Source organism: Methylophaga thalassica, assembly GCF_030159795.1.
Lineage (GTDB): Bacteria > Pseudomonadota > Gammaproteobacteria > Nitrosococcales > Methylophagaceae > Methylophaga > Methylophaga thalassica.
Map to the genome: position 1 here is coordinate 403,272 of NZ_BSND01000004.1, position 57,671 is coordinate 460,942.

The 57,671-nt window shown below is 43.8% G+C and carries 48 protein-coding genes, 1 pseudogene and 2 riboswitches (2 of these 51 cut by a window edge); of the genes and pseudogenes, 18 read left to right on the top strand and 31 right to left on the bottom strand.

Features of this window, described 5'->3' with window-relative positions; translation table 11 throughout:
• The 7 genes in view from QQL60_RS06785 to QQL60_RS06815 are tightly spaced (at most 55 nt apart) and all read right to left on the bottom strand, a layout consistent with a single transcriptional unit that may run on beyond the window.
• Positions 1-623 carry the 5' portion of a succinylglutamate desuccinylase/aspartoacylase family protein gene (locus QQL60_RS06785; RefSeq protein WP_007144829.1) on the bottom strand. The gene continues 430 nt to the left of window position 1, outside the view, so the window shows 623 of its 1,053 coding nt (coding positions 1-623); the start codon lies at positions 621-623; the stop codon falls past the left edge of the window.
• 2 nt (positions 624-625) lie between these two features.
• Complete coding sequence (rimK, locus tag QQL60_RS06790) at positions 626-1,531, bottom strand: 30S ribosomal protein S6--L-glutamate ligase (protein WP_007144828.1); 906 nt, start codon at positions 1,529-1,531, stop codon at positions 626-628.
• A complete protein-coding gene (locus QQL60_RS06795) occupies positions 1,531-2,043 on the bottom strand; it encodes an ATP-dependent zinc protease family protein (protein ID WP_284722840.1) in 513 nt (170 codons plus the stop codon). The genes rimK and QQL60_RS06795 overlap by 1 nt, the downstream gene beginning before the upstream one ends.
• A gap of 55 nt (positions 2,044-2,098) precedes the next feature.
• Positions 2,099-2,827, bottom strand: coding sequence for a succinate dehydrogenase/fumarate reductase iron-sulfur subunit (locus QQL60_RS06800; protein WP_284722841.1), 729 nt, complete (start codon positions 2,825-2,827; stop codon positions 2,099-2,101).
• Positions 2,824-4,764, bottom strand: a complete 1,941-nt coding sequence (locus QQL60_RS06805; RefSeq protein ID WP_284722842.1) for a fumarate reductase/succinate dehydrogenase flavoprotein subunit — start codon at positions 4,762-4,764, stop codon at positions 2,824-2,826. Before QQL60_RS06805 ends, QQL60_RS06800 begins: the two co-directional genes overlap by 4 nt.
• Complete coding sequence (locus QQL60_RS06810; RefSeq protein ID WP_284722843.1) at positions 4,761-5,348, bottom strand: succinate dehydrogenase/fumarate reductase transmembrane subunit; 588 nt, start codon at positions 5,346-5,348, stop codon at positions 4,761-4,763. Before QQL60_RS06810 ends, QQL60_RS06805 begins: the two co-directional genes overlap by 4 nt.
• Positions 5,349-5,350: 2 nt before the next feature.
• On the bottom strand, positions 5,351-5,854 hold the full coding sequence (locus QQL60_RS06815; RefSeq protein WP_273180784.1) for a hypothetical protein: 504 nt from the start codon (positions 5,852-5,854) through the stop codon (positions 5,351-5,353).
• Positions 5,855-6,030: 176 nt separating this feature from the next.
• Here QQL60_RS06815 and metG point away from each other — a divergent pair, with 176 nt between their 5' ends.
• The gene (gene metG / locus QQL60_RS06820) at positions 6,031-8,058 is read left to right on the top strand and encodes a methionine--tRNA ligase (RefSeq protein WP_284722844.1); all 2,028 of its coding nucleotides are present in this window, start codon (positions 6,031-6,033) and stop codon (positions 8,056-8,058) included.
• Between the two features lie 61 nt (positions 8,059-8,119).
• Here metG and QQL60_RS06825 read toward each other — a convergent pair whose 3' ends face one another.
• From QQL60_RS06825 to QQL60_RS06835, 3 genes are all read right to left on the bottom strand, one after another.
• Positions 8,120-8,548, bottom strand: a complete 429-nt coding sequence (locus QQL60_RS06825) for a pilin (RefSeq protein WP_284722845.1) — start codon at positions 8,546-8,548, stop codon at positions 8,120-8,122.
• Between the two features lie 161 nt (positions 8,549-8,709).
• Complete coding sequence (locus tag QQL60_RS06830; RefSeq protein ID WP_284722846.1) at positions 8,710-10,407, bottom strand: PglL family O-oligosaccharyltransferase; 1,698 nt, start codon at positions 10,405-10,407, stop codon at positions 8,710-8,712.
• A gap of 34 nt (positions 10,408-10,441) precedes the next feature.
• Positions 10,442-12,034: a tetratricopeptide repeat protein gene (locus QQL60_RS06835; RefSeq protein ID WP_284722847.1), complete on the bottom strand. Its 1,593-nt coding sequence runs from the start codon at positions 12,032-12,034 to the stop codon at positions 10,442-10,444.
• Positions 12,035-12,179: 145 nt separating this feature from the next.
• Between QQL60_RS06835 and QQL60_RS06840 the strand changes: the two genes are divergently transcribed.
• The 6 genes from QQL60_RS06840 to QQL60_RS06865 all read left to right on the top strand — a co-directional run bounded on the left by QQL60_RS06840 (position 12,180) and on the right by QQL60_RS06865 (position 20,136).
• The gene (locus QQL60_RS06840; RefSeq protein WP_284722848.1) at positions 12,180-13,193 is read left to right on the top strand and encodes a metal-dependent hydrolase; all 1,014 of its coding nucleotides are present in this window, start codon (positions 12,180-12,182) and stop codon (positions 13,191-13,193) included.
• A 69-nt stretch (positions 13,194-13,262) separates the two neighbouring features.
• Positions 13,263-14,879: a protein adenylyltransferase SelO gene (locus tag QQL60_RS06845; RefSeq protein ID WP_284722849.1), complete on the top strand. Its 1,617-nt coding sequence runs from the start codon at positions 13,263-13,265 to the stop codon at positions 14,877-14,879.
• Between the two features lie 19 nt (positions 14,880-14,898).
• Complete coding sequence (locus QQL60_RS06850) at positions 14,899-16,020, top strand: PQQ-dependent sugar dehydrogenase (protein WP_284722850.1); 1,122 nt, start codon at positions 14,899-14,901, stop codon at positions 16,018-16,020.
• A gap of 92 nt (positions 16,021-16,112) precedes the next feature.
• Positions 16,113-16,631, top strand: a complete 519-nt coding sequence (locus QQL60_RS06855; protein WP_284722851.1) for a sigma-70 family RNA polymerase sigma factor — start codon at positions 16,113-16,115, stop codon at positions 16,629-16,631.
• A gap of 2 nt (positions 16,632-16,633) precedes the next feature.
• Complete coding sequence (locus QQL60_RS06860; protein ID WP_284722852.1) at positions 16,634-17,617, top strand: FecR family protein; 984 nt, start codon at positions 16,634-16,636, stop codon at positions 17,615-17,617.
• 77 nt (positions 17,618-17,694) lie between these two features.
• Positions 17,695-20,136 (top strand): TonB-dependent siderophore receptor, encoded by a 2,442-nt coding sequence (locus QQL60_RS06865; RefSeq protein ID WP_284722853.1) that lies wholly within the window; start codon positions 17,695-17,697, stop codon positions 20,134-20,136.
• A 49-nt stretch (positions 20,137-20,185) separates the two neighbouring features.
• Here the strand turns inward: QQL60_RS06865 and QQL60_RS06870 are convergent, their stop codons facing one another.
• The 13 genes from QQL60_RS06870 to QQL60_RS06930 all read right to left on the bottom strand — a co-directional run bounded on the left by QQL60_RS06870 (position 20,186) and on the right by QQL60_RS06930 (position 32,693).
• Entirely contained in the window at positions 20,186-21,847 is a 1,662-nt protein-coding gene (locus tag QQL60_RS06870; RefSeq protein ID WP_284722854.1) for a formylmethanofuran dehydrogenase subunit A, read from the bottom strand.
• Between the two features lie 6 nt (positions 21,848-21,853).
• On the bottom strand, positions 21,854-22,861 hold the full coding sequence (locus tag QQL60_RS06875) for a CobW family GTP-binding protein (protein ID WP_284722855.1): 1,008 nt from the start codon (positions 22,859-22,861) through the stop codon (positions 21,854-21,856).
• Positions 22,851-24,215 carry a DUF3526 domain-containing protein gene (locus tag QQL60_RS06880; RefSeq protein WP_284722856.1) on the bottom strand — a complete coding sequence of 455 codons (1,365 nt, stop codon included), beginning with the start codon at positions 24,213-24,215 and terminating at the stop codon, positions 22,851-22,853. The genes QQL60_RS06875 and QQL60_RS06880 overlap by 11 nt, the downstream gene beginning before the upstream one ends.
• Positions 24,212-25,630, bottom strand: a complete 1,419-nt coding sequence (locus QQL60_RS06885; protein WP_284722857.1) for an ABC transporter permease — start codon at positions 25,628-25,630, stop codon at positions 24,212-24,214. Before QQL60_RS06885 ends, QQL60_RS06880 begins: the two co-directional genes overlap by 4 nt.
• A 13-nt stretch (positions 25,631-25,643) precedes the next feature.
• The gene (locus tag QQL60_RS06890) at positions 25,644-27,638 is read right to left on the bottom strand and encodes a TonB-dependent receptor (RefSeq protein WP_284722858.1); all 1,995 of its coding nucleotides are present in this window, start codon (positions 27,636-27,638) and stop codon (positions 25,644-25,646) included.
• A 16-nt stretch (positions 27,639-27,654) separates the two neighbouring features.
• Entirely contained in the window at positions 27,655-28,356 is a 702-nt protein-coding gene (locus QQL60_RS06895) for an ABC transporter ATP-binding protein (protein ID WP_284722859.1), read from the bottom strand.
• Between the two features lie 103 nt (positions 28,357-28,459).
• A complete protein-coding gene (locus tag QQL60_RS06900) occupies positions 28,460-28,912 on the bottom strand; it encodes a Fur family transcriptional regulator (protein ID WP_273180823.1) in 453 nt (150 codons plus the stop codon).
• A 125-nt stretch (positions 28,913-29,037) separates the two neighbouring features.
• On the bottom strand, positions 29,038-29,694 hold the full coding sequence (locus QQL60_RS06905; protein ID WP_284722860.1) for a DUF1826 domain-containing protein: 657 nt from the start codon (positions 29,692-29,694) through the stop codon (positions 29,038-29,040).
• Positions 29,691-30,899 carry a zinc metallochaperone GTPase ZigA gene (gene zigA / locus QQL60_RS06910; RefSeq protein WP_273180828.1) on the bottom strand — a complete coding sequence of 403 codons (1,209 nt, stop codon included), beginning with the start codon at positions 30,897-30,899 and terminating at the stop codon, positions 29,691-29,693. Before zigA ends, QQL60_RS06905 begins: the two co-directional genes overlap by 4 nt.
• Complete coding sequence (locus QQL60_RS06915; protein WP_284722861.1) at positions 30,883-31,287, bottom strand: TraR/DksA C4-type zinc finger protein; 405 nt, start codon at positions 31,285-31,287, stop codon at positions 30,883-30,885. The genes zigA and QQL60_RS06915 overlap by 17 nt, the downstream gene beginning before the upstream one ends.
• Positions 31,280-31,657 carry a MerC domain-containing protein gene (locus tag QQL60_RS06920; RefSeq protein ID WP_284451614.1) on the bottom strand — a complete coding sequence of 126 codons (378 nt, stop codon included), beginning with the start codon at positions 31,655-31,657 and terminating at the stop codon, positions 31,280-31,282. The genes QQL60_RS06915 and QQL60_RS06920 overlap by 8 nt, the downstream gene beginning before the upstream one ends.
• A gap of 115 nt (positions 31,658-31,772) precedes the next feature.
• Positions 31,773-32,240 (bottom strand): transcription elongation factor GreB, encoded by a 468-nt coding sequence (gene greB / locus QQL60_RS06925; RefSeq protein WP_273180832.1) that lies wholly within the window; start codon positions 32,238-32,240, stop codon positions 31,773-31,775.
• 66 nt (positions 32,241-32,306) lie between these two features.
• Positions 32,307-32,693, bottom strand: a complete 387-nt coding sequence (locus QQL60_RS06930) for a tautomerase family protein (RefSeq protein ID WP_284722862.1) — start codon at positions 32,691-32,693, stop codon at positions 32,307-32,309.
• Between the two features lie 328 nt (positions 32,694-33,021).
• On the opposite strand from QQL60_RS06930, the pseudogene QQL60_RS06935 reads away from it, so the two are divergent.
• A pseudogene (locus tag QQL60_RS06935) lies at positions 33,022-33,423 on the top strand (cation:proton antiporter domain-containing protein); the annotation flags it as partial.
• On the opposite strand, the gene QQL60_RS06940 reads toward QQL60_RS06935, so the two are convergent.
• The 7 genes from QQL60_RS06940 to QQL60_RS06970 form a co-directional block, all read right to left on the bottom strand.
• Positions 33,377-33,883 carry a methyl-accepting chemotaxis protein gene (locus tag QQL60_RS06940; protein ID WP_417568554.1) on the bottom strand — a complete coding sequence of 169 codons (507 nt, stop codon included), beginning with the start codon at positions 33,881-33,883 and terminating at the stop codon, positions 33,377-33,379. The pseudogene QQL60_RS06935 and the gene QQL60_RS06940 sit on opposite strands and share 47 nt — an antisense overlap.
• A 341-nt stretch (positions 33,884-34,224) precedes the next feature.
• Positions 34,225-35,082, bottom strand: a complete 858-nt coding sequence (locus QQL60_RS06945; RefSeq protein ID WP_284722864.1) for a chemotaxis protein CheW — start codon at positions 35,080-35,082, stop codon at positions 34,225-34,227.
• An 84-nt stretch (positions 35,083-35,166) separates the two neighbouring features.
• A complete protein-coding gene (locus QQL60_RS06950) occupies positions 35,167-36,495 on the bottom strand; it encodes an FAD-dependent oxidoreductase (RefSeq protein WP_284722865.1) in 1,329 nt (442 codons plus the stop codon).
• Between the two features lie 96 nt (positions 36,496-36,591).
• Entirely contained in the window at positions 36,592-41,400 is a 4,809-nt protein-coding gene (locus QQL60_RS06955) for a midas domain-containing protein (RefSeq protein ID WP_284722866.1), read from the bottom strand.
• A complete protein-coding gene (locus QQL60_RS06960; protein WP_007144756.1) occupies positions 41,397-43,196 on the bottom strand; it encodes a vWA domain-containing protein in 1,800 nt (599 codons plus the stop codon). The genes QQL60_RS06955 and QQL60_RS06960 overlap by 4 nt, the downstream gene beginning before the upstream one ends.
• A 108-nt stretch (positions 43,197-43,304) precedes the next feature.
• The gene (locus QQL60_RS06965) at positions 43,305-44,495 is read right to left on the bottom strand and encodes an O-succinylhomoserine sulfhydrylase (protein WP_007144755.1); all 1,191 of its coding nucleotides are present in this window, start codon (positions 44,493-44,495) and stop codon (positions 43,305-43,307) included.
• 128 nt (positions 44,496-44,623) lie between these two features.
• Positions 44,624-46,450 (bottom strand): TonB-dependent receptor domain-containing protein, encoded by a 1,827-nt coding sequence (locus QQL60_RS06970; RefSeq protein ID WP_284722867.1) that lies wholly within the window; start codon positions 46,448-46,450, stop codon positions 44,624-44,626.
• Positions 46,451-46,511: 61 nt separating this feature from the next.
• A riboswitch (cobalamin riboswitch) is annotated at positions 46,512-46,704 on the bottom strand.
• Positions 46,705-46,804: 100 nt separating this feature from the next.
• Positions 46,805-46,998, top strand: a riboswitch (cobalamin riboswitch).
• A gap of 55 nt (positions 46,999-47,053) precedes the next feature.
• Between QQL60_RS06970 and QQL60_RS06975 the strand changes: the two genes are divergently transcribed.
• Genes QQL60_RS06975 through cobO form a run of 10 tightly spaced genes read left to right on the top strand, consistent with a single transcriptional unit; the run spans position 47,054 to position 55,847 of the window.
• The gene (locus QQL60_RS06975; protein ID WP_007144752.1) at positions 47,054-47,635 is read left to right on the top strand and encodes a hypothetical protein; all 582 of its coding nucleotides are present in this window, start codon (positions 47,054-47,056) and stop codon (positions 47,633-47,635) included.
• A gap of 5 nt (positions 47,636-47,640) precedes the next feature.
• Complete coding sequence (locus QQL60_RS06980) at positions 47,641-48,930, top strand: cobyrinic acid a,c-diamide synthase CobB (RefSeq protein ID WP_284722868.1); 1,290 nt, start codon at positions 47,641-47,643, stop codon at positions 48,928-48,930.
• Positions 48,927-49,589, top strand: a complete 663-nt coding sequence (bluB, locus tag QQL60_RS06985; protein WP_284722869.1) for a 5,6-dimethylbenzimidazole synthase — start codon at positions 48,927-48,929, stop codon at positions 49,587-49,589. The genes QQL60_RS06980 and bluB overlap by 4 nt, the downstream gene beginning before the upstream one ends.
• Positions 49,586-50,494 (top strand): adenosylcobinamide-phosphate synthase CbiB, encoded by a 909-nt coding sequence (cbiB, locus tag QQL60_RS06990; protein ID WP_007144749.1) that lies wholly within the window; start codon positions 49,586-49,588, stop codon positions 50,492-50,494. Before bluB ends, cbiB begins: the two co-directional genes overlap by 4 nt.
• Entirely contained in the window at positions 50,487-51,482 is a 996-nt protein-coding gene (cobD, locus tag QQL60_RS06995) for a threonine-phosphate decarboxylase CobD (RefSeq protein WP_007144748.1), read from the top strand. Before cbiB ends, cobD begins: the two co-directional genes overlap by 8 nt.
• Complete coding sequence (locus QQL60_RS07000) at positions 51,472-52,938, top strand: cobyric acid synthase (protein ID WP_284722870.1); 1,467 nt, start codon at positions 51,472-51,474, stop codon at positions 52,936-52,938. Before cobD ends, QQL60_RS07000 begins: the two co-directional genes overlap by 11 nt.
• Positions 52,935-53,462 (top strand): bifunctional adenosylcobinamide kinase/adenosylcobinamide-phosphate guanylyltransferase, encoded by a 528-nt coding sequence (gene cobU / locus QQL60_RS07005; RefSeq protein WP_284450882.1) that lies wholly within the window; start codon positions 52,935-52,937, stop codon positions 53,460-53,462. Before QQL60_RS07000 ends, cobU begins: the two co-directional genes overlap by 4 nt.
• A complete protein-coding gene (gene cobT, locus QQL60_RS07010; RefSeq protein WP_284722871.1) occupies positions 53,446-54,507 on the top strand; it encodes a nicotinate-nucleotide--dimethylbenzimidazole phosphoribosyltransferase in 1,062 nt (353 codons plus the stop codon). The genes cobU and cobT overlap by 17 nt, the downstream gene beginning before the upstream one ends.
• A complete protein-coding gene (locus QQL60_RS07015; RefSeq protein WP_284722872.1) occupies positions 54,507-55,229 on the top strand; it encodes an adenosylcobinamide-GDP ribazoletransferase in 723 nt (240 codons plus the stop codon). The genes cobT and QQL60_RS07015 overlap by 1 nt, the downstream gene beginning before the upstream one ends.
• Before the next feature lie 9 nt (positions 55,230-55,238).
• Entirely contained in the window at positions 55,239-55,847 is a 609-nt protein-coding gene (gene cobO, locus QQL60_RS07020) for a cob(I)yrinic acid a,c-diamide adenosyltransferase (protein WP_284722873.1), read from the top strand.
• A 344-nt stretch (positions 55,848-56,191) separates the two neighbouring features.
• On the opposite strand, the gene clpA is transcribed toward cobO, so the two are convergent.
• A protein-coding gene (gene clpA / locus QQL60_RS07025; RefSeq protein ID WP_273179506.1) for an ATP-dependent Clp protease ATP-binding subunit ClpA crosses the window boundary here: on the bottom strand, positions 56,192-57,671 show its 3' portion. 785 nt of this gene lie beyond the right edge of the window; only the last 1,480 of its 2,265 coding nucleotides appear in the window; its start codon lies off the right edge, out of view; it ends in the stop codon at positions 56,192-56,194.

The following is a 57,671-nucleotide window of genomic DNA, read 5'->3' on the forward strand; positions in this document are numbered from 1 at the left end:
TCGTTAAAACGTAAGGCTTCACCAGCCTCATAAACGATGACCGGCACATCATAAGCCGCAGCGGCATAACGTAATGACCCCTGAATCAAACTGGAGTTCACCACCACCGGCGCATCAAAAGCATGGGCCATCATTTCAACATCAGGGTTGGATAAATCAGCGCGTATCTGCGGTAAATTATCACGATGGATCGCAGCCGTGTGCAGATCAATGCCATGGGTACACTGACTGACGACTTCCTTCATAAAAGAATCCGCTAATCTGGCAGCAAGTGAACCTTCATCCGAACCAGGAAAACAACGATTAAGATCACGTCTGTCTGGTAAATAACGAGACTGATTTAAAAAGCCATACACATTGACAACGGGGATGGCGATTATTGTACCTTTCAGACCTTTAAGACTTTTACTTTTCACCAAACGGCGAATAATCTCAACACCATTGATTTCATCACCATGTACCGCGGCTGAAACAAACAGGATAGGCCCTTTACGACGTCCACGAATGACATGTACCGGCATACTCAATGCTGTTTGCATGTAAAGATCAGGCAAAGGCACATCAATAATCTTACTTTGTCCTAATCTGACTTCTTCACCAGCCAACACCAGCACATCGGACATGTTTAGCCCCTGCCCCGCGTTTTTGTTTTGCCTGAACGTGCATTTCTCTCGATGAAGTCGATAATCATGCTGGCAATATCTTTACCAGTGGCATTTTCAATGCCTTCCAGGCCTGGTGATGAATTCACCTCCATTACAACCGGACCGTGATTTGAACGCAATAAATCAACACCACAGACATTCAAACCCATCGTTTTTGCGGCACGAACTGCGGTTGCTCGCTCTAGGGGAGAAATACGGATTAAATTAGCGCTACCACCACGATGTAGATTAGAGCGAAATTCGCCTTCTTTTCCCTGACGTTTCATTGATGCGACCACTTTATCCCCCACCACAAAACAGCGAATATCGGCACCGCCTGCTTCTTTGATAAATTCTTGAACCAAAATATTGGCCTTCATTCCCATAAAGGCCTCAATAACACTCTCTGCCGCTTGTTCTGTTTCTGCTAAAACAACACCGATACCTTGCGTTCCCTCCAGCAGCTTAATAACTAAAGGTGCACCGCCCACCATTTTGATTAAGTCATCAACATCATCCGGTCGGTGTGCAAATCCGGTCACTGGCAGACCAATCCCTTTTCGGGATAGCAATTGCAGCGCACGTAGTTTATCTCGTGAGCGGCTAATAGCCACTGACTCATTGAGCGGATACACATTCATCATTTCAAACTGACGCAGCACAGCAGTACCGTAAAAAGTGACAGAAGCGCCAATCCGCGGAATGACCGCATCATAACCTGTCAGAATTTCGCCTTTGTAGTGAACTTCTGGTTTTAATGAAGTAATGTTCATGTAACAGCGAAGCACATCTAATACATGTACTTCATGACCACGAGCCTCTGCGGCCTCAACCAGACGACGGGTTGAATATAACTTGGGGTTACGAGAAAGAACGGCGATTTTCATCAACTTTCTCCATCAAAAAATTCTTTAACAGGCTGTTCATCATGCTCCTGAACACTTTGGCCAGTCATAAATGACATGGCAGGATTGACAATAAGATTGCCGGCAGTCATGGCGGTTCGACCTAACAGCATTCTAAACAGCATATTATCGCGGTTTGTCAGAGTGACTTCTATAGGCCATTGCTTTTGCCCCAGTGATAGCTCAGTCTGAATCACATAACGCTTTTCCGTATGCCCCCCCGAATCCGTCACATTGCGCTGATCAATGACTAAGGCTTCACACCATTTGATAGTGTCATTGTCTCCCTGATTAGGATGCACGCCAAATCGAACCCAGAGTTGCTTATCCTGCTCAAACTCTTCAACTGAAAAGGCATGGATAGCTGAGGTCCTTGCTCCGGTGTCCACTTTTGCTTTGATTCTGGTGAGGCCAAGTTGCGGGAGGCTCAACCACTCGCGCCAGCCCACAGTAATAGATTCCAATAATGCTGCTTTACTTTGCTCTTCTGTCATCCGATGGTAACCATTCGTTTTCTCAGTGAGGGATGATAACACTCCGTAGAATGCATCAACGATTTTGGTAAAGAAGGCGATTCATGGTGGTAATCGCGCTGACTTTGATTTCTTTCGGGCAAACGCTTTCGCACTCACGATAGTTACTGCAACTACCAAAACCTTCATGTTCCATGGCTTTTAGTAATTTAGCTGGTCGCTGTTTATCCATACCTCCTTGTGGGAGGACCGATAGGTGGGAGATTTTTGCTGCAACAAATAATGTCGCTGAGGCATTTGGACAAACAGCGACACAGGCACCACAGCCGATACAAGTCGCCGCATCAAATGCATCATCTGCAACCTGTTTATCTATGGGTAAAGTATTTGCTTCACAGGCCGAACCAGTGCGGATGGGGATATATCCGCCAGCCTGGATAATACGATCAAAGGCACTTCTATCAACGATAAGATCTTTGATAATCGGGAAAGCAGTGGCTCGCCATGGCTCTATCCATAATTCTTTTTCATCTTTGTAGTCACGCATGTACTGCTGACAGGTGGTCGTTGCCCGTTGTTTACCATGCGGTGTGCCATTGATAACAAGATTACATGAGCCACAAATACCCTCACGACAGTCAAAGTCAAAAGCAATCGGGTCATCCCCTTGAAGAATCAACTTTTCATTCAGAGCATCCATCATCTCCAGAAATGAAGAATCTTCACTCGCCTCAATTTCATATGTCTCGAAATCACCCTTTTTATCGGGTCCAGATTGCCGCCAGATATTCAGTTTAAAAATCATTGGTAATTTCTTATGCTGGGTCGAACGAAATCAAAATGCAGGTATTCACGATAAAGTGTTGGGTGGCTGATATCACCACTATACTGCCAGGCGGCTACATAGGAATAATCCATATCGTTTCGTTTGGCCTCCCCCTCTTCTGTCAAATGCTCTTCTCGTGCATGACAGCCACAGGATTCTTCCCTGTCCAGTGCATCAATACACATTAACTCTGTTAATTCAAAAAAGTCGGCAACACGTCCTGCGCGCTCTAAGGTTTGGTTTAAGCCGCCTTCAGAACCAGAAATTTTTACTTTCCGCCAAAACTGCTCGCGCAGCGTTTGTATTTCATTAATGGCTTTTTCAAGTGAGGACTTTGTCCTTGCCATACCACAGGCATGCCAGAGGATCTGTCCCAATTGACGATGAAACTCATCGGGGGTAACAGATGGTTCAGGTGCATTCATCAAGCTATCAATTCGGCTTTTGGCTGACGACATGGCTTCATCAATCTGCATTGAATAATTTTCTGCTTTAACAGGCTTATGCTTGGCTAAAAAATCCGCTACCGTCGTAGGCAAAATAAAATAGCCATCGGCCAGCCCTTGCATTAATGCACTGGCGCCTAATCTATTGGCGCCGTGATCTGAAAAATTCGCTTCACCACCGGCAAACAAGCCATCGATGGTTGTCATCAGATTGTAGTCAACCCACAAGCCGCCCATGGTGTAATGCACAGCAGGATAAATCCGCATTGGGGTTTCATACGGATTTTCAGCGGTTATTCGCTGATACATCTCAAACAAATTGCCATATTTTTCTTCAACTGCGTCGAATCCCTGTTTTTTGATTGCCTGAGCGAAATCGAGATAGACACCCAGTTTTTTGCCCTCAATTTCAAAACCTACACCACGGCCCTCATCACAGATTAGCTTGACGGCGCGTGATGCAATATCGCGCGGTACCAAATTACCAAATGACGGGTACATGCGTTCCAGAAAATAATCACGATCTTGTTCTGGAATATCTTCTGGCCGTTTATCACAATCGGCTTTATTTTTAGGCGCCCATACACGGCCATCATTACGCAGAGATTCACTCATTAATGTCAGTTTTGATTGTAATTCACCATGCTGTGGAATACAGGTGGGATGAATCTGAGTAAAACAGGGATTGGCGAATAAAGCCCCTTTTTTATGGGCACGCCAAATCGCCGAGGTATTACAGCCTTTGGCGTTGGTCGACAGATAAAAAGCGTTACTGTACCCCCCCGTACATAACACCACACAATCAGCAATATGGCTTTCTAATTCGCCGGTAACCAGATCACGAGTGATAATGCCAACGGCTCTGTCACCATCCATGATCAGCTCCTGCATTTCACAGCGAGACTGATGGGTAATTGTACCTTCGGCAATCTGTCTGCTCATGGCCTGATAGGCACCCAGTAACAGTTGTTGCCCGGTTTGTCCTCTGGCATAGAACGTCCGCGACACCTGAGCACCACCAAACGAACGGTTTGCCAGATATCCCGAATATTCGCGGGCAAAAGGTACGCCTTGTGCCACTGCCTGATCGATAATGGCGGTGCTTAATTCAGCCAGACGGAAAACGTTAGATTCTCTAGCTCTGAAATCGCCACCTTTAATCGTGTCGTAAAACAAACGCCAGACACTGTCTCCATCATTCTGATAATTTTTGGCCGCATTAATACCACCTTGGGCAGCAATACTGTGAGCTCGGCGCGGACTATCCTGAAAACAAAAGGTTTTTACATTAAAGCCCATTTCGCCTAATGAAGCAGAAGCAGAAGCGCCAGCCAACCCAGTTCCAACAACAATCACTGTATATTTTTTACGATTCGCCGGACTGACAACACGAGAATTATATTTATGCTGTTTCCATCTATCCTGTAATGGCCCTTTTGGCGCGTGGCTATCTAACTCAAACTCACTCATGACATTAACCATACATAAACAGGAATAGAAACAACCCCTACTCCTAAAAGCGCTACGGTTGAATGAATAGCGATATGGTGCATTTTTGCTGAAATTCCTAAGGTTTGGAGAACATTAATCAAAGAGTGCTGCAAGTGCATAACCAATATAAACACACCAGTCAGATAAAACAGCGTGATTACTACAGAACTAAACCAAGTCATTACTGAGCTTCTGACATCATCCGGATTCACATATAAAGATTGAATAATATGAATAACGATAAATAAGAATAATAAGATGATACTCAGCGTAACCAGTGCTGCCGGGATATGAAATTTGTCATGTTTTTTATAGCCAACCTGCCTAGCCTGATTGTTTTTTCGGCGTATGTTTACTGCTGCCCGAACATGAATCCACAAACAGAATAGAACGATGGCCAACACAGGCCAACGTATCCAGGCTGAATTGTAAATCTGATAAAACTGATTAAAGCTATCGCCAAAAAAGAAGCTGAGATTGGATAACATATGAAACAGGAGATAAACGCTTAATACCGTCCCTGCTATAGTCATCGTGCGTTTTTGAATCTGTAATAACGTCATGCTCAGCTTTCCATATCCAATCTGGCATCCTTACTGTCAGGACGAGGTTTCAGGTTTTCTTTTTCAATAGTACGGATACAGCTGTTCCAGCGAAGTGTTGCCTCATCGTTATGCTCTGGCCTTATTTTTTCCGCTTTCTGATAAAACTGTAAAGCTTCTATAAAATAGTCATAAGCGAACACTCTCGCCATACTCTGAGTCAGCATAAAGCGTGCACGCCGCTCGTGAAGCAGCCCGGTATAATAAAATTGCTGATAGCGGCTTTGTAACTTTTCAATGGCTTCTTCAATCGATTTCACTTGCGTCTTTTTACCTGCATGATGCAGTTGATCACTCAAAGCCAGAATGTACAAAACAATCGCTTTTTGATTATCCGGCTCTATGTGCAAAATATCCAAGCAAATGCTTTCGGCAATCTCAGGCTCATTTAGAGAACGATATTGGCGAGCTTTTTCTAATGCCAACTCAACCGAGTCAGCATGAATATTGTGTAAAATCAGCTCCATTGATAACCCCGAGAAAGCGTGAATTAGATATTGCGTGTTGAGTTCAATCTAATGCAAAGCCTGATGCTTTTCAACATACGCATAAATCGCATCGACAAAGCTGACTGATACGTGGTGTAAACACCCTAATTCTGGTATCTTTTATCGTTTTTCTCACGGTTAATTTCGGTTCACACATGCAAAGAAAAATTCTGGTCACCAGCGCTCTCCCTTATGCCAATGGTTCAATACATCTGGGCCATATGGTGGAATACATCCAAACTGACGTCTGGGTACGTTTCCAGAAAATGCGTGGCAACCAATGCTTTTATGTTTGCGCAGATGACGCGCATGGCACACCAATTATGCTGCGTGCTCAAAATGAAGGCATCACGCCTGAACAACTTATTAGCGATGTCAGTAAAGAGCATCAGGCCGACTTTGCCGAGTTCAATATTGGTTTTGATAATTTTCATAGTACCCACAGCGATGAAAACCGAGCCTTAGCCAGTCAGATTTATCTTGCTAACCGAGCTGCGGGTCATATTGAAGCCAGAACTATCAGTCAGGCCTACGATCCAGAAAAAGAAATGTTCCTGCCAGATAGATTCATTCGCGGTGAGTGCCCAAAATGTGGTGCCGCCGATCAATATGGTGATAACTGTGAAGTCTGTGGTGCCACTTATGAACCCACCGAACTCAAAAACCCGGTATCTGCTGTCTCTGGCGCTACGCCGATTACCAAAGAATCTGAGCATTATTTCTTCAAACTCGGTAATTTTGAAAAAACATTAAAAGAATGGACCAACAGTGATCATCTTCAGCCAGAAGTGACACGTAAACTCAGCGAATGGTTTGATAGCGGTTTGCAAGACTGGGACATTTCACGTGACGCGCCCTACTTCGGTTTTGAAATCCCAGATACAGAGAATAAATTCTTTTATGTGTGGATGGATGCGCCGATTGGTTATCTAGCCAGTTTCAAAAACTTCTGTGATCGTACGGGTGTTGACTTTGATGCCTTTATGAAACCTGGCAGCGATACCGAGATGGTGCACTTTATTGGTAAAGACATTATTTATTTCCATGCCCTGTTCTGGCCAGCAATGCTGGAAGGTGCGGGTTTCCGTCAGCCTGATAATATCTATGCACACGGTTTCTTAACCGTCGATGGCAAGAAAATGTCGAAATCTCGCGGTACATTTATCAAAGCACGTACCTATTTGAATCATCTGGACCCAGAATATCTACGTTATTACTTTGCTGCCAAACTTGGCAGTGGTATTGATGATATTGATTTAAGTCTGGAAGACTTCCAAACCCGAATTAATGCTGACTTAGTCGGTAAAGTCGTCAATATCGCCAGCCGCTGCGCCGGTTATCTGAGTAAAAAATGTGATGGTCAGTTAAGTGGTTCTTTAGCCGATGCGGACTTGTTTGATAGCTTTGTAAATCAGGCCGAAGCGATAGCTGAACGTTACGAAAAACGAGAGTTTGGTCAGGCCATGCGTGAGATTATGGCGCTGGCTGATCGTGCCAACCAGTATATTGATGAAATGAAACCTTGGGCGTTAGCCAAAGAAGAAGGTAAAGAGCAAGAAGTTCAAGCCATTTACAGCATGGGCATTAATTTATTCCGTGTATTAATCGCTTATTTAAAACCAGTATTACCAAAAACAGCTGAACAAGCTGAAGCCTTCCTCAATATCAAAGCATTGAATTGGGCTGATATCGCTTCACCACTTTTAGGTCATGCCATTAATAAATTTACACCACTGATGACACGTATCGAAAAAGAAAAAATCGATGCCATCATTGAAGAATCAAAAGAAAATATGACAGAAACAAAACCAGCAGAGAAACAAACAGCAGGCAATACGAATATTGACCCCATAGCCGATGAAATCCAGTTTGATGACTTCGCTAAGATTGATTTACGCATTGCCAAAATCGTCAATGCTGAACATGTGGAAGGTGCCGATAAGCTGCTTAAACTCACTTTAGATGTTGGTTTAGGTGAACGTCAGGTATTTGCAGGTATTAAATCAGCTTACTCACCTGAAGACCTCATTGGTAAATTAACGGTGATGGTAGCCAATCTAGCGCCACGTAAAATGCGTTTTGGTTTATCAGAAGGGATGGTTCTGGCTGCAGGACCAGGAGGCAAAGATTTGTTTATTTTGAACCCCGATGAAGGTGCTCAGCTGGGGATGAGAGTGAAATAAATCTAACATTCTTACAGGCGAAAAAAAGCCCCGCACTGCGGGGCTTCTATTTATTTAATGATTAACAAAGATCAGGTGTTGCTGTGCAAGAACCGCTCCATGTAACAACTCCACCGTTATATGTACCAGTCATGGTATAAACAGCAGAATCATCAATATTACCAGGCGCATCAGCATCAGGTGTGACAGTAATAACACCTTGAGTATCACTATCGACAGTCCAATCTACAGTATTAACTATTGTTGGGGCGCCAGTAACATTATCAGGTACACCATTTGAACCTGCAGTACAACGGTTAAAACCACCCTGTACTTGAGCGCAGACTTCTACAGCAGTTTTAACACTCGTTGCTGCCATTACAACTTCAGTATAACGAGCCTTGTCAGTGTATGTTTGATAAGCTGGCAAAGCAATTGCTGCCAAAATACCTATGATAGCTACAACAATCATCAGTTCGATTAATGTAAAACCTTGTTGGACTTTTTTCATATTTATCTCCGTATTTCTTAAATTAAGCACTACGCTTAAATTTAATTAATACAGTTATTGTGCCATGTGTGATTCAATATATTTTTCATAGACTTATAGAATAAGGCTGAGTCCCTCTGTTATTGCACATACCATACTTTGACAACAAGTGACACTTTTTGTCACTTGTTTGCACAGCTTGCCAAGTATTGCTTCAAGCCACCATTCCATGGATAAATCATTAATGCATGTTCAGCAACAAAACAACTTTGCTCTTTATCCTTTATCGCTTCATAACCGTTAATGACATCTTCAAATAGTTTTAAGTCAGGATTCGTATCTAATTCATGTTGAAATTGTTCAAGTAGTTGCATGATTTTTTGTTTATCGCCATTTTCAATTGCATGGTAAAGCACGCTTCTGTTAGCCATCGCTCTGGCATCAGCCTGAAAATAAGGATTTATCAATGCCTGCTGAAGTGGCTTATCAGTTGAGCGACCATAGACATAATCGGTGATATCTTTTTGAGCTATGGCTGTTTGTAGTATGAATAAGAATGAAACCAGACTAAATACTATTGTAATACCTCGAAGAGACAGTCTCGCCATCTGACTAAGCAGATTATTGTTATCAATAACGATATTTTTTAATGCCAGGTAAATAAGAAATAACCATACAAACCAGTGTAATGATGAAATATAAAATGGCAGCTCGACCATGTTGTGTAAAGAAATAGGTAACAACAATGAAAAGTAAGTAAGACTTATCATTCCATAGAAACGTACTATCAACCAAACTGTAGATGTCAACGCTACCAAAATGCCTATAACTGCGAGCGCTCCTCCTTCCACAGCCCACATCAATAACTCATTATGAGGATGGCCCAGAGTGTATGGCATCGATACATTCTGATAATCCTCATACCAACTGGGTGAGTGAGCTAACCATTCAGATTTGTAACTACCAATACCATGCCCAAAAATTGGCGATGATTGAATTGAATCTAGTGCAGCGCCGTAGATAACGACTCTTGCTTCTGAGTTTTCTGCCTTGACTAAAGTATAGGCTTTATCTGCTGTTCTATTTAAACCTGCTTGTCCTGCCCACGAAGACACTAATAAAATCACTATCAACGTGCTTAACTTCGCTTTTTGCTTTGTTACAGATTTTAACAAACCAAGTAGCAGAAAAATAAGACCAACTCCCAGTGACAACAACCCCGTTCTTGACCCTGATGTTACCAAGACATAACTACCTATTAGGATCGTGATATAAAGAAGCGACTGAAATGCTTTTTTAGTATTAATTGAGGAAGTAAACAGCAGGTAAGTGGCAATTAATATTGATGTAGCGAGATAACTTGCCGTTACGTTCACTTGCTGAAAAATTGTGGTGGGTAAAAGATTTTTTGAGCTTAGTAAAAAGCCGCCAATATAATTCTGCCAGTGATGTATCTGGACAACGCCATAGATGGAAACGAGCAAGCCTGATAGCACAATAAAGAACAACACTCGCTCAACCGACAGGCTTTTATACTGAAATAATCCAAATAGAAAAATAACACCGGCAAGGATATATAAAATTCTGAATAACCATGTGACAGGTTCAACCACACCGGCAATGACAGCGGATAATAAAATGCCAGCTGGCAGCATCAATAGGTAAAGATAATTTTTGGGTAAGGTAATCGTGTCGCTACTAGCGATATGCCAGAGCATAAACCCAATGACTAGTGTTGCTGCAAACCAAACCGAAATATTAAAAGGTAAATCAAAACCCGTACCACCAATACTCGACGTAATGTAAAACGGCGAAACAACAAAAAGTAAAAACAGCAAACATTCAAGAATTCTGCTGGGTGATAATCGTTGGTTTTGCATTAAGCAATATCCTTTTGGCTTTTTGAATTTGCTATCACATCGGCTTCAAATCAAACGCAATACAAATACGTTCTTCATCTGAACTGAATGGGATGGTGCGATGGAAACAGGATGAGGGAAACATCACCAAATCACCGACTTCCGGGGCAATGGTTTTGGTGGGGAAGTTGTCGTGTTTTTTAGGGTAGTCGTCGCCATGCGTGCTTAGCTCAATGCTACCTTCATGTTCGTGCTGTTTGTTTTTTGGTAACGACAAATACAGCGATCCACTGACCCAACCTTCTTCATGAATATGAGAGGTCAGATGACCACCACTTTTCATTTTTACATACCAGGAACTGGCGAACTCGGTGGTTTTCGGGAAAGCTTTAACGAACTGACAGTTTTCTCCGGCAAAGGTCTGACGATATCGTTCTACTGCTTGAGCAACATATTCAGCCAGTTGTCTAAATGATGCTTCGGGACGTTTAAATAAATTACCGGAAGATTGCACGCCGTTGAAGAGTCGTCCCTGAGACTTTTCATCGACATCGCAGGTATGAATATCTTGTAAAAGCTGGTTTAAAAACTCGCTACTGTTTTTAAGCTCGGGGATTTCGGTATGAAACACAAAATCCAGTGGATTTTTACAGAAATTGTAGTCATTCTCGGTGCCAAAGTTTTCAGCATAATGCCCGGCTAATGTGGCTAAAAATGGCGAGTTATCTTTACTTCGCTTTAATGCATCAAGGCCGTTTTTAAACTTATCAAACTGCCCTGTTTTATAGAGACAATATAAGGAGCGCTCCTGCCAGTCAGCATATTGTGAACGCTGAAAATGCTCCAAGGCACCCTGCAAATCCCCACTATCATAAAGATAAACCGCCAGACTGTAGTTAGCCATCGGTAGATCAGGATTGAGCTCTAAGGCCCGTTTGTAGGCGGCAACCGATTCGTCATATCGGCCTTGATCACGCAAGACTTCCCCGACACTGCGATGCACATCGGCATAATCGGGATTAAGTTCTAATGCCTTGTTGTATGCAGCGATGGCCTCACCTAATTTACCTTGATTTTTGTAGGCTGTGCCGAGGTTGAAATAAATCTGTGCATCATTATGAATCTGTAAGGCTTGGTTGTATGTATTGATGGCTTCAATCAGCATGCCCTGCTCTTGCAACACAACGCCCAGATTCACCATGGCTTCATAAAAGCCCGGTTCAAGCTCAATGGCTTTTTGATAATTTTGGCTTGCCTGCGGATATTGTTTTAAGGCTTGATGAGCGATGCCCATATTATAATAAGCATCGACGAGATTCGGTTTAAGACTGACGGCTTTTTTATAACTCTGGATAGCTTCTTCATGACGATTCATATTGGTGAGAAGCGCCGCTAGATTAAAATGCATTTCGGCGATACTGGGATCAATTTTTATCGCCTTACGGAAAGCCTCAACCGCTTCTTTTGTTTTATTTTGTCCCGCTAAGGCATTGCCATAGAGGTTGTATAAAACAAACGCATTAGGAAACTGTTTAAGCAGTTTTTTCGACATGGCTTCCGCCATCGCTAACTGACCTGAATTTAACGCATTGATGATGGGTTGAATTTCTGCTTGAGATAGTGGTCTTAGGGGCGCGTTCTTTTTCATATTGAGCTCAGCGTCTTGAATTCAGAGATTATCGATATCATTTAAAATAGCCGAATGTAGCCCAGGGAATATTTTCCCGCAACCGTTGGCAAATCGTAAAATCTCACATTAATCAACTTACATATTTTAAGGTTATAAAAATCAGATGGATACAGTAACACAAGCATTACTCGGCGGTGCCGTAGGTTATATGGTTGCTGGTAAAAAATCCCCACGAAAAGCGGTGTTATGGGGAGCAGCAATTGCCGTGTTACCCGATTTAGATATCTTCATTCCCCATGAGACTGATCTGGCTTCAATGACATTGCACCGAAGTTGGAGTCATTCCTGGTTTGTCCAGACGGCTGTCGCCCCGCTACTCGCTATAATCTTGCATCGTTTTGATAGAACCTTTAGTTTTTTCAATTGGTTTTTGCTGACTTGGTTGGCTCTAATTACCCATTCAGGGCTTGATGCGCTCACCGTCTATGGCACACAATTATTCTGGCCGTTAATGCCGAGTCCGGTTTCTGGTGGCAGTGTGTTCATTATTGATCCGACCTACTCCATCCCGCTTTTAATTGGTTTTTTAGCGGTATTAATCGCACCAGATAAAATCATCAGTACGAAACTCATGCGTTATACCTTTGCTTTTAGCTGTGTGTATCTAACGTGGGGACTGCTTTCTCAACAGTGGGTTGAACATCAAGCTGAGAGCACTTTTGCTGAGCAAGGTATTGAGATCGATCATATGCAAGTCTCTGCAACCGCTTTTAATACGCTTTTGTGGCGAGTGATTGCCGTCAATGATGAACACTACTTTGAGGGCTTTCATTCTGTATTCGAGGGTCGTCAGCCCATCATTTTCAAAGCATATGATCGTGGTGCTGAGCTCATTGATAAAGTAGAACATTACCCGGCTTATAAACGCATAAACTGGTTCACCAACGGCTTATTCAAACTCGAACTGCAAGGTGATCATATCGTGGCTTCAGATTTACGCATGGGGATGGAGCCGAGTTATTTTTTCCGCTTTAACATCGCAGAAAAAGGTCAGCAGCAATACATACCCAGCATTCCGAACCGATTCGCAACCAGCAATCACCGTAAGGAAGGTGTTCACTGGGTATGGCAACGGATATGGAATCCAGCTGTCGAATTTAACCCTCAGCTAAATTAGTGTTTTTGTGTTGATTAACAACACGTTTAACAGGTTTTTTGTTTCGCCTAACTTTGGTGTAATGGTGTCATGACACAGACAAATGAAAGCAATACCACAAATAGCCTGCTTGACTGGCAGTTTGATAATCAATTTATTCAGCGTTTACCTGCTGATCCAGAAACAGGTAATTTCCGCAGACAAGTGCTTGGCGCTTGTTTTTCCTATGTCACACCAAGAAAAGCAACATCACCGACGTTGATGGCCTACTCAGCAGAAATGGCCGAAGAACTTGGACTCAGTGATGAGGATTGTAACAGCGACTTATTCAAGCAGGTTTTTGTCGGCAACCAACAACTTGAAGGCATGCAACCCCATGCCCAATGTTATGGCGGTCACCAGTTTGGTAATTGGGCTGGTCAGCTAGGCGACGGTCGTGCTATCAATTTGGGTGAAGTTATTGGTGAGTCAGGCCAGCGCTGGAGCTTGCAACTTAAAGGTTCAGGAGAAACGCCCTACTCACGTACAGCTGATGGTCTGGCCGTGTTGCGTTCATCCGTACGTGAGTTTTTATGTAGTGAAGCCATGTACCATCTTGGCGTGCCAACCACCCGAGCATTGAGCCTTATCACCACAGGTGACGATGTGATTCGGGATATGTTTTATGATGGCCGGCCACAGAGCGAACCTGGTGCAGTAGTCTGCCGAGTTGCACCCTCCTTTCTGCGTCTGGGCAGTTATGAAATATTTAGTGCCCGTGGCGACAGCGAAACCTTAAAAACCTTGGTCGATTACACCATTGATACGTTTTATCCTCACTTAGGTACGCCAAGTAAACAGAGTTACTTAGACTGGTTCCGAGAAATCTGTGAACGCACAGCCGATATGGTGGTTGACTGGATGCGAGTGGGTTTTGTGCATGGTGTGTTTAATACAGATAACACATCCGTGCTCGGCCTGACTATCGATTACGGCCCTTATGGCTGGATTGATGACTACGATCCCAACTGGACGCCCAACACCACTGATGCAACCGGTAAGCGTTATCGTTTTGGTGCACAACCACAAATTGCCCAATGGAATTTATTGCAAATGGCTAACGCCATCTATCCACTGATTGATGATGCTGAAGCGTTGAGAGATATTCTGAATGACTATGTCACTGTCTATACAGATAAATGGCAACAGATGCGTGCAGATAAATTGGGACTATCTGAATTTAAGCCTGCAGATGAAGAGCTACATCAGGATCTAAATCGCGTTATGCAACTCACCGAAACTGATATGACCTTGTTCTATCGGCACCTCGCTAATGTAAAAGTCACTGATAAAAAGAAAACCAATGATGAGCTTCTCTCACCCTTAATGGTGGCTTTTTATTCACCTGATGCACTCAGTCAGGCAGATAAAAATGATATAGCCAACTGGGTCAGAGATTATCTCAACCGTGTTGAGGAAGAAGGCATCAGTGACGAAAAACGTAAAACAAAGATGAACACTGTTAACCCCAAATATGTTCTGCGTAACTATTTGTCGCAACTTGCCATCGATAAAGCGGAACAAGGCGACCCAAGCCTAATCAATGAACTGTTGGAGGTGATGCGTCACCCCTATGATGAACAACCACAATATGAAAGCTATGCAGCAAAACGTCCTGACTGGGCCAGGAACAAACCCGGCTGCTCAATGCTCTCATGTAGTTCATAGTCTGTAATTTATTAAGGAAATGACAGTGAACCTGGCCAAGATGCTCTCCGCTTTCGCTTTTCTCATTAGCAGCTCATTTGTTGCTGCCGATATCAGTCGGGATAAAGATCTTAATATTGAAAAAATACTGTCTGATATTCCTGTCGCATGGGGCATGGATTATCTGAATGATAATGTTTTGCTGATCAGCCAGCGCGATGGACACTTGTATCAATTTCATCAGGATACAAAACGATTACATGAAATTACCGGCTTACCCGTCGATATTCTGGTGCAGGGCCAAGGCGGTTTATTTGATGTCAAACGCTCACCAGACTATGAAAAAACAGGCTGGATTTATCTAAGTTACGCCAAAGATGTGGATGACGAAGGTGCCACCACTCTGGCTAGAGCGAAAATTGAGAACAATATTCTCACCCATTGGCAGGAATTACTGGTGACACAATCACGTACCGGTAACGATGTGCATTACGGTGGACGCATTACGTTTGATGGCAAGGGTCATATTTTCCTGTCAGTCGGTGAACGTGGTGAGCGTCCTAATGCGCAGAACTTAATGACTCACGCCGGTACGATTCTACGCCTCAATATGGATGGGACGGCACCAGCGGATAACCCCTTTGTTGGCAAAAATGAAGCCCTGCCGGAAATCTGGAGTTATGGCCACCGAAATCCTCAGGGTCTGTTTTATAACCAGCAAAGCCAGCAGTTATGGGAAATTGAACATGGCCCCCGTGGTGGCGATGAAATCAATTTAATTGAAGCCGGCAAAAATTATGGCTGGCCTGAAATTTCTTATGGAAAAGAATACTGGGCACCGCTTTCTGTGGGACATGGTACTCACGAGGAAGGAATGGAACAGCCTATTAAAACCTATATCCCCTCCATCGCACCCAGCAGTCTTATCCAATATCAGGGCACCTTATTTCCACAATGGCATGGAATACTCATTATCGGCGCACTCAGCTTACAACACCTGAATATTGTCACGCTGAATGATAAAAACGAAGCAGTTGACGAGCAGCGTTTATTGAACACGTTATCCCGCAGAATACGAAATGTCATTGAAACGCCCGATGGAGCATTGCTGATCAGTACTGACTCTGGTGATATCTATCGGATTTCCCCAAAAACAGAATAAATATAATAACGACGACTTAAGACCTCATAGTTTGACAGTCAGCACGCCTTAATAAATAATGATAATAATTCACATTAACATTAAGGCCAGTCTTGAACAATCTTACCTACCAACAGGATAAAGAAGTCACTGCTCTCTATATTGAGCATAAGAGCTGGCTACACCGTTGGCTACGTAACAAGCTTCAATGTGATGAGTTAGCACGTGATCTGGTGCAATCGACGTTTGTCAGATTATTGCTTAAACCTGAAACGATTAACGAACTTAAACAGCCACGCGCCTATCTGACCACCATCGCACACGGCCTGGTTAATGATCACTGGCGCCGCCAGCATGTTGTGCAAGCCTATCTCGAGGCACTGGCTTTATATCCTGAAGAACTTTGCCCATCTGAAGAACACCGTGCTATTGCTTTAGACACATTGATGGAGTTAGTCAGCTTATTAGCAAATATGAAAAAGCCTGTTCGTGATGCCTTTATTTTATCTCAGATAGAAGGCCTCACCTATCGGCAAATCAGTCACAAGCTGGCTGTTTCTGAACGCACAATCAAAACGTATATGGCTGATGCCATGATGCAATGCTTACGTGTTAAAAACGCCTATTCATAAATATGCATCCCAAACATCAGGCCGTTATTGAAGATCAGGTATTACAGGAAGCCTCAATCTGGTTCGCCATATTACAAAGCGACAATGTCAGCAGAGAAGATCAACAAAAATGGCGGGAATGGCTATCGCAACACCCCGCTAATCAACTGGCCTGGGAACAAATAGAAGGTATTCAGGCAGAATTTAATCAAGCGGCAAACTCATCTGCATCCCAATACGTTATTAAACATACACCCTCGCGGTTTTTTGCCTCTAAAACGACCTCTCTTTTCAGTGCTGTCCTGATCATCATCGTTTCACTGTTAACTTTCTCTTTTTTCACTCCTTTTTATTCAGAAATGGATAAAAGGCATTTCCAGACAGCCGTGGGAGAAACACGTCTGATTCGCTTAGCTGATGGCACTCAGCTCTGGCTTAATACCAATAGCAGTATCGATACTCAATTCACTGCTGATTTACGTCAAATCATCTTAAATAAAGGTGAAATATTCATTAGCAGTGGTAAAGATAAGGAATATCATCATCGTCCATTGGTAGTAGACACAAAAGATGGCCGGCTCACCGCACTGGGCACGCGTTTCAATGTTCGTTATGAAAATAACAAAACCTCGCTGAGCGTCTTCGAAGGTGCTGTAAAAACAGCGCCGAGCCAACAGCCAACTGCGATCATCACCCACGCTGGTGAACAAACCATTTTTAATCAACAAAAGATACTGACAAACTCATTGCCTGTAGATCCGGTCAATGAAGCCTGGACCAACGGCATATTGCTCGCCAACGATATGCCCCTGTGTGACTTTATTACTGAGCTCAATCGTTACCAGGAATCGATGATTATCTGTCCAAACGAACTCAATACCCTGCGCCTGATGGGCAGCTACCCACTCAATAATATTCCCAGAGTGTTAACGGCCGTTGAGCACTCATTGCCTGTACATATCTGGCAAGTAAACAAGAAAATATGGCGTATCGATAAAACCCGTTAATTTTTTATGATTTGCTTCCCTTTTTCCGCTGCTGTCCGGCATAGCTATCAAAGACACTAAAGTAGATGAGGAAAAAGATGAAAAACCAAAAGATGGCTGCGGCACGAATCAATAAACGACGTAAAGCCCGTCAGCTCATTTTAAGCTCCATCGTTCTGAGCGGTAGTTTGTTATACCAGCCTCAGAGCGTTTTTGCCGACAACGCTCAGCAACATTATGAAATTCAACAAGGTGATTTAGCGACGGTATTGAACCAATTCGCCAGTCGTGCCGGGATTTTACTCTCAGCAGATGCTGCATTAACCAGCGGTAAATCCAGTCAAGGCCTGTCCGGTGACTATGCAACCGAACAAGGGTTAAACCTGATTCTGGCCGGCACCGGACTCACGTTCACTAAATCTGCTGACAATAGCTATTATTTGGAAAGAAAACCGGCACCAAAGCAACAACAAAACTTCACGCTGGATGATAGTACTGACTCCGTTGATTTGGATGCATTAATGGTGATGGGAACTCCACAGTTTCGCTATGATAGCCGTGAGGTTAAAACAGGCACTCGCATTGCTAAAGATGTGACAGAAATGGCGCGCAGTGTCGATATTATCCCTGAACAACTGTTATTAGATTCACAAGCGCGTGAAATGGAAGATGTCTATAAGATGGCGCCCAACGTCGTTAACGCTGATGGTTATGGTGGCACGCGTGAAGACTACCTGATCAGGGGCTTCAGACGACCTGCCGATATTTATCGTAACGGAGTCCGTCTCAAAACAAACAGACGTATTGATCCGGCAACTGTCGACAATATTCAAATTATCAAAGGCCCCGTGGCAGATATAGGACAAATGATGCCGGGGGGTCTTGTTAACATTATCACTAAAAAACCTCAGTTAGAGAATGAAAATCATCTCTCAACCAGCTTTGATGAGTATGGTCAGCAACGTGCTGTCTTTGACTCAACAGGTGCAATCGCTGATAGCGATAATCTGGCATATCGAATCACTGGTTCATGGGAAGACAGTGAAACCTTCCGTGACAACTCAGATATCGACAGACGCTTTTTATCCAGCTCACTCTCGTGGTTTGGTGATGAAGGCGAATATATCAATGTGAATTATGAGTACAGTAAAGAAAAACGATCGTTCGACCGGGGTCTGATTACTGTCCCCCTAGCAAACGGCAAGCGAAAAATTGCTGATGTCTCTAGCGATACAAGCTATGACGCCGGTTTTAGCTTTAATGAAGTGGAATCCAATCTGGTTGAAATCGACACCGTTTTTCCCATCAAACAAAGCGGTTGGAATATCGAATCCAAACTGTTTTATAACAGTGAAAAAGCCGACGATACTCATGTTGAAGTAGGAGAGGTAGCAACCGATGGAACAATAACGCGAGGTGTTCAAGGCAACATAGATCGTGAATTAAATACTTTCTTCGCTCGTTTACAGGCCCGGGGAGAATTTGATTTATTCCTGCCAATGAAGCTTGTAACGGGTGTTGAATATCACGAGCAAGACGAAGAATGGATCAACTTTGCCGGTAGTACTCAAACAGGCGGCACAGTCACCAATCCAAACAGCTATAACTTAATCAACGATAGCGCGACAGCGAGCCGTAACCATCGCGATGTCAATATGAAATCATACGGCCCATTCGCTCAGCTTGATATGCAAGCTGCGGATAACGTCACCATCACACTAGGCTTTCGAGAAGAGTTTTATTCGGCAGATTTTGAACGTCGTGTACTTAGTTCAGGTGTCGTCACCACAGCCGATACACCGCGTGATAGTAAATTCACAAAAAGTGCCGGGATTGTCTGGAACATTATTCCAGAAGTATCACTATATACCTCTTATGCCGATACGTTCATGGCGCAAAATGTTTATACGGGTCAGCAGCAACAAACTGCCCTGCCTCCACAAGAAGGCAGACAATACGAGGCGGGTGTAAAGTGGTCAACCTTTGATGACAGACTTCTGCTGACTATGGCGTATTTTGATATTAAACAAGACAATGTCTACGAAAGTGTTAATGGCGAAGCTGAATTGACTGGCGGCATTGATACCAATGGTATCGAATTCAGTGTTGCCGGGAGCCCAGTTTCTGGCTGGAATATCCGAGCATCACTCGGGCTGCTTGATGCCGAAATTGTCAGTGAAGATGCTGATACTGATGGTAACCGTCCCACTAATGTGCCAGAACATACTGCTAATCTATGGACAAGTTATGAGTTCCAGGGTGTAGATAATCCCTTAAGTGGATTTGGTATTGGCAGTGGTATTACCCATGTCGGTAACCGCTATGGTGATAGTGAACATAGCTTTGAGTTAGGTGACTACACACTAGTTGATGCTGGTATTTGGTACTACTTTCCGACTATTGGCAGTTCAACCCTAAGAGTAGACTTAGGTGTAAAAAATATCACAGATGAAGAATACTACACAGCCTCCGGCGGCGCATATCGCATCTCTGTTGGTGCACCAAGAACCGTGTTTGCTGGATTACGTTTAGACTTCTAAACGCGTAAAGGACAGGGCATGGTCATTTCCATGCCCTTTATCATCAAGCTCAGGCAGAATATTGGCCTGATACCTTAGTCGCTAAATAATGCCTGTGCTGCTCTTCCATAAAGGCATCAGTGATACCGTAGTGGCTTAGTTTCATTGTGTAAAACCGATCAAAGTAATCTTGCACGGTCTGTTCAATTTGCTGATTAAAACCAACAGAAGCCGTAACTGTACGGCCATTGGTGCGTTGTGTTATCCGGCCATCATCAAGCACAAGCTCACCGTTCTTAAACACTTTTTCTGCATGACGGAACATTAGCGATTTATTCTCTTGTTCACGATAAATTGCGATGTCAGCTCTCGCCCCAGCTTGTAACGTACCTCTATCTTTTTGACCCAATAAACGCGCAGGTGCAGCCCGCGTCATGATGGCTATCTCATACAAACTGAATTCTTTTTTCAGATCTTTTAACAAGGTCATCTCAGTAATTTCAGGATGCATATTTTCCAGGCAAGCCATGCGGTATTCATAACTCATCAATAAGTGTAATAAATCTGGATAACGGGTGAATGGCGCGCCATTAGGGTGATCAGTGGTAAAGAAGAGTCGCCATGGATCTTCAGATAATAAGAAAATCTCCAGACCTATCGCCCACTGCAAACCATTCACAAAACTCGTTTGTTTATACTGATAAGGCACAATACCGCCACTACCCTCATTCTCAGCATGCCAGACGTGCCATTTATTCGGGCTGACATCACCACGGCGAGCAAACTGAGCCATGACGTCACCTGATAACGTCACTGTTTGACCAAACAACACTTGCCCGACGTCCATCGTAATATTGGGATAGCGATTAAACGCTGCCATCAATTGCGCCGCCGCTGAAGAAAAGCCAAATTTACCTTCGTTGCCATAACCATAAAACTGCACATGCGCCAAATGCATAGGCAATCCCTGTGCAGCTTCCATCGTATCCACAATCGTCTGAATGTTGCCTGGTGTACCTAAGTTATTACAATGAACATGAACAGGATGCGGTAAGCCAGTCTGAACCGCAGCTGTTTGTAGGGTTTGTAATAACTGACGAGACGAAATACTGTAATCAGTCAACACATCATCCAGATTGAATGTCTCGGCACCATCTTTAAATGCCTGTGAACCACCGGCGTTGATCACCTTCAATCCCAAAGCCTTTGTTTTATGTAGCGTCCAAGCCACATAATCATTGATTTGTGATTGACTGGCACCCTGCCTGATTAAATTGACCAATAAATCATCACTACCGAGGATGGCCAGGGCTGCAGTGTCAATAATAGGAATATCAGCAAATTCGGCATGCACTTGTGGCGCATTTACTGGCAACATGGCAGGCTCTACCACCATGCTATAGCCCATCTCAGTGTATTTATAACCAGTTTCAAACGACGACCAGCGTGCATTGGCAAAAGGTGTTGCTGCTTGTCTCATTAAGTGATTCCGGTGCTGTTCAGGCAGGAGTAATCGTGCCGTATTCACATTGCCACCAGCGATATGGCTATGAATATCAATCCCTCCCGCCATCACGATGTCACCATTCACATCATAAATAGTGGCTTTCTGCTGTTGCTCTATAGCGGGTGCGTTACAGATTCTGTCATCTCTGAACCAGATATCACGTATCTCCCCATGCCAGTTTTGAACAGGATCATAGGCACGGGCATTTTTTATACACGAATACATAAAACCTCACTGATGCTTGAGAATAAGACAGTCTGATAATCCGGCTTTTATAGCTTCAGTTGATAACACAGTGATGCTGATAAATTCGATCAGACTCTCGGTTAACACGGCATCGCCTTGGTTAAAATTAAGCTCCGTGTTCACCTGGTTGATAAAAAGTGTGCCTAATTGAGTACTTACAACAGCTTTAATACGCGCTACGTTCAGCTGCCCACAAAAATGCAATAACGCCGCCTCATCAAATTGATGTCGACTATCGAAACGAAACCCAAGGCTAGCCCAGCTCTCTTTTTGGTGCTCATAAACCACAATGCCAGCTTCTGAATATTGATTGATAACGTCCTGCTGTTGTTTTGTCTGAGTCACTTGTTGCCAGATGGCGCGTTTAAATAAGGATGGTATATCCAGCCATGAAGGAGATAATTGCCCCAACTCTGTCATCTGTATTGGAGTGGCCTGAGCTTCAGACTGAGCTAAAACAGTCTGCATCTGAAGCAAGTCAGCCGGATTTTGCTTATCGTATTTATTGACGACAATCAGGTCAGCCACCGCTAGTTGCTGCAAAAAGATGTTATGAGTTGTGTAACGTTCATCATTGAAATGACGGGCATCAACTAAGGTAATCGTCGCGCCTAACTCAATCCAACTCTGATATTGCTGACCAGAGAGTATCTCGAGAATTTCTTTCGGATGCCCCAGCCCACTCGGTTCAATCAATAATCTATCGGGCTTTACTTCACGTAAAATCTGGTTTAATGCCACTGTGACAGGCAAGCCAGCACTACAACACATACACCCGCCGGGGACTTCCTTAATGAGTAAACCAGGCGAAGCTGACTCCGCTTCGAGCAGCGTTTTATCCAGTCCTATCTGCCCAAATTCATTCACTAATACAGCCCAGCGTTCAGAGACTGGCTTTTTTGCCAATAAATGATTAATAGACGTGGTTTTACCCACGCCCAAAAAGCCGGTAATGATGTTGGTCGGTACTCTTCTCAGCGGTTTAGTGCTCATGAAACCGGCGTAGCTGGTGCCACATGAAGGCAGCAAATACAGCAGTTATCACAAGTAGTTTCAGCAGGCTTTGCCATAAACCTGATCCGATATTACTGCTGTAATTAAACGCAGGAATTTCATCAAAGTCTGCTTCTTCGAAAGCTTTATCAGGAAAATAAATTGACCAGAAAAAATGACGTATTTGTTGATGGTACTGTTCAATCTGCTGATTAAAATCGAGCTTGGCCAGGGTGTCAGCATTGGCTAAACGATTAAAACCATATTGCATACTCATCACTGGCGAAAACCAGGAAAAGGCTTGCCCTTGTTGATAGCTCGCTAACTGTGTCTGATGGCGCTGACTAACTAAATCAGCCACAATCACATCACTCATTTGTTGCTGCCCGTAATACCAACGCCAATCAAATTCATCACCCAATGGTGCCGTAGGAGTCCATTGGGGAAACAGAGCAAGATACGCAGCAAAATCCGCTTTTTTATCTTTATCCCAGCTATCATTCATATACTGACGCTGTTCAAATACAATAGCCGCATCTTTACCGGCATCCTGTTGTTGAATCTGATAAAGATAAGCTAATCCGGGTACCACAAAGGTAAACACCAGCCAGATAGTAATAAATGACAGATAGTTAAAACTGGCTTCTTTATTCAGAAATACAATCCAGCCACAAATAAACCACCAGCACAGCTGATACAAGATGATCTGAGCTAATACGCCAAACCAATTGCTATCAAGACTGATTGAAGTGATTAGCGTGGCAACAACTAACAAAACTATATTGACGATCAGTACCATCAACGCCGGTATTGACATTTTTCTGAAGATCAACCGGGCACCTTTGGGAACCTGGGCGACTAACATGGGCCAGCGACCGGTATTTTTTTCATCTGCTAAGACATTGATACTCATTGCGGCTATCAGTAATGGCATCAAATATAACCAGAGGAAGGACAAATCAAATTGCCCAAACCGTTGAGCATCCACATTGCCTGGTGCAGTTGCATTGACCTGACTTTGTAAGCCTAATAACCTCACCCGAAGATGCGTCGCAGTTTCATCACGTTCACCACGAAATATGGCAGACCAGGCTTGCGGCGTTTGTGACACAGGATGAAATAAGTAATAGCCCATATAGCCCGGAAGAAGCTGGTTTTTATCATACTGATCACGATAATGTTGAATATCATCCTGATAATGGGCTTGAGAAAATTGGTAATGGTCGAGTTCACGTTCAATTTTTGCCTGACTTAACGCAATGGCAATCACACCAGCAACGAGATAAGTCAATAACAACCATTTATTCAGTCGATTCGCCCAAAACAATTTCAATTCAAAAGAAAACAGACTCATACTAAGGTCACCTTCGGCCTAATAACCATAATCGCTGCCAATAAACTCAGCAACCAAAGTCCAATCATGGCAGCTGACGATGACATAAATGTCCACTCCTCATCTAATTTACCTGGCTGATAGTCAAACTCTGCAAGCTCAGCCCAATGAGATTTGGAGATCCGATGGTCACTATTATCATGTGCCATATCCACTTCGTTAATATGTAAATCATTCAATGACTGAATCAACTGATAACGATAGGCTTCAGCGGCTTGTTCGTATTGTCTGATCTGCTGGTAACTGGTCGCACTCAGCAGGTTAGATAAACGACTTGTCAGTAAAAAAGGCGAGAACAGTGACCAGCGTGATACCCAGGAATTTTGCTTAGCTATCTGGTTTAAAAGCTGTCCATACTGCTCTTCAAAGACTTCGCTGGTAATACGCTCACCTTCCTGCATCAATAAGCCCTTCCAATTCACCGGTAAATCCTCAACACGTTCAACACCGTATTTTTTTAATGTTTGCTCACGAAAATCATTGAAATACGGATCATCCGGATCATGAGAATCCCCGACTTTGGCAACGGCTTGAGCTGTCTGAATATCAAACACTGCATTATCTGGAAGTGGATAACGCCACTCGGCAACGGCATAGGCCAGCTTTGGTAAAACCACCACCATCACTAACCACAACAGTAAGGATGTTGAGAGACTTTGATTATTAGCGCGAGACAGCGTTGAAACGAAAAGGATAAGGCTGACCCATATCACGCAATACAGAAAATACAACACAAATAACATAGCAAAACGAACATAGACATCGGCCTCTACTGCAGCCATCACTAAAAAGATAGCAGCGACGGAAAACACCAATGCCAGGAAAAGTAATGAGATAAATAAAAATGCCAGCGCTTTACCGACAATCATCTGCCTGAAACTGACACCCAGCGAGATAATTTGACGCAGCGTGCCCTGCTGACGCTCACCACTGATGCTCTTATAGGCCAGAGCGATCAGTACCAATGGCCACACCACTAATATCAAGGTCGCCCCGGATAAATAGCCCAACTGCATATAACTGTGACTACTCAGATATTGTTTGAACTGGCTGCTGTTTTGTCGGTGTGCTTCCAGAAACAACACGTTACCCACAAATGGATTCACACCCGCATCCATAAAACTCAGTGGAGAAATAACGCGAAACACCATTGCCCCATAATGTGCAGCTCGGTGTGGATGACGATCAGGCTGAGCCTCCCACTTTTCATCGTTGGTTTGCTGCCATTGTTGCTGAACCGCTATAAAATCCTGCTGTTGCTGCCAGTGACTGACAGCGACCAGCAAGGTGAGAGAGATCAGCAATGGCAGTAAAATTTTTAACGTTTTATGTCGCCATAACTCGATAAGCTCATGACGAGCAATAGAAAAAACCATTTTACTGACCTACTTACTTAAAGCGATATGAAACAGACAATGATGCATTAACACCATTTCCGGGCGAATGAATCGTATCAGTACCATCAGTGCCCCAGTCATACACATATTCATAATATTCATTGAATAAATTATTGACTCGGAAATTAATATCGCCCCAGCCCGCGTCATAGTTCAGGCTGGTATTAACGAGGTTGTATTTACCAAACTTTCCGCCTTCATTAGCTGTGTTCACATAACTACCACTTTGCGAATCCAGCGTGGTTTGCCACATCAGCTTTGGTGTGAGCTGGTAATTTACACCAACTGAAGCCGTATAATCTGGCACGCCAATTAACTGATTACCATCCGTTGCGCCAGGTGTTTGAATTTCTGATTCTATTTTTGAAACATTACCCCAAACCATTGTTTGTGTATTAGCCTGCCAGCTAAAGCTCAGATCCACGCCCTGACGCAGGGTTTTACCCACATTGCTAAATGAGCCATCAACTAGTTGTATATATTCATCGCTGGCTCGCTGCTCCCAATAAGAAAGACTCAACTCTAAAGTTGATAAAGCCGCCCATTTACTACCCAGTTCCCAGCCATCATTCATCGACACATCACGTGCTGAAGTGTCGCCAGCTGTGTAGGCATTTTTTCCAACTGGATGCTGGAAGCTTTGGCCATAGTTAAAAAACACGGTGACATCATCTGTCGGATAAATAAACACATTCAATTTAGGCTGAACAATGGTGCCAAAATCATAGATATTGCGTTCGTTTTTACTGATTGAGTTCAGATCCTTATCCCAGTACTCACCACGCAGTCGATCTGCACGCATGGCAGCATTCCACGATAGCCAGTCAAACGGAGAGTTTGAGATCTGTATATAACTACCGTAGCTGATAAACTCATAATGACGATCACGGTTCACTGCATTACGATCACGTTCACGCTGGAATCCGACAGTACCGAAGCGTTGCTCTAACACTTCTTGCTTTTGAACATCAGCTCCCCATTGAACTTTCCATTCTGGATTAATTTCCCAGCTCAGTGTAGAGATAAATCCATAATGATCTTCTTCATCATTTCTGTTCTGTAAAGCGGTATCTTGCTTAAATCTAACCCAACGCTCACGTTTATAATGATTGAAATACGATTTTAGTGACCAGTCGAGGCTGTCTGAGAAAGCGTGGTCAAAATGCAAACTAAATGAGTTGGTATGCTTTTCACCACCATCCTGAGCAGCATAATCAGCTGATCGTGTTGGGTGTTTTTTTGCCACGTCACGATCCAGAAAACCGGCTGCATCGGCATCTATACCTGAAAAACGTGCGATAAAACCGAGTGAGGTATCATCATTAAAATCATAGAACCAACGGCCTGAAGCACTGTATTTTTCAGTTTTCTCGTTATCTCGATAGCCGTCAGCGTCGCGGTAACCAAAGAAATAATTATGTCTTAAATTGCCAGTCTGCTCACCCGCATAGGCTTGTACTTGTTTTTCGTTATAGCTACCTGCAGTTAAAGTGACCTCTCGGCCAATATCACTACGTGTTTCGATATTGTAGTTGCCAGCAATATTAAATAATCCATATCGTGGATCACTATTTCCCTTATAAACATCAATATTACTGATATCAGCTGGAAATAATTGATTCATTTCACTGAAACCAGAGTGTGTGTTAGATGGAATCCCGTCTATCAGTGTTGCCGCATGAGGAGTCGTTCCCTCAGCAGAAAAACCTCTGATACCCATTTCAGAGTCAACAATGCCTTGGTTATAGCGAGCCAAATACACACCAGGTACCCGCGTAAATAACTCCATGACATTAGTCACTTGTTGTATCTGAATCTCTTCTTTGCTTATTTCATTCACAGAACCCGCCAGATTATCTTTCACATAATCAGGCGCATCACTTGTAACAACCATCGGAGCAATTTCGGCAGGTAAATCGCTATCAGCCATCAGAAGTACTGGGAATAAACTTGTCACAACCAGTGTTGAGGGAAGTGTTTTTTTCACTAAAATAATCCTTAAATTAAGCTGAGAATTGCTCAAAGTATTGTTCTGTTAGATCAGGTAACGTCAGATCATCATTTTTTATTAGCTGTTTTAATTTCCTCTGACTCATAATGCCGATCTGGTCTGCTAATTGATGAGCACATAGCAGGTCATGGGTGACAATCAAAACCGCAGTACCGCGTTGTTTGATGGTATTGACTACTTCGATAAATTCTTGAGTGGCAACAGGATCCAACCCGGATGTGGGTTCATCCATCAAAACCAATTTGGCATGTTTTAGCAGTGCAAAGGCAATCGCCACTTTTTGTCTCATGCCTTTAGAAAAACTACCGATTTTTCGCTCTAATTGTGCTTCTGTAATCCCTGTTCTAAGCAGCACATCCTTGATATCTGACTGAATAACTTTTACACCGGCAAGCTCAGCGAGATAGCTGATATTTTCTACGGCAGTAAAACTGGGATAGAGATGAACATTTTCGGGGATATACATCATCTGCTCACGGCACTCAGTCCGCTGATGATACATATCGATACCATCCAGAATAGCACGACCAGAATCTGGTTTAACAAATCCTAATAACATATTGAGTGTAGTTGTTTTTCCAGCACCATTAGCACCCAACAGACATAAAATCTCACCAGAATCTACTGTAAAATTTAACTCATTTACAGCATGGTTTTTCCCATAATATTTGTTCAAATTACTGACTTCTAACATGTAGTTTTGTGTCCATGACCTATTATTATTTGATAATCATTCTCAAGATGTTGATATATCATATCAAATTTAATTATAAATAAAACCCAGCGTTTCTGGGTTTTTATTGTTGCTGACAGTGCTCACATAGCCCATGTAATTCCAACTGGGGACTATTTAATTGAAAATGATTTTGTTGAATGCTTTTTTCTAATGCTTCAATAAGCTTAGTATCGACCCCAACTTCACTGACTGACTGGCAATTATCACAAATCAGAAACTGCGGTGTTTCGTGTTTATGTGTGCAAGTAATATGAGAGCAAGCAAGAAACTTATTGGTTGAGGCCAATTTATGGACCAGGCCCTGTTCAATAAGAAATTCGAGCATTCGATACACTGACATTGCTGGAATTTTTTCACCCAATTTTTGCTGATAGAGATCAGCGAGTTCATAGGCAGACTGAGGATGAGCATTTTCAAGAAGAAGCTCCAACACCACTTTACGTTTAGGTGTCAGTTTGCCTCCATGCTCAATACAACTTTTTTCAGCTTGATTTATTGCTTTCTCTTTATCCATAACATCACTTAAAGGTGTAGCGGTCATCAGGCGCGAACATTAACGATGACAGGTCAATCATAACGGAATTTTAACAGTTAACCATCCTATCAGGAATTAACTCCGAAACAGACTATAAATTATTCCTATGCGAAATCAATACCGAGAAACAAACGTCGGTTATCTGGACTGGCTAGTGGCGATCGATGAACTAAACCATCCACACTGGACTCAGTCCAGCCCTGCCCCTTCATCAATAAAACATCACCTGGCATAGCTTTTTGTATGGCATCCTCATGCCAATAAATGCCTGAGCTTTCATCAGGCTGACCATTCGCTCCTGCACCAAGCTTGTCTCTATTGACATTATCTTCCAGTAACCACTGTGTTGTATCACCTGTATAGGTTGTGACCAGGCGACATAATAATTTATCTACATGAAAGCGTGGGCACATTGTTTTATCTAATAACTCCAGTCTTAAGCCGACATGCGTTAAATCAAATAAATCTGCAAACACTTCCGCCAGAAACGTCATATCATTTTCCAGTGCAGTAAATGCCTGTTGTTTTAATGAGGCCCTCAACCATTCTTTCACTTCACTGGGTTTCAACACCGCCCTGAGCGCAAAACTTGAATGGGTATTCACTAAGCCAGCAATATCATCAAGCAATGCTGAACTTCTATTTCTGCGCCATAAAGCCAAGTTAATATTTTCACTATATATACTTGATAAATCATACACTTCAGATACATAGTTAATGTTACCTGGAAACTCAACCTCTTGCTTTTTTAATGCTGTCATTGCATTTGCCACGCAGGAAAGGGGTCAGGTAATGTCTGCCACATTGACTTACCCGCTAATAGTTCTTCATCCGTCAATAAGCAAGCATCTAATTGCTTTTTGACCTGAGTTTCATTGAGATTCTGTCCGATAAAAACCAACTCCTGACGCATATCACCAAAGGGTTCTTGCCAGTTCTCCATAATGACTTCAATTGATGCATCATCTTGTGGCCAGCGTTCAGTAGGGACAGCCTTCCAGAACATACCCGCGAAACCATGATGGGCAATACCACCGGCCTGATTCCATTGCCCGGCAAACTGCGGGCGACTGGCTAACCAGAAATATCCCTTAGACCGGATTAATTTTCCACACGGCCACTCCTGATGCAGAAACTCATAAAACTTCTGCGGATGAAAAGGCTTGCGTGCTGTATATGAAAAACTACTAATGCCATACTCTTGCGTTTCAGGAATATGCTCACCACGGGCCTCTTGTAACCAGCCTGGTGCTTGTGACGCTTTATCAAAATCAAACTTATGTGTGGCCAGAACTTTTTCCAGTGGTACCTGGCCATGTTTCAGGGGAATAATTTCGGCGAGCGTATTTAAGCTTCTGAGTATGGATGTCAGCTCATTCAACTCTGCGGTGCTACATAAGTCAGTTTTGCTGATTAGAATCACGTCGCAGAATTCGACTTGTTCTATTAACAGATCCGCCACACTACGCATATCGTCTTCACCGAGATGTTCGCCAGTATCTTGTAATAACTGCGCTTCACGGAAATCTTTTAAAAAGTTGACGGCATCGACCACCGTTACCATCGTATCTAAACGGGCAATCGTCGATAAACTTTCCCCTTCTTCATCAGCAAAAGTAAACGTCTCGGCGACGGGTAAGGGTTCGGATATACCGGTTGATTCAATCACCAGATAATCAAACCGACCTTCATCTGCCAAACGTTTGACTTCAATCAGCAAATCCTCACGTAAAGTGCAGCAAATACAACCATTGCTCATTTCAACCAGCTTTTCTTCTGCCCGATTAAAATCCACTTCGTTATTTAATTGCTGAGCATCAATATTAATTTCACTCATATCATTCACAATAACCGCGACTTTCCTACCCTCACGATTATTCAGGATATGGTTGAGTACGGTGGTTTTGCCTGCGCCAAGAAAACCTGACAAAACAGTCACTGGCAGGCGCTTATCGTTTGTCTTCATAACGTCGTTCTCTTTTTTCATTTATATTCTTGATATCGGTACTGTATTCTGCCGTTGGCCTAATCAATAGCCGTGCTAAGCCAATCGGTTCCCCACTTTCTATGCAATAGCCGTAATCTCCTTGGCGTATCCGCTGCCTGGCTTTGTCAATTTTAGGAATCAGCTGACGCTTACGATCGGCCAGTCTTAATGCAAGCTGAGCCTCTTCTTCCAGAGTCGCTCGATCCGATACATCACTGACTCTTTCATAGTTAATGTCCACCTTTGATGCTTCAATTTCATCCAGTGTCTCTTGCCTCAACTCAAGCAACCTGGCATCAAAAAAAGCTAACTGCTCAGCATTCATATAGTCAGCTTGGTCCATAGCCAACAAGGCTTTTTCATCCATTACTTGGCTCCATCACTAAGGATTTTTTAGTGACTAACTTACGATTCCAGAAATGCCCACTCATAATCGCAAGCGCCGATGGAATCGTAATCCAGAACTCATAATGCTCGGGCAGAAAAAAGGTCGACACCATGGCACTGATTCCCAGAACCACTAGAATCATGGGGACATGATTACCATGCCTAATATAGGCAAAAGGTAAGCTCAACAGAGCAAATAATATAACCGGTACTAACATCACCTGATGTATCCAGGGTGAGTCCAGCCAGGCACTGACAGCACCTAATGCCGCTAACCCCATCAACATCGATGTAATAACACAATGCACTAAGCACAAGCCTGAACAAGCAATTGCAATATTGTCTTTCATAAGCACCTCTTAATTTATGATATATCGTATCATATTGTTAAAAAATAGCAGATGCAAGAAAATTCATGGTTCAAACTAAAAATGGAATTAGACGTTTAGAAAAAACATCACTGAACTAATAGCGTATTGCCAAGACAAAGTAGACTTTTTTCTGACCAGCAACCTCAATGACTACCTCATCATCTATCGTCTTACCCAGTAACTTTCGCGCTAATGGCGAATCAATACTGATATAGCCTTTTGAGGCATCAATCTCATCCGGGCCGACAATGCGATATTCCTTTTCATCACCCTCTTCTGTCTCAACAGTGACCCAGGCAGCGAAAAAAATATGATCTTTATTATCGGGCGCCTGATCCACCACTTTCAAATCAGGTAATCTTTTTTGCAAATAACGAATTCGACGGTCGATCTCACGTAATTCTTTTTTACGGTAAATATATTCAGCATTCTCAGAACGGTCTCCCTCAGCTGCCGCCGCTGAAAGCGCTTTCACCACATCACGGCGTCGTGCCCAACGCGCAGTGAGTTCTTGGTTCAGCTCTGCGTAGCCTTCGGCAGTAATATACGGTGAAGATGCCATTGTTTACATTCCAAATGAAAAAGGCTGGATCATATCAATATTCAATAAATACGTGAGCTTTGATGCTCAGACATTCACCTTATAATTGAGATCTCTGGCTTCATCTCCTGTCATACCTCGAAATCCCCACTGATAAGGTGCCTGTTCGTGAATAGTGATCTCAATATCACTGGGAGAGATAAAAAGCTGTGTTTCAATTTCTTGGAATAAAGTCTTAATCAATTGTTTTTGTGTATCAACTTGTCGCCCTGACATCATATGAATTTCTATCACCGTATAAGCGTCTGTTCGTCCGCCGGGATAATAGAAATCATCTTTATCCATCGGAATAAAGCGATGAGCCCGTTTATCTTCAGGTAATCCCAACACAGTCTGCATACATCGATGAATAACATCTGATAACTGCGCTTTAATTGGATTAAGCCTCTCTTTAATACCGTAAATAATAATCATTGAATAAAACCTCAATAAGCCTCTATGTTTATCTTATTTATATTCAACAACCCTGCTAATTGTTGCTGATTAATAAGCCTTTCTGAAGGTATTATAACCAACGTCTTTTGTGTAATTTAAGCGGATTTGCTATGTACTTGAGCCACTAAGCTAGCATCTATCCAGCCAAGGTTCATGCATCACTAAAAAGTCATTTGCAATAAATCGTATATGCTATATTTTCAACAGATGTAGTGTCGTCAAGCAGACGACCATATCGTGTGTTTGAGACCACTTCTGCAAAGCGTTCTTCCTTACTTACTACTATTCTGTTTTATGGATATAACTGATGACTGACATCCTGCTTCTGACCTTTGTATTTCTGGCTGCAGGTGTATTAGTTGTCCCTATTGCATCTCATTTTTCACTAGGGTCGGTCCTTGGCTATCTGATTGCTGGTATCCTCATCAGCCCGCTGTTAACACTATTCAATGTCAATGTCTCAGCCATACAGCATATCGCTGAATTTGGTGTGGTGATGATGCTCTTTCTGATTGGCTTGGAATTAGAGCCGAGAAAACTCTGGTCCATGCGTGCTCGTTTACTTGGTTTGGGTGGCGGCCAGATTTTATTAACCACCGGCGCGGTCACAGCGATTGGCATCATGCTGGATCAACCCTGGTCAGTCTCGTTCACTATCGGTCTTATCTTTTCCTTATCTTCCACAGCCATTGTTTTACAAACACTGACGGAAAGAGGACTATTAAAATCAGATGGTGGCCAGGCTTCCTTAGCCGTTCTTTTCTGGTCTGATTTAGAACCTGACTGACTAATGATTCAATCTTGTCACTGGCATCATGGGCTTTTGAGGCAAGATTTCTGACTTCATCGGCAACAACAGCAAAACCTCGACCGGCATCACCGGCCCTGGCGGCCTCGATCGCAGCATTTAACGCGAGTAAGTTAGTTTGCTCTGAGATTTCTTGAATGGTGGCAACCAATACATTGATATCGTTAGCTGTTTTATCTAGCACCCCAACAACTGTAATACTCTCATTTGCATGAGCATTAATGGTTTCAGCTCGTTGATTTAATTTCTCAACGGCTTGTGTGGTCTGAGCAAAAATCTCTTTTAACTGATCCAGCGTTTCTCTCTCTTCCCTAAGACTTGTTGCACTCTGTAATAATCCATCACGGACAGTTTGAAGCATCTTGCCGCCTTCTAACTGAACACCTATCAGTCCTTCACCCTGACTGAGCTGTCTTTTTAAACTCGCTATTTCACTCTCTTTTTGAGCTAGCTGGGATATCAGCTCATTTTGTTGCGTTTGATGTTGTTTTTCTCTCTCTTTCAGTTCTCGCTCTAATGCTGCTATTTGTTGTTTTAGTTTTTTTGAAAACACAGTTAATTCATCCTTAAAGGTTCACTAAGTAACGCTCACAAAACACTGCTAAGTTTTATGAGTTATAACCACAGACAGTTCGGGGAGTAAACGGGCAAAAAAATAAACGGGGCTCGACTCATGCGCTCATCTTCAACCAAACTGAAAAGTTAGGTGACTAAGATTGGCTCATCAATCAGTTTATCAATATTGAAATAAAGACAATCGGGGCTATTGTCTCGTGTATAGATACCATCCAGTACTTTTGCTATCTGACTTAACTGAGCCAGGGCGCCCGCATTACTAGCCTGAAACTCACTCGCGTCATAGCTAATCACATCGTTTATTTCGTCTATCAACAATGCAAATCTGGGCGTTTTTCCATCTTCAGTCACGAATAACAAGACTTGTCTCATAGCAGCTTGTAAATGCTCAACAGCACGAGCAAATAATGTACTCATGCGCTGGATGGTGGCACCACGTTCGCGGCGCAATAATTCCATTGCATCCTGACTGTTGCCACTATTGCTCAGTGTAAGCAAACGTTCTGCCATTTCATAGAGTGTCTGCTGAGTCACATCAAACAAAGACAATAACTCCATCAAAGTGTCATCTCTGGTTTGAAACTGTTTTCGCCATTGACTAAATTGGCTTTTTTTCAAGTCTGTAGAGTATGTGAATTCACTGCTATTTTTGACGGCCATTTCCAGCGCATTGACCCACTCATTGAGCTCCTGCTCATGCAGCTTCAATTCGGCGATGATTTTGGCCTTACTATCGATACCAGAGTTAACACCCACCCGGTGGGCAAAATCCAATACCGGCACCACAATACCCTGATATTTAATCACCCCTTTCAGACCACGTTCTTCCACCGGGACCTTTTGAACGGAGTCGACATCCTGCCCCAGCATCAGCACATAATCGACATTGAGACCAAACATCATGTCTTCGATAAAGAAGGTGAAAACCTGAGTCTTCTCTGATGCCTTACCGGCATTAGCCGCCTGAGCAGAATGCAGTGTCATATGCTGTCTCCATCCAAAAACTAGTATGCTTATATGAAGCTATATCGGCTGCTGAATCGAAGACTAAAACAAATTTTAGTCTTATCAGTGCAGGTCAGCTCTTAAACGGGTTTCATCTATCTGTGCCCCAAGTCGCCCACACACAAATCGTAAATCCAGTTCGGCGTTTTCCAGACAACTGGTCGCTCCTGGTGAAGGAGTCATATTAAAGACGATACCTGTACCCGGGTTGATTTTCGCTTCGCCCAGCATCAATTGAGATGATTTTTTATCAATTAACTGAGGACGAACACCGCCAAAACCTTTGGCAAAGGTGACATCTTTTAATTGCAGAGAAGGTACGATTTTTCGTGCATCTTTCATAAACAACCAGCGGCGTAGCAGTGGTACTTCAAACAGGAAGTTTTTCAGAATGTAGTTACGAATGTCTTTGACCTTAAACAAATCCCAGAAGACTTTCATCACTCGTGAATCCAGCTTTAATACACGTAAGAACTCAAAAAAGGTTTTGCTGTTGTAGCGTTCCAGCATGGGTAATAACAACGCAGTGGGTCCAAAGCGAGTCTTACCCTCAATCAACACATCTGGATCCCCATGCACTGCGGCAAAAGGCAATTTGTCGTTTTGTACAGTGTAAACCTTGCCATTGAGTAAGGGCGGAGTGAAATAGAAACTACCGGCAACGGGTAAACAGGAGAATTCAAGACCATATCCCATTTGCTGGGCTAATAGCAGGCTGTGTCCACCAGCAGAAACGACGACTGTTTTGGCTTTGATAACCGCGTTCTGGGTAACAATTGAAAACACACCATCTTTTTCAATGATGTCTTCAACGTGACTGTTCAGAAATAGCTTGAGATCTTTATCTGTTCGCTTTTGTGCCTGTTCGACAAAGCTTTCAGCCAAACGCTGGTAATCCACTGCTGAATATTCATCTAACACAGCCAATGCCACACAAGGTTCTTCACGCATCTTGCCATCGACCATCACCACATTGGGTTCGATCTCAGCGATTTGCTCTTTTTCCAGCAGCTGCATTGAAGTGAAGACGGTGCGGAAACGTTCGAAACGCTCACGTAACATGGCACACTCTTTTTCACCCACGCCCAATACCATTTTGGGGTATTTAAAAATGATTTCATCACGTTCTGCCAGCTCATCAGCATAGTTGACAATCATCTGGGCCGCGGCTTTGACCTTTGCGGCTTTCTCAAGGGTGTAATTCGTTTCAATATCACCGCAGTGAAGCGTCTGACTATTATTTCTGCCGTTAGAGTTCACTTTGGCAACATGGTCGTATTTTTCAACCAGAGCGATATGTTGTATATCGGTGTATTCAGTGAGCAAATACATCAGTGCTGTACCGCATACGCCACCACCGATAATGGCTACATCATGGACTTGTTCTGTCATTTTTTATCCCAGCAAAAACTGCCGGCGATTTTAACAGAATCAGCGTTTCACCGCAGTCAAAAAATAGCGATGAAACGCGGCGATGAAACCTACTGACTAATCCTCATCTTTTTTCTTATTCATTTGCGAAAAAGACGGTATCGAAGACAATATTGACTGCAATCGATCCTGCTGTTGAGTATCAACATCTTCGTCGTCCTCGCCTTCTTCATTATCAGAAGCATTTTCAAGATCTTTGATTTCTTTAAACATCTGATCCAAGTCATCATCAGAAGGCAATGGTTCTTCAGTCAGATCCTGCCACATATCCGATACAGCAGATTTCGGATCAACCAGATTCACAGGTTCACCGATATCAAGTTCATCCTCACTGAAATACTGCTCTACATCGGAAGTCGCTTGCTCTGCCGCATCAACAAGGGGTGAATCTGCTTGCTCATCTGATGCTGGATACATGGCCGAAATTCGCGTTGAATTATCGTCAAGCTGACGTTCATCAATGATGTTAACGTCATAGTTCAAATCGTTCTCAGTCACAGAACTTGATGTTGTTTGCTCTATCTCTGGCTCGATATCAGTGAGTTCATCCTCAACAGTTTGTGCAACCTCATCCAGATCAAACTCTTCCTCAACAACAGACTCAGACAAGTCGGCATTATCAGATAAAGATAAATTTGGCTCAGAATCATCTTGTGAATCCTCGCTGACAGGCAGGGAGTCAGCATCATCTATTGAATCAGTCTCTTCAATGTCTACTGTCTCAGTCTCAGGCGTCTGTTCATAAGCCGGTTCTGAACTCGCCATATCAACTGTGCTTTCTGGTTCAGGTTTTACCTCTGTTTGTTGGCTACGTGCTTTCGCCTCTGCACGAAGTTGTGCCGTTCTGGCGCGTACTTTTTCACGCAGCTCATCGAGCTCTGAACGCATTTCTGCAATTTCTTCAGACGGTACTGAACTCTCTTCATCACTTGAAAGGCTTTCTTCAGCCACTTCAGGCTCAGCATCAACTTCTTCAGTTTCGTCGTCAGCCGTCATCAGTAAGCGTAAACGTTCTGCTTCTGTCTGGAATGCTGGCTCTGGCTCTGGCTCTGGCTCTGGCTCTGGCTCTGGCTCTGGCTCTGGCTCTGGCTCTGGCTCTGGCTCTGGCTCTGGCTCTGGCTCTGGCTCTGGCTCTGGCTCTGGCTCTGGCTCTGGCTCTGGCTCTGGCTCTGGCTCTGCAATAGCATCTTCTGTTGAATCTGTTTGTCCAGCAAAATCTTCATCAATGACGTCATTTTCAGGCGATGTCATCACATCGTCGTCAGATACAGATAACGCCGTATCTTCGGTAACTTGACTCGACTCCACCAAATCACTTGCTTCTGGCAAAGCGGTTTTCACATTGAAAGTATCGGTTTTTAAGAAGTCTTTTAGGCTTCTGGATTCTTTACTCGGAATATCCGCCGACGCTGACATTGATTCATCAGCTGGTATAGATAAATCATCAACCTGATCACCTTCATCTGTTGTATCAAGCTCACTGACTTCTTCAACCTCTGCGTCAGTGATGTCATCAATTGGTTCGGCAACATGATTTTCATCAGCAGTTATATCGTCGTCTGATGAAAGCGTAGAGCTCTCTAATGGCTCATCATCAATAATATTAAACGGCTCATCCGGAGATGCCTCAGATTCTTCAGGCAAGCTTGTGTCTACCTCTGATTCAAGCTGCTGTTCTGATGATATATCTTCAGGTTGAACGCTTTCCGTATCAACCTCATCTGTATCTAACGATAAATTGGCAGAATGCTCGGGCTCAGTGGACTCTGATTCATCTTCAGTCAGGGCAGAAATTGCCTCATCAGCCTCAGCCAAATGTTCTTCTAACGCTGATTCAGTCAAAGGCTCATCGTTGTCATCGGCTGATGCCACTTGTTCGATAACATCATCTGTGAGCGGTTCAACATCTTCAATACTGAGATCATGAGCAGGTGATATATCATCATCACCCTCTTCAGCTGCCAGCTCTAACTCATCAGCTATTATGTTATCAGCGGGCGTTTCATCTTCTGGAGAATCCACCGCTGCTTGTTCAGGTTCTAGCTCCAGACTTTCTTCAAGTTCTACCTGCTCAGTTATCGCCAGCGTCTCATCAATGTCTGACTCTTCTTGAGTATCATCAGTCGCTTTCTCAGCTACCTCAACGAAATTCTCACTAGCGACGGCGTCCTCATCATGGACATCTTCGACAGGAACAGGTGCTTGTGTATCTGTTTCATTTTCATTGGTAACCAGTTCATCAATTGCTGGTATATCGTCGTTTTCTATAGGCTCAATAGTAAGCTGGTCTTCAGCAATCTCATGTTCTTGCTCAATATCTGAACCCAGCTCTTCTGTTTCAGGCTCTGAGAGTTCAGATACTTCTGGCTCATTATCTTCAGCAAGTTCTGGGGTTTCAGCTTCTGCTTCAGATTGAGGTTCATCTATTACTGGTAGGTCATCACTCTCAACCGGCTCAACATTCAATTCGTTTTCAGTCAGCTCGTTCTCAAGCTCTGAATTCAGTTCTTCTGTTGATGTGGATTCTTCAGCAATGCTTCCAGCTTCTGCTTCAGGCTCTGATAAATCTGATACTTCTGTTTCATTGTCTTCACTGAATTCTGGCAACTCGACTTCAGATACAGGTTCATCGATTGTAGGTATATGGTCTCTATCTATAGACTCAACATTAAGCTGCTCTTCAGTAAACGTTGGCTCAGTATCTGAAATCAGTTCTTCTGTTGAAGTGAGTTCTTCAGCAATCTTGTCAACTTCTGTTTCGGGCTCTGGTAAATCAGATACTTCTGGTTCATTATCTTCAGCGAGCGCTGTGGTTTCAGCTTCAGCTTCAAATTGAGGTTCATCAATTGCTGATAGGTCATCACTCTCAACCGGCTCAACACTCAACTCGTTTTCAGTGAGATCGCTCTCAAGCTCTGAATTCAGTTCTTCTGTTGATGTGGATTCTTCAGCAACATTGTCAACTTCTGTTTCGGTCTCTGTTAAGTCAGATACTTCTGGTTCATTATGTTCAGCGAGCTCTGGGGTTTCAGCTTCTGCTTCAAGTTGAGGTTCATCAATTGCTGGAGCTTCATCATTATCTATGGGCTCAAGACTCAGCTCGTCTTCAGAAAGCTCTGGCTCAGAATTCTGTTCTTCTGTTGTGATGGGTTCTTCAGCAATATTGTCAACTTCTGTATCAGTTGAAGCCTCCGATGATTCTGGCTCTACATCAGGCAAATTACTTTCACCAGTGCCTTTGGACTCATCAGGCGTAAAAGCTGCAGGCTCACTACCATCTTCGTCGATTTCACTACTGATATCATCGACTGATTCAGTCGGTATGACTGCTTCGTTTTCAACGTCAAGAGCTTGAGTCACATCAACTGGTTGCTGCTCATCTTGAGCCTCACTGCTGTCAATTTCATCAGTTATGGTTTCATCTAGTGTCAGCTCAGACTCATTATCATCAAGCGATTGTTCTAATGCAGGACTGTTTTCTTCAGATTGAATTTGCTGCTCACCGGAATCTAGCTGTTCATCTGTAGGATCAGCCTGCTCAATATCAGCCAAAAACTCATCGACTGATAAGTCATCAATAGTTGCCTGCTCTGGCTCTGGCTCTGGCTCTGGCTCTGGCTCTGGCTCTGGCTCTGGCTCTGGCTCTGGCTCTGGCTCTGGCTCTGGCTCTGGCTCTGGCTCTGGCTCTGGCTTAGTATCTTGTTGTGCTAATAAGGCATCAATATCTTCGTTATCGATTTCAGTATCTGAATCTGTCTCAACTGATGTTTGCTGCTTCTCTTCGTTGTCTTGCAGTGACGACAAAATATCATCCACAGCCCCCGGAATTTCAATCTCATCTGTGACTTCGGTAAAGCGTTGAAGCTCTTCATCGGTGAGCTCTTCCTGTTGGACTGAATCAGCTTCATCAGCAATACCATTGATTTCAACGACATCAACTGGCTCGTTGCGAATCTCTGTCTCTCTAGTCTCGTTTGTATTGTCTGGGTCAGAAACACTTGCGTTTTCATCTTCCAGTGAAAAATCGTCCCCGTCTAATAACGCATCCAGTTCTTCATTAGATAAGATGGGCTCTTCTTCTGGAGATGAGTCATTGTTAGCAGGTATTTCAGCATCAGGGGTGTCAGTATCAGCTGCGTCTTCAGGCTCGGTTGGCTCACTGACATCTGTCTCAGGTGAGAGTGATGGAACCTCGGCCTTATCATCGAATACCTGATTTATCTCATCGCCATCACCAAAGGTTTGCTCTTCCTGAGGTTCAGGTACCTCGTCAATTTCTGCTGGCGTTTCCTCTTCGGTCACACTCTCATCAATCTCAACATCCTCTTTCTCAGTTGGAAGCACAGCTGCCGCAGCCATTGAAGCCCCTGTCAGTTGTTGATACTGACTCAGTAAACGTTCCATCGTTTGTGCCGCGTGATCAATCTGTTGCTGTAAATCATCTGCGGTTGGTGCCGTTTCTTCAGATTGTTGAGACTTAGCGTGTGAACCAACTGGCTCGATGTTCAATGCCGCATCAACGGCTTGCTCAACCAGGCCAGGAATAGCTAAAAACGCTTTATCATCCTGTTCTATATAGGTTTTGATAAGACTTTTTTGTATGCGACGTTCACGCTCAAGAAAGTCATTTACTTCCGCTTTGAGCGCTTCATCACTCAAGGCGTATTTTTCATGTAAAACCTGACTGAGGTTTTGCTCTCTCGATATCTGGTCCCGCTTAATTTTTTTTACAGCGTTGGTGCCGGCATTATGAACTTTCCGCCTTTTTTTCCGATTACTTATTAATAAAATGCCAGCAATAACAGCAAAAATCAGAGCCAGTTCATACGCCAGAAACTCGAGCATTGGATCGGTTAGATTTATCAAAGCATATCTCCCACCGCTGCGGTTGCTGCATTCTGTCTTCGCCACCAAATAACGCCAGCTATCAGTAGAGCTAAGATAATGGCATTACCTATCAGAAGTTTTGTGTTATCAGATATTGAGATACCTGATTCTTCATTATCCTCACTTAGCATCAAGTCATCATCCAAGGGCATAATATCGACGTCAGCTGCATCTTCACCTGTAATCGGTTCCAGAATGGGAGCAAGTTCTTCATCAAATAATTCAGCAGCTGGTTCAAGCGCTAATTCATCTTTCAACGTGATAGGCTCAGCCTGTAAAAAAACCGGACGTCCTTCAGGCGTTTCACCGCGTAACTGAAGCGATAATTCGTAATCGGCATCTTTCGTGAGTTCAGTTAATGTCAGCTGCCAATTGTTCGTATCCGTTTTCTGCATCTCGTATGGCCACTCGCTACCATTTTCTTCTCTTAATAATGCTTTTATCGACAAAGAATCTTGTTTTATTAGGGTAGGTTCGACCTGAACCTGTATACGATGACTTCGACTATCACCAGGTAGACGTTCCGAATCAACATAGTAAGGCGCTGCTATCACATTGATACTTTGGCGTCTCTGACGTTCAAACGTCGCACTTTTCAAGGTGACAATCACATCCTGACGTCCAGCGGTGAACTCTTCACCCAATTTGGCATTAAACTGACTTTTTTGTGGGTCCAATGTCATCGACAACTGCTTTTCTTCCAGCTCAGAATTTTGTTTGAGTGAGCCGTCAACCAACTCAAGAAAATCGTTTCGTGTAATGGGTTTTCCGTGATCAGTTAATGTCGCGTGAAAATCGAACTTTTCCCCTTTCAGCACATTATTAGGTAAATCACTGGTTTCCAGTTTCATATCCGTGACAACCATTACCCTGTTATCCGGATCAAGCTGAGCATCAATTCGCCACTCGCCCGTCGCCGGGTTTTCAATGGTAATCAGATCAAAACTATCTTCATGTAACCAACGCAATTTATCTGATTGGTCCAACTCGGTGAGGGTTCTACCGTCAGGTGCTTTAAGTTGTGTTTCTGCTGAGCCTGCTTTTCGAAAAGCCAGCACTGTCATTTCATTGACACTGCTATCGATTTTGAACTGATTATCAGCGAGAGGGACAGTGTCTGGCTGGGTGGCTTTCTCAAACATATGTAAGAAAATACGTTGCAAATCATCAGCCGTATTGGCTTGTTGATACCAGCCATCCGTTTCCATTGAGATAGCTTTCAGCAGTTCATGATCGGCATTATCTGACAGGGCAATGGTGTGAACGGCGAGATTCGCCGCTTTTAGTCTAGGCACAATCGCATTGAGGATGCGCTGGCGAGAGGCTTCGCTGGCTTTTTGTCCTGGTTGCAAATCAACAAAACCATCAGACAATAAAATCAAGCTTTGACGTTGTTTAGGATCGTTTTTTATGCCTGTTTTTGTGGCTTTTTCTAAGGCTAGCTCGATATTAGTATAGAGACCAAGGGAGTGAATTTTTGAGGATTTTTCAATCGCTTTTTGTCGCCAGTCATCATCAACTTTTTGCCATGGCACCAGCATATTGACCATCTTAGCAAAGGTCCATACCCCTGAATTTGCGTCATCTGGCATGAGCCCCACTAACATTCTCAGCGCAGGTGCTCGCAGGTTTTTGGGATCATTCTTTTTCATGCTGCCCGAGACATCTATCACAACACGAACATCACTACTGGGTGTTTCAGCCGCTTGTGCAAGCTTTGTTGGTATAGTCACCAACAAAGCTAATGGCAATGCGATCTTTAAGAAATCTAACATAGCAATCTACCTTGTTCATTATGCTGTCAGCTCCTGTCTTTACGCTTTTTAAAGACATTTTTTTGACAGCCACTCCAATCTAGGCAGGGCTATGCAGGTTTTGTGCCGTTATTTAATAGCAGCAAAGCCGCGGGCTAAATCCGCTTTAATATCATCCACACTTTCAAGGCCGATAGAGAGTCGTAACATTCCATCAGTGATGCCAGCTGCAGCGCGTGCTTCTTCAGTGAGACGTCCATGTGTTGTTGTTGCAGGATGCGTGATGGTCGTTTTGCTATCACCTAAGTTCGCGGTGATAGACAGCCACTCCAAAGCGTTAATGAGAGACCATGCATCCTTCTTACCGCCTTTGATTTCAAAAGCAATAATGCCACCAAATGCTGACTGCTGTTTCTTAGCTAATTCGTGCTGTGGATGCGATGGTAAGCCTGAGTAAAACACATGGCTTACTAAAGGTTGCGACTCTAGCCAGCTTGCTACCTCAAGTGCTGACGCAGAATGGGCTTTCATTCTGAGATCCAGGGTTTCCAGACCTTTGAGGAAGGTCCAGGCATTGAATGGACTCATCGTCGGTCCTGCTGTACGCAAGAAACCATATACGTCTTCACCAACACGTTTAGCATCGCCAACCACCGCACCACCAATACAACGGCCCTGGCCATCGATGTATTTTGTAGCTGAATGCACAACGATATCAGCGCCAAACTCCAACGGTCTTTGTAATGCCGGCGTACAGAAACAGTTATCGACAACCAATAAACAATCATTGGCCTTGGCAAGCTCAGAAAGCGCTTCCAAATCTGCAATTTCATTCATTGGATTAGAAGGCGTTTCTAAAAACAGCATTTTTGTTTCTGGCGTAATAGCGGCTTTCCAGTCATCTAAATCAATCAGCTTCACATAGCTGGTGCTGACACCAAACTTGGATAAATATTTATCAAACAACACACGTGTAGTGCCGAAAATACTCATCGACGAAACGATATGATCACCGGCTGATAATAAGGCCATCATTGTCGATAAAATCGCCGACATGCCAGATGAAGTAGCAACACAGGACTCACCACCTTCCAAAGCAGCTAAACGCTGTTCAAATGTGCGAACGGTGGGATTAGTAAAACGAGAATAGATATTACCCGGCTCATCACCACCAAATCGTGCTGCAGCTTGCTCTGCACTTTCGAAGACAAAGCTGGACGTTGGGAATATAGGTTCAGACTGTTCAGATTCGGCTGTTCTTTTGTGACCAACTCGAACGGCTTTGGTGGCAAAGCCTTTATTGTCATATTTATCTGTCATGGGAGTTCAACATAAAAAAGATGTGACAATTCTATATTTTTAGCAGGCTACTGACCAGATGAATCCTGAGTTTCAGTCAAAAAAATACCCGAAACTTGTTCGGGTATTTTTATTCAAACTATTATCAATTATGGTTGATAACTGACCGAGAGCATCACGGTACGCCCAAGGCTGTAATAGTCTTCGACTGTTTGATAGTCCTTGTTTAACATATTTTGGCCCGTTAACCTGACCGTCCAGTCTGGATCCACTTGGTAGGCAACACGCAAATCTAACAGTCCGTAACCACCAAGACGTTCATCATTATCAGCATCATCATAGCTGTGCCCTCTTAACTTCCAGCTTGCACCAGTAGACCAATCGCCCCAACTACGATCCAAATGAATATTGGCTAAACGTTTTGCTCTTCTGGGTAATACATTCCCTGTTTTATCATCTTCAGGTTGTAAAAACGATGCATCAGCCGACACTTGCCAATCTGCAAGGCTCGTTGTGACTTCAAACTCAACACCTTTGATCTTAGCCACATCGACATTAGAAGGTGATGTATCCCAAACGATCAGGTTTCTGATCTTATTTTTATAGGTATTGACTGCCCAGCGTCCCCAACTTGGCGTGCCTTGCACTCCTATACCGTATGAGGTCGATTTTTCAGGCTTCAGATCAGGATTACCTTCATAACCGAAACTATCCAATGGATAGTATAGATCGTTAAATGTCGGGGTTTTAAAGCCGGTTCCGGCATTGGCGGTCAACTTTAACTGCTCACTCAACTGGTAACCATAATCAGCTGTTCCTGTTGTTTCATGGCCGAATGATTCATTATCGTCATGACGAGCACTTAGTAGCCAACTGTTTTTATCAATCTCAGCTTCCCAGCTAGCAAAGACAGCTTTATTGTCACGAGAATCGGAGACATAAGTATCAGAACTATCAATCTTGTCATTCTCATACTCTAAACCAATATTGACTTGATGCTGAGCATTTAATCTAAGATGATTTATCCACCCGGCATAACGATGACGAGTATTGTAATTTGTGGTTATCTCATCATCGACATAATTTTGAGAACGATCACGCGACTCAGAAAGGTCAAAACTCATAGACCATGTATCGTTTACTGAGATATTGTTATTGAGTCCAAGAATTTGTTGAACAGTATCTGTGACGTAATTTTTATTTACACTAGATCCATCATAGTGATTACGTGCATTTGAACGAAGCAGATTAACATCCGTTGACCAGTTTTCTATCCATTGTTGATTGACTTTTAACGATACGCTTTGATTACGGTAACCGTCATGATCAGGGTTACGCTCTTCTCTAGCGTTAATACCATTGGTTGTATCGTAACTATAGCTAAGATTATATTTGGTCGTTTCGTTTCCACCACTTACGCCAGCTTGGCTTCTGAGAGTATTTTTTGTACCTGCAGAAACTGTAAAATTTGGCGTCGGTTTACCAAGTGAACCGCTTTTAGTGAAGATTTGGATTACACCACCTATGGCTTCAGAACCATAAAGCCCGGCTCGAGGCCCGCGGACAATTTCAATGCGTTCAATTTGACTGACAGGGAAATCTTGTAATGCTGAAGAACCAGATGTGGCTGAATACCATTTAACGCCATCAACTAAAACAAGCACGTGATCAGAATTTGTTCCACGGATTGAAACACCACTTGTCTTACCCAAACCACCATTCTGAGTCATATCAATACCAGGAAAACGTGACAGAAGTGTAGCCAGATCTTGAATCTGAAGTTTTTCAATATCAGCTTCTGTGATCACCGTAGTCGGCGCTAGAGCATTTTCCGTAGGCATGCGATTAGCGGTAACGGTGATAGAGTCAAGCTCATCACTAGCGATAACAGGTAAAGAAAGTAAAGAAGAAATCAGCGTAAAAGCTGAAAGACGCGTGCACGCACGCAAAGGCAACGCCTTTGAAAACAAGTTCATAATTGTCTCCTGAGGATACGCTCACCCGCGATCCAGGGTTAATAGGGTCACAACACATTGTGTTGTTACGAAACCTCAGGCCGGTCTCCGGACTTACGTTGTGGCTATCGCCTGACACATCGCCTTCCCACGACATTCGCAGTGGCTTAATGATGTGCTTTTCAACGTTTACCGTTGCGGGGGCAGTGTTGGATTTGTCACCAACTTCCCGTTTAACTCTGCATAAACAGAGCACCTGAAGAGCCGCGCATAGTAATGGCTGCGCATCCATCCGTCAAACTGACTATGTCAACTATAGCGACAATGACGCCTGATTCCTATACGGCAAATTGACAATATGTGGCATTAATCCTTATTCTATCGCGTGTTTTAGGTGTTGCTAACGCAAGTAAACGGGAAGTCGGTGCATCACTAGATAATGCCGACACTGCCCCCGCAACGGTAAGTGAGATGAGATAAACGTTATGCCACTGTACAGCGCTGTATGGGAAGGTGTTTATCAGGCAAAACTCACAAGTCCGGAGACCGGCCTGAAAATAAAACGTGCCAACTGGCAAATTCAAAACCTATTGTGTGCGGGTGGGCACACTGGAGAATCACATCATGACCTTATCTCGTTCTCAGCAACTGATTATTGCTGGTCTTTTAGCACTTTTAATGTTCATGACCCGAGGTCATCATTTTGCTTCTGTCGACGCGTTACCGAGTGCATCATGGGCTATCTTTTTCCTAGCCGGTCTTTACCTGAGTTCAGCTGCCTGGTTTCCTGTATTTTTAGTAATGGCTGCTGGCCTCGATATCGCCAGTGTGTTGTTGGGTGGTGGTCAATTAAGTAATAGTTTCTGTATGTCTCCTGCTTACGGATTTCTGATTCCTGCTTATGGTAGCTTATGGATGGCTGGACGCTGGTATGCATCAAAATATCAATTTAATGCAGCCACCTTATTGCCGCTTGTTGGCAGTGTATTGGTAGCAGCCACTGCAGCCACCTTATTTAGTGGTGGCGGTTTCTACTTCTTCTCTGGCCGTTATCCTGATCCAACATTCACTGAATACACACAGCGTTTTATTCAGTACTTCCCTAAAAACCTGGCTGTAATGAGTTTCTATCTGGTAGTTGCAATGATTTGCCATGTGTCTCTGCATTTCACAGCAACGACACAACGAGCAGATCAACAGCATTAATAGAGATGCAGTCGCAGTCATGCGCTGCTGTTGTCATTGCTGCACCGGCATCTGGCCAAGGTAAAACCACGGTCACCGCTGTATTAGCAAGACATTACCGGCAGCAAAACAAACAGGTGCGCGTATTCAAAGTGGGTCCAGATTTTCTGGACCCTATGGTTTTAGAATACGCATCAGGTCACCCTGTTTATCAGCTTGACCTGTGGATGGTCGGCAAACAACACAGTCAGCAACTTTTAGCAGAAGCGGCGCAACAAGCCGATATTATTTTGATTGAAGGTGTGATGGGCTTGTTTGATGGTGAACCTTCCACAGCTGATCTGGCTGCTGCTTTTGGTATCCCTATCCTTGCCGTGATCGATGCCAGTTCCATGGCACAAACCTTTGCAGCCATCGCTGTCGGTTTGGACCAATATCGAAAAGATACGCGTGTCGCTGCCGTTATTGCTAATAAAGTCGGCAGTGAACGTCATGCCGATATGCTCAAAAAAGCCTTACCTAACACTCTTCCTTGTCTCGCTACTTTGTTCAGACAAACTGAACATGCCCTGCCCAGTCGTTATTTGGGTTTACAGCAAGCCAATGAAGTCACTGATTTAGAGCAACGCCTGAGCCATACTCTGGACGCTTTTGACTTCGACAATACAGTCTCATTACCTAACATCGATTTTCCGTTTATTGATGTTGAGCCACTGCCTCTCTTACTCGAAGGTGTAAAGATTGGGATTGCCAGAGATGCCGCTTTCTCTTTTCTTTATCAAGCGAATCTGGATTGTCTGGAAGCCTTAGGTGCTGATCTTATTTTTTTCTCGCCACTAACAGACAAACAATTACCAGACATCGATAGCCTTTATCTGCCCGGTGGTTATCCCGAGCTACATCTGGAGACATTGAGTCAAAACACCAATATGATTCAATCTATTCACCAACATTACCATGCCAATAAACCAATCATCGCTGAGTGTGGCGGCATGTTATACCTATGTGAATCCCTGACGGATAAAGCGGATAATACTGCTAGTCTATGTGGCATTTTGCCTGCCAAAGCCAAACTTCAGGCGAGACTGACGGCTCTCGGATTACAGGAAGTCAATATCAATGGTGCGGCCATCAGAGGCCACACCTATCATCATTCTTTACTCAGTACAGAACTGGTCTCGGAGATAAGCGGGCAGTGTCCTAATGGTAAATCGGTCAGTGAAGTGGTCTATCAACAACAGCGTTTAAACGCCAGCTATATCCACTTTTATTTTTACTCAAACCCTCACCTTATTGCAGCGTGGTTGACGCCATGAGTGATTCACCTCATCAGTTTTCACAAGCAGAACGAGAAGCCGTTTATCGCGCCATAGCAGAACGTCGCGATATGCGTCACTTTCGACCAGATCCTGTTGATCCAGAACAATTAAAACGTTTACTGATCGCGGCTCATCAAGCCCCCAGTGTCGGCCTGATGCAACCCTGGCGAATAATTCGAATTACTGATTCCATTATTCGCGAAAAAATAAAAGCACTGGTGGAAAAGGAACGTATTGAAACAGCCAAAGCCATGAATGAACGCGAAGATGAGTTTATGCGTTTAAAAGTCGAGGGCATGGATAATTGTGCTGAGATCCTGGTTGTCGCTTTATGTGATAAACGTGAAGAACATATTTTTGGCAGACGAACCATGCCGAATATGGATTTGGCCTCGGTATCTTGTGCCATCCAAAATATGTGGCTCGCAGCAAGAGTGGAAGGTTTGGGCATGGGCTGGGTTTCTATTTTTGAACCTGAGGCACTGGCACAATTACTGAAACTCCCCTCGGGTGCCTCCCCCGTCGCTATTCTCTGCCTGGGTCATGTTAATGAGTTTTATCCAGAGCCGATGTTACAAATGGAAAACTGGCGACAAGGTATTGAGCTGGACGCGGTTTTATATGAAAACCAATGGGATGAACCTGCCAAGCTATGACCTTACTGTTTATCGTGCTTGCCGTATTGCTTGACTGGTTGCTTGGCGAACCAACACGTCGCCATCCGCTGGTTGGTTTTGGGCGACTGACCAAGCTCGTTGAAACCAGATTATATTCATCAGAACACAATCAAAAAAAACAGTTTATCAATGGCTTACTCGGTTGGCTGATACTCGTCTTACCTTTTGCCTTGATTGCCTATTTTATGAGTCAAATTACCGTGCTCAACAGCTTATTTAGTGTGCTGGTACTTTACCTTTGTATTGGCCATCGGAGTTTGTATGACCATGTCACCCCGATCATCGAAGCATTGAAACAAGGTGATATTGAACAGGCAAAAACTTATACCAGCTATATTGTCAGCCGTGACAGGGAAACTCTGCATATTCCTAAAGCCAGTATCGAATCTGTATTAGAAAATGGCGCCGATGCCATTTTTTCAGCTATCTTTTGGTTTATCGTGGCAGGATTGCCTGGCGTCGTTATCTATCGTCTCAGTAATACTCTGGATGCCATGTGGGGCTATAAAACAGAGCGCTATTTATTCTTTGGCCGTTTTGCTGCGCGTATTGATGATGTGCTGAACTTTATTCCAGCCCGTTTAACAGCACTCAGCTATGCTCTGGTGGGTGATGTCCGTTCAGGTTTACAGTGCTGGAAACAACAGGCTAAACAATGGGATAGCCCTAATGCTGGTCCAGTTATGGCGGCTGGTGCTGGTGCATTAAATATTAAGCTGGGCGGTTTAGCTCGCTATCACGGCGTCTGGCATGATCGTCCTAAGCTTGGTCTCAACCACGAAGCGAGCGAGAGTGATATTCCCCGCGCCTTACATTTAGTGACAGACAGTCTATTGCTGTGGCTGGCCGGTATTACTGTGATCACAGGAATTAGCTATGCTTGAACACGGTGGCAAACTCAACCATTACATCAAAAAGTACGGCATAGCCAGCGAGTATTGGTTGGATTTATCTACCGGTATTAATCCCAATGGCTGGCCTGTTCCCCCCCTGCCAGAACAGGTTTGGACACGTTTACCGGAACAGGATGATGATTTACTCACTGCAGCGGCAAACTATTATGGCAATGAAAGTTTAATTGCCCTGCCCGGAAGCCAGGCTGCCATTCAGTTTTTACCGCAATTACGCGAGCCTTGCAGAGTGAGGGTCATACACCCCTGCTATGCCGAACATGCTTATAGTTGGCAAAAAGCAGGTCATGATGTTGAGGCCATCCATCACGACGAGATTGATTCATTGCTTGCCGAAACAGATGTGCTAATCATCATCAACCCGACTAACCCAAGTGGCAGGCAATACAAAAAAGAACAACTTTTAAGCTGGCATCAACAATTACAACAACATGATGGCTGGCTTGTGGTAGATGAAGCCTTTATTGATACATCACCTGACAAAAGTCTTTGTCGTCTGCCTGCCATGCCTGGACTCCTTATCCTCAGATCGGTTGGTAAATTCTTTGGTTTGGCAGGTTGTCGTGTTGGTTTTTTAATCGCCGAACAATCCGTTCTCGATCAGATGAAAGAACACCTGGGCCCGTGGCCCATTGCTACTGCTTCACGTTATATCACCATACACGCTTTTAAAGATACTGACTGGCAACAACACTGCCGCCAGCAACTTCAGTTTCAATCAGCACGTCTGGCGCAATTACTGACTCGTTATGGTCTCAGTCCTACCGCTGGCACAGACTTATTTCAGTGGGTCAGACTTTCTGTCGCCAAAGACATACATGAGAAACTGGCAAAAAATGCCATTCTGACCCGCTTATTTGAATCCCCTGCCAGTTTGCGTTTTGGTTTACCCGCCAATGAACAGCAATGGCAGCAGTTAGAAAAAGCCCTGCAATCGCTACGAGTTGATCATGAAACATAAAACATTAATGGTTCAGGGCACCACATCTGATGCGGGCAAAAGTACCGTTGTCACCGCCTTATGTCGCTGGTTTAAACAACAAGGTTATCAAGTTGCGCCGTTCAAACCACAAAATATGGCACTCAATAGTGCAGTGACCGCAGAAGGTGGTGAAATCGGTCGCGCTCAGGCGGTACAAGCACAAGCCTGTCATCTGGCACCACATATTGATATGAACCCGGTGCTACTCAAACCTAATAGTGACTCTGGTGCTCAGGTCATTATTCATGGCAAAGCGGTTGCCAATATGGAAGCGCGCTTTTACCACGACTATAAGCCTACGGCGATGCAAGCGGTTCTCGATTCGCATCACCGGCTGGAATCGAATTATGACCTTGTTGTCGTAGAAGGTGCGGGCTCACCAGCAGAAATTAATTTACGCGATCGTGACATCGCCAATATGGGCTTTGCAGAAGCTGTAGATTGTCCGGTTATTCTGATTGCCGATATTGATCGCGGTGGTGTATTTGCTCATCTGGTCGGCACGCTGTCGTGTTTATCTGAGTCAGAACAAGCGCGGATTAAAGGCTTTATTATTAATCGCTTTCGCGGTGATATGAGTCTATTGCAACCCGGTCTGGACTGGCTGAAACAAAAAACCGGTAAACCGGTGTTAGGTGTTTTGCCCTATCTGCACGGTTTACATTTAGAAGCTGAAGATGCGGTGAATACCCAACAAATAACGGGCTCAGATAAACAACTCAATATTATCGTGCCGGTATTACCCCGCATCAGTAACCATACTGATTTAGACCCATTAAGATTGCATCCTCAAGTCAATTTACAGTTTATCGGCCCTGATGACACCATCCCGGCGGCCGATCTGATTATTTTGCCTGGCAGTAAACACGTCCGTGCTGATTTAGAGTGGCTGATTAAACAAGGCTGGCCTGAAGCCATAGCTAAACACTGTCGTTATGGTGGCAAAGTGTTGGGTATCTGTGGTGGTTTTCAAATGCTTGGCAGACTGATTCATGATCCTGATGGCATTGAAAGTCAGCCTGGTAGCAGTGATGGTCTCGGCTTGCTGGATATGGAAACAACGCTAGCCGGCGATAAAACATTACGACAAAATCAGGGACAATTACTTATCAATAGTTCAGCCGTCACTATATCCGGTTATGAAATACATGCAGGTATCAGCACAGGAAAAGCGCTGGCATCGCCCCTGATGTCACTATCACATGGTCCGGATGGGGCTATCAGTGAAGATAGACAGATTATCGGTACGTATCTACATGGTTTATTTGAACATGACGAAGCGGCTCAAGCCATACTGACTTGGGCAGGTCTTGATGATGTTCAGTCTGTCGATTACTGGCAGCTTCGTGAAAATGACATCAATAAACTGGCAGAGATGATTGCAACACATGTGAACACAGAAAAGTTGATGCAGATTCTTGAGGACACACAATGAGTAAGACGCTAATTCTAGGTGGTACCAAATCAGGTAAAAGCCGACTGGCTGAACAATGGGCAAACGCTACCAGCCGAGCTGTCAGCTATATCGCCACGGCACAAGCACATGATGATGAAATGGCACAACGGATTAAACAGCATCAGCAACAACGACCAGACAACTGGCCAACCATTGAACAGCCGCTTTATCTAGGGGATGCAATAAACCAAGCAACAACTGATGTTGTACTGGTAGATTGTTTAACCCTGTGGCTGACCAATCTTTTATTAGCTGAAGGCGATTTGCTGACAGAACAGATATCCGCATTACTAGATACGCTGCAAACCACTGATAAACACATCATTATGGTCAGTAATGAAACCAATATGGGCGTGATGCCTTTGGGAGACTTAACTCGTCGTTATTGTGATGAGGCTGGTGTCTTACATCAGCGTATCGCCAAAATGAGCGATAACGTCATCTTAACCGTGGCAGGTTTACCTCACATATTAAAAGGACAACTGCATGAACAGCTTCGCTGAATGGCTAAAACAACCAGTTAAAGCGGTAGATAAGACGCATGAACAAAAAGCGCTGGCGCGTCAGCAGCAGTTGACTAAACCGCCCGGCTCTCTCGGGCAGCTGGAAAACTTAGCAGTCAAAATTGCCAGTTTACAGGCTAGTGAAATTCCGGACCTGACGCATGTTCATATCACTGTTTATGCCGCAGACCATGGCGTCATGGCTGAAGGTGTTTCAGCCTTCCCCCAATCCGTCACCGCAGCCATGATCAGAAACTTTGCCAATGGCGGTGCTGCTATTAGCGTATTAGCACAGGAGTTAACCGCAAAACTCGATGTGATTAACGTTGGTACAGTAGACGCATTGGAAGACATTCCTGGCGTATTCGATAAACGTATCGACGCTGGCACGGCGAATTTCTGTCAGGGCCCAGCGATGACAGAGCAACAATGCCAACAGGCGATATTAGTTGGTCGTGATAATGTCTTAAGTGATATTGATAACATCCAACTCTATATTGCTGGTGAAATGGGGATTGGTAACACCTCTACCGCCAGTGCTTTAGCCTCAGCGCTGCTGAAATGCGATCCTATCGATGTGGTGGGTCCTGGCACAGGACTGGACCAACAAGGTATTCAACATAAAGTCACGGTCATTCAACGTGCACTTGAATTACACCAATCAGAGCTGAATGCTGCTCCTCTGTCGACACTCACGCTATTGGGTGGCTTTGAAATCGCTGCCATGGTAGGTGCTTATCTGACCTGTGCCAAACAAGGTATTCCAGTACTGATAGATGGCTTTATTAGTACAGTGGCGGCATTAACGGCAGAGAGAATGCAGCCAGGATGCAAAGACTGGTTTATTTATAGCCATCAAAGTGCTGAGCCCGGTCATAAAGTGGTTTTAAACGCTTTAGACGCGAAACCATTACTTCAGCTGGATATGCGTCTGGGAGAAGGCAGTGGTGCCGCGGTGGCTGTTCCCATTCTTCGCCAAGCCTGTCTGTTACACAATGGTATGGCCACATTCGAACAAGCCAATATCAGTAAAGGAGACAAGTAATGTGGTTATCGTTCCAAATAGCCCTTCAATTTCTCACCATTATTCCGGTCAGCTATGCCAGTGCAACTGATCAACAGCTTGGACGTTCCTTAGTTTTTTATCCTGTTATTGGCTTGATTATCGGCTTAATTTTATCAGGACTCGTATCCGTCCTCCCTGTTTCCTATAGTTTGCTCAGTGCTGCTTTATTACTGACAGCTTGGGTATTATTAACGGGAGGCTTACATATTGATGGTCTTGCTGATTCGGCTGATGCCTGGTTAGGCGGTATCGGCAATAAACAACGTACGCTGGAGATTATGAAAGACCCGGCAGCGGGCCCCATTGCGGTCGTTGTATTAGCGTTAAGCTTATTAATCAAACTGGCCTTAGTGGAAATCGTTATCTCATCAGGCGAAACCTCCGCCTTAATCTGGAGCATCATCCTGGCCAGAACGGCGATGCCATTATTATTTCTGACGACTAACTATGTCAGACCCAACGGCATTGGTGCCGTATTAAAACAGTGCCTTCCCGTCAAGCAAGTGAAATGGATGCTGCTTATCACCACCGTCATCGCATTATTCTGCCTGGGTTTCACACCGCTGTTACTTGGGTTGATCGTATTCTTATTACTTCGCTACACGATGGAGCATCGGCTTGATGGCTTTACCGGTGATACAGCCGGGGCGATGGTCGAATTGCTGGAAATCAGCTTTTTATTGTTTTTAATTTTGTTTTAGGAAAATCCAATGTCTGATACTGAAAAAAGTGAACGTCATAAAAAACGTATGCAACGCCATAAAAGCGTGGTCGATGAGAAAATTCAACAAGCAGAAAAAGACAAAGGTTTATTATTAGTCATTACGGGTAATGGCAAAGGCAAGAGTTCTTCTGGATTTGGGATGGTGGCCAGAGCCTTGGGGCATGACATGAAAGTCGGTGTGGTTCAGTTTATTAAAGGCGCTTTTAGTACAGGCGAAGAATCATTTTTCCGTCGCTTTCCCGAAGAAGTTTCTTATCATGTGGTTGGTGATGGTTTTACCTGGGAAACACAAAACCTTGAACAAGATATTGCTTCCGCAGAAAAAGGCTGGGAAATCTGCAAAGCCATGCTTAACGATCCAGAAATTGATGTCGTTTTATTAGATGAGTTGAATATCGTATTGAAAATGAAATATCTCAATGCCGAAACAGTATTAAATGACATCGCACAAAGACCAGAGATGCAACATGTCATTATCACCGGTCGAGGAGCCCCTGACAGCGTGATAGAGGCAGCGGATACCGTTAGCCGTATTGAGGATGTTAAACATGCATTTCGTGCCGGTATAAAAGCACAGAAAGGCATCGAATTATAGGCGCATTTTTACCCTGTCATAAAACTGTAAAGTTACTCACATTTTCTGTGGATAACTCTGTGATTAAGTTTGGAGTTAGTCGCTAAGTGCCTCTCATACAAAGGCTCTTCTCAAAATGGTTAAAAAATAACCATATAATTTTATTATTAAAAATCAATAAGTTATAATGCTGTCATTAAAAATCAGTCGCTTACGGGAACTTTTTAATAAAAGCTTTACAGAAAAAAGACAAGTGTATAACTCTGTAGAAAAGTGTTGACATAGAGTAATGACCAGCACAAAACAAAAAGCCCGGTAGTGTTCACTACCGGGCTTTTTTTATTTCACTTTTTGAAACTGATAAATCAGGATTTAACCGCTTCCGCTGCACTGTCCATTTCCAGATGAATATCCTCATCTTTTAGCGTGACACGAACATGTCCACCACCCTGACTCAATTTACCAAATAACAGCTCATCAGCCAGTGGTCGTTTGATTTTCTCCTGAACCAGTCTCGCCATAGGACGAGCGCCCATTTGCACATCATAACCATGTTCAGCCAGCCATTGGCGAGCCGCATCATTGACTTCGATAGTGACGTTTTTATCTTCAAGTAACATTTCAAGCTCTAATACCGCTTTATCCGCTACCCGAAGGATGGCATCCTTATCCAGAGGTTTAAATTGAATAATGCCATCAAGACGGTTACGGAACTCTGGCGTGAAGGTACGTTTCAGGGCTTCATTACCGTCAGAGGTTAAATTGTCCTGCTTGGTGAAACCAATGGATGGTTTACTCATCTCAGCAGCACCGGCGTTGCTTGTCATCACTAACACGACATGACGGAAGTCCGCTTTACGTCCGTTGTTATCCGTCAATGTGCCATGATCCATCACTTGTAATAACAGATTAAACACATCAGGATGCGCTTTCTCAATTTCATCTAACAACAGCACTGCGTGAGGTTGTTTGATGATGGCATCCGTTAACAGACCGCCTTGATCAAAACCAACATAACCAGGAGGTGCGCCAATGAGTCTTGATACGGTATGGCTTTCCATATATTCCGACATATCAAAACGAATCAGATCAACACCCAGATTGTGAGCTAACTGACGTGTGACTTCGGTTTTACCTACACCGGTAGGACCTGCAAACAAGAAAGCACCTGTCGGTTTTTCTGGATGGCCCAAGCCTGAACGCGCCATTTTAATCGCAGAACCCAAAGCCGAAATCGCTTCATCCTGTCCGAAGATAACGCGTTTAAGATTATCTTCCAGTTTACGCAGATTATCCTTGTCAGCATTGGACACCGTTTTCGCAGGAATACGTGCAATTTTCGCCACGATAGCCTGCACATCATTCACACCGATCAGTTTTTTACGTTTAGACTTCGGTGCAATACGCTGAGCGGCACCGACTTCGTCTAACACATCAATCGCCTTGTCTGGCAGGAAGCGATCATTAATATGACGATGCGCCAACTCAGCAGCCTGTTCAATCGCCGCATTGGAGTAACGCACATTGTGGTGCTCTTCCAGACCAGGTTTAAGGCCTTTCAAAATTTCAATGGTTTCAGCCACACTAGGTTCTGGCAGATCAATCTTTTGGAACCTACGTGCTAAAGCGCGATCATGCTCAAAAATACCCCGGTATTCCTGATAGGTAGTTGAACCAATACACTTCAGTTCACCACTGGCTAATAACGGTTTTAATAAGTTAGCCGCATCCATCGTGCTGTTACCTGCACTACCTGCACCAATCATGGTATGGATTTCATCGATAAACAAAATCGCGTGTGGCTGCTTTTTCAATTCACGTAATAAGGCTTTCAGACGTTTTTCA

Coding starts and splice junctions, on each gene's coding strand:
- rimK (WP_007144828.1), bottom strand. CDS start 1,531: ATGAAAATCGCCGTTCTTTCTCGTAACCCCAAGTTATATTCAACCCGT.
- QQL60_RS06795 (WP_284722840.1), bottom strand. CDS start 2,043: ATGACAGAAGAGCAAAGTAAAGCAGCATTATTGGAATCTATTACTGTG.
- QQL60_RS06800 (WP_284722841.1), bottom strand. CDS start 2,827: ATGATTTTTAAACTGAATATCTGGCGGCAATCTGGACCCGATAAAAAG.
- QQL60_RS06805 (WP_284722842.1), bottom strand. CDS start 4,764: ATGAGTGAGTTTGAGTTAGATAGCCACGCGCCAAAAGGGCCATTACAG.
- QQL60_RS06810 (WP_284722843.1), bottom strand. CDS start 5,348: ATGACGTTATTACAGATTCAAAAACGCACGATGACTATAGCAGGGACG.
- QQL60_RS06815 (WP_273180784.1), bottom strand. CDS start 5,854: ATGGAGCTGATTTTACACAATATTCATGCTGACTCGGTTGAGTTGGCA.
- metG (WP_284722844.1), top strand. CDS start 6,031: ATGCAAAGAAAAATTCTGGTCACCAGCGCTCTCCCTTATGCCAATGGT.
- QQL60_RS06825 (WP_284722845.1), bottom strand. CDS start 8,548: ATGAAAAAAGTCCAACAAGGTTTTACATTAATCGAACTGATGATTGTT.
- QQL60_RS06830 (WP_284722846.1), bottom strand. CDS start 10,407: ATGCAAAACCAACGATTATCACCCAGCAGAATTCTTGAATGTTTGCTG.
- QQL60_RS06835 (WP_284722847.1), bottom strand. CDS start 12,034: ATGAAAAAGAACGCGCCCCTAAGACCACTATCTCAAGCAGAAATTCAA.
- QQL60_RS06840 (WP_284722848.1), top strand. CDS start 12,180: ATGGATACAGTAACACAAGCATTACTCGGCGGTGCCGTAGGTTATATG.
- QQL60_RS06845 (WP_284722849.1), top strand. CDS start 13,263: ATGACACAGACAAATGAAAGCAATACCACAAATAGCCTGCTTGACTGG.
- QQL60_RS06850 (WP_284722850.1), top strand. CDS start 14,899: ATGACAGTGAACCTGGCCAAGATGCTCTCCGCTTTCGCTTTTCTCATT.
- QQL60_RS06860 (WP_284722852.1), top strand. CDS start 16,634: ATGCATCCCAAACATCAGGCCGTTATTGAAGATCAGGTATTACAGGAA.
- QQL60_RS06865 (WP_284722853.1), top strand. CDS start 17,695: ATGAAAAACCAAAAGATGGCTGCGGCACGAATCAATAAACGACGTAAA.
- QQL60_RS06870 (WP_284722854.1), bottom strand. CDS start 21,847: ATGTATTCGTGTATAAAAAATGCCCGTGCCTATGATCCTGTTCAAAAC.
- QQL60_RS06875 (WP_284722855.1), bottom strand. CDS start 22,861: ATGAGCACTAAACCGCTGAGAAGAGTACCGACCAACATCATTACCGGC.
- QQL60_RS06880 (WP_284722856.1), bottom strand. CDS start 24,215: ATGAGTCTGTTTTCTTTTGAATTGAAATTGTTTTGGGCGAATCGACTG.
- QQL60_RS06885 (WP_284722857.1), bottom strand. CDS start 25,630: ATGGTTTTTTCTATTGCTCGTCATGAGCTTATCGAGTTATGGCGACAT.
- QQL60_RS06895 (WP_284722859.1), bottom strand. CDS start 28,356: ATGTTAGAAGTCAGTAATTTGAACAAATATTATGGGAAAAACCATGCT.
- QQL60_RS06900 (WP_273180823.1), bottom strand. CDS start 28,912: ATGGATAAAGAGAAAGCAATAAATCAAGCTGAAAAAAGTTGTATTGAG.
- QQL60_RS06905 (WP_284722860.1), bottom strand. CDS start 29,694: ATGACAGCATTAAAAAAGCAAGAGGTTGAGTTTCCAGGTAACATTAAC.
- zigA (WP_273180828.1), bottom strand. CDS start 30,899: ATGAAGACAAACGATAAGCGCCTGCCAGTGACTGTTTTGTCAGGTTTT.
- QQL60_RS06915 (WP_284722861.1), bottom strand. CDS start 31,287: ATGGATGAAAAAGCCTTGTTGGCTATGGACCAAGCTGACTATATGAAT.
- QQL60_RS06920 (WP_284451614.1), bottom strand. CDS start 31,657: ATGAAAGACAATATTGCAATTGCTTGTTCAGGCTTGTGCTTAGTGCAT.
- greB (WP_273180832.1), bottom strand. CDS start 32,240: ATGGCATCTTCACCGTATATTACTGCCGAAGGCTACGCAGAGCTGAAC.
- QQL60_RS06930 (WP_284722862.1), bottom strand. CDS start 32,693: ATGATTATTATTTACGGTATTAAAGAGAGGCTTAATCCAATTAAAGCG.
- QQL60_RS06940 (WP_417568554.1), bottom strand. CDS start 33,883: ATGCTTCAAACTGTCCGTGATGGATTATTACAGAGTGCAACAAGTCTT.
- QQL60_RS06945 (WP_284722864.1), bottom strand. CDS start 35,082: ATGACACTGCATTCTGCTCAGGCGGCTAATGCCGGTAAGGCATCAGAG.
- QQL60_RS06950 (WP_284722865.1), bottom strand. CDS start 36,495: ATGACAGAACAAGTCCATGATGTAGCCATTATCGGTGGTGGCGTATGC.
- QQL60_RS06960 (WP_007144756.1), bottom strand. CDS start 43,196: ATGTTAGATTTCTTAAAGATCGCATTGCCATTAGCTTTGTTGGTGACT.
- QQL60_RS06965 (WP_007144755.1), bottom strand. CDS start 44,495: ATGACAGATAAATATGACAATAAAGGCTTTGCCACCAAAGCCGTTCGA.
- QQL60_RS06970 (WP_284722867.1), bottom strand. CDS start 46,450: ATGAACTTGTTTTCAAAGGCGTTGCCTTTGCGTGCGTGCACGCGTCTT.
- QQL60_RS06975 (WP_007144752.1), top strand. CDS start 47,054: ATGACCTTATCTCGTTCTCAGCAACTGATTATTGCTGGTCTTTTAGCA.
- QQL60_RS06980 (WP_284722868.1), top strand. CDS start 47,641: ATGCAGTCGCAGTCATGCGCTGCTGTTGTCATTGCTGCACCGGCATCT.
- bluB (WP_284722869.1), top strand. CDS start 48,927: ATGAGTGATTCACCTCATCAGTTTTCACAAGCAGAACGAGAAGCCGTT.
- cbiB (WP_007144749.1), top strand. CDS start 49,586: ATGACCTTACTGTTTATCGTGCTTGCCGTATTGCTTGACTGGTTGCTT.
- cobD (WP_007144748.1), top strand. CDS start 50,487: ATGCTTGAACACGGTGGCAAACTCAACCATTACATCAAAAAGTACGGC.
- QQL60_RS07000 (WP_284722870.1), top strand. CDS start 51,472: ATGAAACATAAAACATTAATGGTTCAGGGCACCACATCTGATGCGGGC.
- cobU (WP_284450882.1), top strand. CDS start 52,935: ATGAGTAAGACGCTAATTCTAGGTGGTACCAAATCAGGTAAAAGCCGA.
- cobT (WP_284722871.1), top strand. CDS start 53,446: ATGAACAGCTTCGCTGAATGGCTAAAACAACCAGTTAAAGCGGTAGAT.
- QQL60_RS07015 (WP_284722872.1), top strand. CDS start 54,507: ATGTGGTTATCGTTCCAAATAGCCCTTCAATTTCTCACCATTATTCCG.
- cobO (WP_284722873.1), top strand. CDS start 55,239: ATGTCTGATACTGAAAAAAGTGAACGTCATAAAAAACGTATGCAACGC.